Raw genomic sequence first — 57,671 nt, forward strand, 5'->3', positions numbered from 1 at the left:
TGATGATACCTGCCAGCACGCCCATATTGATGGCCGGGTTGATGGTAACCATTGCTTTGGTCAATATGAAATAACCGACCGCACCTGCCAACGCTGCAGCACCTGCGCTGTCTTTTGACCAGCTGGATGCCACACCGATGGCAAATATTAACGCGAGGTTATCAAAGATGGCCCCACCCGCTTGCGCGATGAAGGGTACGTTAAGCAAATCTGGTTGGCCAAATCGCAGCAACAGTGCCGCGACAGGCAGCACAGCGATGGGGAGCTGTAACGCCCTACCCAACCGCTGGAAAAAACCTAAAATATTCATTTTATTCCCCCTACGAGACCCCGATTCAGGCTCCTTTGAAGCCATATTTTTATTGTGCGACCAATTCAGACAGCAAGATATTCTGGAACAACGATATTAACCATTCATCTACATTCAGAGTGTGTGGAAAATTAATTCGTATCGCAAATTAAAAGCGTGTTTTTTGTGATTAAAGTCACCAAATATCGTTATCAACCCTCCCTTCTACTGGCTAACTACGAAAACTTATTTTATCATTCAAAAAATCGAAACGGATTGATCCTTACCGATGCAAAACCAGGTTACGCTTAATGCAGCACAGCGACTCAATCCGCCAATTGCTTACATTTACTACTGAGGTGAAGAATGAGACTGATCCCCCTGAATACCGCTGAACAAGTCGGCAAATGGGCTGCTCGCCATATCGTTAACCGTATCAATGCGTTCAAACCAACGGCAGATCGTCCGTTCGTTCTGGGCCTGCCTACTGGCGGAACCCCACTGACAGCCTATAAAGCATTAGTCGAAATGCACAAAGCGGGCCAGGTTAGCTTCAAACATGTTGTCACGTTTAATATGGACGAGTATGTTGGCCTGCCGAAGGAACATCCGGAAAGCTACCACAGCTTCATGCATCGCAATTTCTTTGATCATGTTGATATTCCAGCAAAAAACATCAACCTTCTCAATGGTAACGCGCCAGATATCGATGCAGAATGCCGTCAGTATGAAGAAAAAATCCGTTCTTACGGTAAAATCCACCTGTTTATGGGTGGCGTCGGTAACGACGGGCACATCGCATTTAATGAACCGGCATCTTCTTTAGCCTCTCGTACGCGTATCAAAACGCTGACTCACGACACTCGCGTTGCGAACTCTCGCTTCTTTGACGGTGACGTAAGCCAGGTGCCGAAATATGCGCTGACCGTTGGCGTGGGCACACTGCTGGATGCCGAAGAAGTAATGATTCTGGTGCTGGGCCACCAGAAAGCGCAGGCCCTGCAGGCTGCCGTTGAAGGTAACGTCAACCATATGTGGACCATCAGCTGCCTGCAACTGCATCCAAAAGCCGTTGTGGTTTGCGATGAACCTTCCACGATGGAACTGAAAGTGAAGACGCTGAAATACTTTAACGAGTTAGAAGCAGAAAATATTAAAGGTCTGTAATGATGTTTCCGCCCTGCCAAAAACGTTGCAGGGCGGCATTTTTTTGAAATCGGGGGGTCGGAATGTATGCTTTAACCCAGGGCCGGATCTTTACCGGTCACGAAATTCTTGATGACCATGCGATTGTTGTCGCTGATGGCCTGATAGCCAGCGTTTGCCCACTGGCTGAATTACCGCCGGAGATTGAACAACGCTCACTGAATGGGGCTATTCTTTCCCCCGGTTTTATTGATGTGCAGCTAAACGGCTGCGGCGGCGTACAGTTCAACGATACAGCAGAAGCTGTGAGCGTTGAAACGCTGGAAATCATGCAGAAAGCCAATGAGAAATCGGGCTGCACTAACTACCTGCCAACGCTTATCACCACCAGCGATGACCTGATGAAACAAGGCGTTCGCGTCATGCGCGAATACCTGGCGAAACACCCGAACCAAGCATTAGGGCTTCATCTTGAAGGCCCGTGGCTAAATCTGGTGAAAAAAGGTACGCATAATCCTGGATTTGTCCGTCAGCCTGACGCTGCGCTGGTCGATTTCCTGTGCGATAATGCTGATGTGATCACCAAAGTCACGCTGGCACCGGAAATGGTCCCTGTCGACGTGATCACCCGACTGGTCAATGCTGGTATTGTGGTTTCTGCTGGTCACTCTAACGCGACGGTAAAAGAAGCCAAAATTGGCTTCCGCGCGGGCATTACCTTTGCAACCCATCTGTTCAACGCCATGCCTTACATTACTGGCCGCGAACCGGGTCTGGCTGGCGCCATCCTTGATGAAGCCGATATTTATTGCGGTATCATCGCCGATGGTTTGCATGTCGACTACGTTAACATCCGTAACGCCAAACGCCTGAAAGGTGACAAGCTGTGCCTGGTGACCGATGCAACTGCGCCGGCAGGTGCAAATATTGAACAGTTCATTTTCGCTGGTAAAACAATATACTACCGCAATGGACTGTGTGTGGATGAGAACGGTACCCTGAGCGGCTCGTCATTAACCATGATTGAAGGCGTGCGTAATCTGGTTGAGCATTGCGGTATTGCACTGGACGAAGTGCTGCGCATGGCAACGCTCTACCCTGCTCGCGCAATCGGCGTCGAAAAGCAACTCGGCAGCATCGCCCCTGGCAAAATCGCTAACCTGACCGCGTTCACACACGACTTTAAAATTATCAAGACCATCGTTAATGGCAACGAGGTCGTTACAGAGTAAGAGAAAGTATGACACCAGGCGGACAAGCTCAAATAGGTAATGTTGATCTCGTAAAACAGCTTAACAGCGCGGCAGTTTATCGCCTGATTGACCAGCATGGTCCAATATCGCGAATTCAGATTGCCGAGCAGAGCCAGCTTGCTCCCGCTAGCGTAACGAAAATTACGCGCCAGCTTATTGAACGCGGGCTGATCAAAGAAGTGGATCAGCAGGCCTCCACCGGGGGCCGCCGCGCTATCTCTATCGTTACCGAAACCCGCAATTTTCACGCTATTGGCGTGCGTCTGGGCCGTCACGACACCACGTTAACACTCTACGATATGAGCAGCAGAGCCGTCGCTGAAGAGCACTACCCTCTGCCTGAGCGCACCCAAGAAACACTGGAGCATGCGCTGCTCAATACCATTGCCACCTTTATTGACAGCTGTCAGCGGAAAATCCGAGAGCTGATTGCCATATCCGTCATTCTACCAGGACTGGTTGACCCTGAAAGCGGCGTCATTCGCTATATGCCGCATATCCAGGTTGAAAACTGGGGTCTGGTCGACGCATTGGAAAAACGATTTCAGGTGACCTGCTTTGTCGGTCACGATATCCGTAGCCTGGCCCTCGCTGAGCACTATTTCGGGGCAAGTCAGGACTGCGAAGACTCCATTCTGGTGCGGGTGCACCGCGGGACCGGTGCCGGGATAATCTCCAATGGTCGCATTTTTATTGGCCGTAACGGCAACGTCGGTGAAATTGGTCACATTCAGGTAGAACCGCTGGGCGAACGCTGCCACTGCGGTAATTTTGGTTGTCTGGAAACCATAGCAGCCAACGCGTCCATCGAACATCGCGTCCAGAATTTACTCAAGCAGGGCTATCCGAGCCGACTCACGCTGGATGATTGCAATATCAAAACCATCTGTAAGGCCGCCAACAAAGGCGATAACCTGGCGTCAGAAGTCATTGAGCACGTAGGTCGCCATCTGGGTAAAACTATCGCTATTGCCATCAACCTGTTTAACCCGCAAAAAATCGTTATTGCCGGTGAGATTACTGAGGCAGATAAGGTCCTGCTTCCGGCAATAGAAAGCTGCATTAATGCCCAGGCATTGAAGGCGTTTCGCCACAATTTGCCCGTGGTTCGCTCCACGTTGGACCACCGTTCAGCCATTGGCGCATTTGCGCTGGTAAAACGCGCCATGCTCAACGGGACGTTATTGCAACATTTGCTGGAAAGCTAATACACGTCATCCTTCAAGCTGCCTCTGCTCACCCCAGTCACTTACTTCAGTAAGTTCCAGGGGATTCTCAGATTTGCCGCCTTGATGCAACTCGAATGATTTAGTGTATTTTGTGTATAGTAATGCCTTCTTTTTTTGATGTCGGATTGTCCATGGCCATTAAGAATGTAATTTGTGATATCGACGGCGTGCTAATGCACGACAATGTTGCCGTACCGGGTGCGGCAGAATTTTTGACCGGCGTGCTGGAAAAAGGATTGCCGTTAGTCCTGCTGACTAACTACCCTTCGCAAACCGGTCAAGATCTGGCGAACCGCTTTGCCACTGCTGGTGTGAATGTTCCCGACAGCGTTTTTTATACCTCCGCCATGGCTACCGCCGATTTCCTGCGTCGCCAGGAAGGGAAAAAAGCCTACGTCGTCGGTGAAGGCGCACTGATACACGAACTGTACAAAGCGGGATTTACCATTACCGACGTTAACCCCGATTTTGTGATTGTTGGTGAGACGCGATCCTACAACTGGGACATGATGCATAAAGCGGCGTACTTTGTTGCCAATGGCGCACGTTTCATCGCCACCAACCCGGATACGCACGGTCGCGGCTTTTATCCTGCCTGCGGTGCGCTTTGCGCCGGTATTGAGAAAATCTCGGGCCGTAAGCCCTTTTACGTTGGTAAACCCAGCCCGTGGATTATTCGTGCGGCGCTCAACAAAATGCAGGCGCACTCAGAAGAGACCGTTATTGTTGGCGATAACCTGCGTACCGATATACTGGCAGGCTTCCAGGCCGGCCTTGAAACCATTCTGGTATTGTCTGGCGTCTCAACGCTTGACGACATCGACAGCATGCCGTTCAGACCAAGCTGGATTTACCCGTCCGTTGCTGAGATAGATGTTATTTAAGCAACGCTGTGCCGGATAACCATAAGAACGCGTTAGCCGGCACGCAAAATTACCTTATCTAATAAAATCGCCATTTCACTGACAATTCATCAATAAATACGTTCATTACGTAATCTTTTTTCATCATTCAATAATCATCATTGAGTTTTTTCTTTTTCGCCCACCAAACACCTTGCGCCTCCTGCGGCTTTGCGGCATTTTCTTTATTAAGCAAATATAAAAAGCATCACGCAACAGGTTAACGGAGAAGGTTATGTGTTCTATTTTTGGCGTATTCGATATTAAAACAGACGCAGTTGAGCTGCGTAAAAAAGCCCTGGAACTGTCTCGTCTGATGCGCCATCGCGGTCCGGACTGGTCGGGTATTTACGCCAGTGATAACGCGATTCTGGCACATGAACGTCTGTCCATTGTCGACGTCAACGCCGGAGCTCAACCGCTGTACAACGTGAAAAAGACACATATTCTGGCGGTCAACGGCGAGATTTATAACCATCAGGCATTGCGCGCTGAATACGGCGATCGCTATCAGTTCCAGACCGGTTCCGACTGCGAAGTTATCCTCGCGCTGTACCAGGAAAAAGGTCCAGAATTCCTCGACTCCCTGCAAGGGATGTTTGCCTTCGCACTGTACGACAGCGAACAGGATGCGTATTTGATCGGCCGCGATCATATCGGGATCATCCCGCTGTACATGGGACATGACGAACACGGCAACTTGTACGTGGCATCTGAAATGAAAGCGCTGGTTCCGGTTTGCCGCACGATTAAAGAATTCCCGGCCGGTAGCTATCTGTGGAGCAAAGACGGGGAAATCCGACAGTACTATCAGCGCGACTGGTTCGAATACGATGCCGTAAAAGACAACGTGACGGATAAAAACGAACTGCGTCAGGCACTGGAAGACGCGGTTAAAAGTCACCTGATGTCAGACGTTCCTTACGGTGTACTGCTGTCTGGTGGCCTGGACTCCTCGGTGATTTCCGCCATCACAAAAAAATACGCGGCGCGCCGTGTTGAAGATCAAGAGCGCAGTGAAGCCTGGTGGCCGCAACTGCACTCCTTCGCTGTAGGCCTGAAAGGCGCACCAGATCTAAAAGCCGCTCAGGAAGTCGCTAACCACCTTGGCACCGTACACCATGAGATCCATTTCACTGTACAGGAAGGCCTGGATGCGATCCGCGATGTGATTTATCACATTGAAACCTATGATGTAACTACCATTCGCGCCTCAACACCGATGTACTTAATGTCACGTAAAATTAAAGCGATGGGCATTAAAATGGTGCTATCAGGCGAAGGTTCCGACGAAGTGTTTGGCGGCTACCTTTATTTCCACAAAGCACCTGATGCAAAAGAACTACACGAAGAAACGGTACGTAAACTGCAGGCGCTGCATATGTTCGACTGCGCCCGCGCTAACAAGGCCATGTCAGCCTGGGGTGTTGAAGCCCGCGTTCCTTTCCTTGATAAGAAATTCCTTGATGTGGCGATGCGCATCAACCCGCAGGATAAAATGTGCGGTAACGGGAAAATGGAAAAACACGTGCTGCGCGAATGTTTTGAATCCTACTTGCCGGCCAGCATTGCGTGGCGTCAGAAAGAACAGTTCTCTGATGGTGTCGGTTATAGCTGGATTGACACATTAAAAGAAGTAGCGGCAGAGCACGTTTCCGACCAACAACTGGAAACCGCCAGCTTCCGCTTCCCGTACAACACGCCGTCATCTAAAGAGGCGTATTTGTACCGTGAGATTTTCGAAGAACTGTTCCCGGTTGCCAGCGCCGCCGAATGTGTTCCGGGCGGCCCGTCCGTCGCCTGTTCTTCTGCCAAAGCCATTGAATGGGATGAAGCGTTCAAAACCATGAACGATCCCTCAGGCCGTGCGGTTGGGGTGCACCAATCGGCTTATAAGTAAGCCAATCATCCGCAAAGAGCCCTACGGGGCTCTTTTTTTATATCGATTTAACGCGCGGAAAAACAATTAATAACTAATAATTGCCGAATATTGCGCCATGCTGTTCGCAACCTAACCAAACAATCACATTCCAGCTATTTTCAATGAAAAAGGGGTTGACGCTTCAAGGCTCAATACGCATAATGCGCCCCGCAACGCCGATAAGGTAACGCGAAAAAAAGATGGCTACGTAGCTCAGTTGGTTAGAGCACATCACTCATAATGATGGGGTCACAGGTTCGAATCCCGTCGTAGCCACCATCTTTTTTGCGGGAGTGGCGAAATTGGTAGACGCACCAGATTTAGGTTCTGGCGCCGCAAGGTGTGCGAGTTCAAGTCTCGCCTCCCGCACCATTCACCCGTAAGCGTTGCACGGATGGGGTATCGCCAAGCGGTAAGGCACCGGTTTTTGATACCGGCATTCCCTGGTTCGAATCCAGGTACCCCAGCCATATTTCTTCGATATAGCGGTTCACCGCAACGGTCATTGGGGTATCGCCAAGCGGTAAGGCACCGGTTTTTGATACCGGCATTCCCTGGTTCGAATCCAGGTACCCCAGCCATCGAAGAATATGATAGTATTTGGCTACGTAGCTCAGTTGGTTAGAGCACATCACTCATAATGATGGGGTCACAGGTTCGAATCCCGTCGTAGCCACCATATTAAGGACGTATCGACTCGTTCGGTAAATCCAAAAAATTGTTGGGGTATCGCCAAGCGGTAAGGCTCTGGTTTCTGATACCAGCATTCCGAGGTTCGAATCCTCGTACCCCAGCCAATTTCAAAAAGTCATTCACTCTGTGGGTGCACCCGTTGGGGTATCGCCAAGCGGTAAGGCTCTGGTTTCTGATACCAGCATTCCGAGGTTCGAATCCTCGTACCCCAGCCATTTTAGAAAAGCTCGCTTCGGCGAGCTTTTTACTTTTCTGAATTTATTGCCTGATGGCGCCACACTTATCAGGCCTACGAAGCTCTCTGTAGGCCTGTCTGAATTACAACCCTAGCGCATACTTGAGCGCCTGACGTTTCAGCACGCCAGCACGCTCGGCCGCCATCAACCCAATATTACGCATAATACGCAGCGGCTGCAGGTTGTTGCTGAATCCGGCGTAGAACAAATCCATCCCACTTTGCATGATGAAGTTATCGGTCATACGACGCGTTTGATAGCGCTTCAGTACCCGTTGGCTGGCCCACGCCTCACCATAGCTGCGGGCGCTCACCAGAACATCAATCAGCGCATCAACATCACGGTATCCCAGATTCACCCCCTGCCCGGCCAGCGGATGAATAGTGTGCGCGGCGTCGCCCACCAGCGCCAACCCTGGCTGCACGTACTGCAACGCGTGGCGGCGAGTAAGAGGGAAAGCGCCAGCAGCAACAGGCGTGACGTGACCCAGGCGTGAAGGGAAATATTTTGCGATCTCCGCCTGGAGTTGAGCCATATCGAGACTTTGCAACTGGCGGATACGAGCCGGAGAGTCATACCACACCAGCGAAGCCCAGTTATCGAACAGTGGTAAAAACGCACGCGGCCCGTCAGGGGTAAACTGCTGCCAAGTGCTGTCCCCCGGCGAATTCTCGCATTGTACGGTAATCAGCATACAGGATTGCGCGTACTGCCAGGCATGGATGCCAATGCCGGCCATTTGACGAACCTGAGAATTCGCGCCATCGGCACCAATCACCAATTTTGCGGTTATCTTCTCACCACCCGCTAATTCGAGTTCGTGCCGGTCATTATGTTGATGCAGGGAAATCAGTGATGCCGGCACGCGCAGGGCCACTTTAGGATGAGCTTCCAGCGCCTGCCACAACGCCTGCTGCAGGACGTTGTTTTCTACCATATAGCCCAGCAATGGCAGCTTTAGCTCAGCGGCATCAAACACCACGTGGGCATTTTCCCACTCCCAGGTCTCCAGACGACGATACGGATGAGTGCGCATGCCCTGCACCGCATCCCAGACGCCCAGCCCTTTCAGCAACGATGCAGAGGCAGAGCTAATGGCCGAAATACGGATATCAGGCTGGCTGTCAGCCACAAACGGCGCAGGTGCGGCATGCTCAATCACCGTCACCGCAAATCCATGTTGCGCCAGCCCAAGCGCCAGCGCGCCGCCGACCATCCCCCCGCCGACAATGGCAACTTCCGTTGGTTGATTTGTCATGGTCAATCATCCTGTTACATGTATTGTGTAAGTTTACAGGATTTTTACCCCTTGAGGCTGACATCCGTCATACTGGTCACAACCGCGCCAACGCAGTACACTATGCGCCCTGCATTTCAGCCACAATTTCGCAAGAGCAAGTCGATGACAAAAAAACTCCATATTAAAACCTGGGGCTGTCAGATGAACGAATACGATTCATCGAAGATGGCCGATCTGCTGGATGCCACTCACGGGTATCAACTGACCGACGTGGCGGAAGAAGCGGATGTGCTGCTGCTGAATACCTGCTCAATCCGCGAGAAGGCTCAGGAAAAAGTTTTCCATCAGTTAGGTCGCTGGAAACTCTTAAAAGAGAAAAACCCGGATCTGATTATCGGCGTTGGTGGCTGTGTCGCCTCTCAGGAAGGCGATCACATTCGTCAACGCGCGCACTACGTCGATATTATTTTTGGGCCACAAACCCTGCACCGTCTGCCAGAGATGATCAACAAGGTTCGCGGAAGCGTTAAACGTAGCCCGGTGGTTGATATCAGTTTTCCGGAAATCGAAAAATTCGACCGTCTGCCGGAGCCGCGTGCTGAAGGTCCAAGCGCGTTTGTATCCATCATGGAAGGCTGTAACAAATACTGCACTTACTGCGTAGTGCCCTACACCCGTGGTGAAGAAGTCAGCCGTCCGGCTGATGACATCCTGTTTGAAATCGCCCAACTTGCGGCGCAGGGTGTACGTGAAGTCAACCTGTTGGGACAAAACGTTAACGCCTGGCGCGGTGAAAACTACGACGGTACAACCGGCTCATTCGCGGATTTACTGCGTCTGGTGGCGGCGATCGACGGCATCGACCGTATCCGCTTCACCACCAGTCATCCGATTGAGTTCACCGATGATATCGTTGAAGTTTACCGCGATACGCCGGAGCTGGTGAGCTTCCTGCACCTGCCGGTACAGAGTGGCTCAGACCGTGTACTGAACCTGATGGGGCGTACCCATACCGCACTGGAATACAAAGCGATCATCCGTAAACTGTGCGCCGCGCGCCCGGATATTCAGATTAGCTCCGACTTTATTGTGGGGTTCCCTGGCGAAACCACGCAAGATTTCGAACAGACCATGAAGCTGATTGCTGACGTCAACTTCGACATGAGCTACAGCTTTATCTTCTCAGCACGTCCTGGTACGCCTGCTGCCGATATGGTTGACGACGTCCCGGAAGAAGAGAAGAAACAACGTCTGTATATCCTGCAGGATCGCATCAACCAGCAGGCGATGGCCTGGAGCCGTCGTATGCTCGGTACCACCCAACGCATTCTGGTCGAAGGTACGTCACGTAAAAGCGTGATGGAACTGTCTGGTCGTACCGAAAATAACCGCGTGGTTAACTTTGAAGGCACCCCGGATATGGTCGGTAAGTTTGTGGATGTTGAAATTACTGACGTCTGGACCAACTCCCTGCGCGGCAAAGTGGTGCGTACCGAAGACGAAATGGGCCTGCGCATCGCAGAATCCCCGGAGTCGGTCATTGCGCGTACTCGCAAAGAAAACGATCTCGGCGTCGGTATTTATCAGCCGTAATCACTAGCGCCCCTCCTCTAGCACCTAAATAATTCGAGTTGCAGGAAGGCGACAAACGAGCAAATCCCCAGGAGCATAGATAACTATGTGACTGGGGTGCGCGAGTGCAGGCAACGCCTCTGCGGCTTGAAGTATGACGGGGCGGGCCTTGTATTATCTTCCACCGTCCCCATCTTCATAGCAATGCTTGCGCCTTTCCCCTGTGGCGTGAATAATTTCCTTAGATGCCGGTAAATGTTCAACGTCCGGCGATATTCAGCATAAGAGGAACAGTTTGAACATAGACACTCGCGAAATTACCCTTGAACCCGCAGATAATGCCCGCCTGTTGAGCCTTTGCGGTCCTTTTGATGACAACATCAAACAGCTGGAGCGTCGTCTCGGCATCGAAATTAACCGCCGTGATAATCACTTTAAGCTAACTGGTCGCCCAATTTGCGTTACCGCTGCGGCAGATATTTTACGCAGCCTGTACGTCGATACCGCACCGATGCGCGGTCAGACCCAGGACATTGAGCCCGAACAAATTCACCTGGCGATTAAAGAAGCCCGCGTTCTTGAGCAGAGCGCTGACAGCGTGCCTGAATTTGGCAAAGCGGTGAACATCAAAACCAAACGCGGCGTGATTAAACCGCGTACGCCGAATCAGGCGCAGTACATCGCCAATATTCTCGATCATGACATCACCTTCGGCGTGGGTCCTGCAGGTACAGGTAAAACGTACCTGGCGGTAGCCGCCGCAGTCGATGCGCTTGAGCGACAGGAAATTCGCCGTATTCTGCTGACGCGTCCAGCGGTTGAAGCCGGTGAAAAACTGGGTTTCCTACCAGGCGATCTCAGCCAAAAAGTCGATCCCTATTTGCGCCCGCTGTATGACGCGCTGTTCGAAATGCTCGGCTTTGAGAAGGTCGAGAAGCTGATTGAGCGTAACGTCATTGAAGTCGCCCCGCTGGCTTATATGCGCGGTCGTACGCTGAACGATGCTTTCATCATCCTCGATGAAAGCCAGAACACCACCATCGAACAGATGAAAATGTTCCTGACACGTATCGGCTTCAATTCCAAAGCGGTTATCACCGGTGACATTACCCAGATTGACCTGCCGCGCAGCACCAAATCAGGTCTGCGTCATGCCATCGAAGTGTTGGCTGAAGTCGATGAGATTAGCTTTAATTTCTTCCATAGCGAAGACGTGGTGCGCCATCCGGTGGTTGCCCGTATCGTGACGGCGTATGAAGCCTGGGAAGAAGCAGAACAAAAACGTAAAGCCGAACAGGCAGCGGAACGCAAGCGTGAAGCTCAGGAGCAGGAACAAAAATGAGTCAGGTTATTCTCGATTTACAACTGGCATGTGAAGATAACGCCGGTTTACCGGATGAGAGCCAGTTTCAGGCATGGCTGGATGCGGTAATCCCGCAGTTTCAGGAAGAGTCAGAAGTGACCATTCGTCTGGTCGATGACGCTGAAAGCCACGAACTGAACCTGACGTATCGCGGGAAAGACAAATCAACCAACGTACTGTCCTTCCCGTTTGAGGCCCCTCCGGGCATCGAACTGCCGCTACTGGGCGACCTTATCATCTGTCGTCAGGTCGTTGAAAAGGAAGCCCAGGAACAAGGAAAACCACTTGAGGCCCACTGGGCGCACATGGTGGTACACGGTAGCCTGCATCTATTAGGCTACGACCATATCGAAGACGACGAAGCGGAAGAAATGGAATCCCTTGAAACAGAGATTATGCTTGCTCTGGGCTATGAGGATCCGTACATTGCCGAGAAGGAATAACCTGCTGCCGGTAAAGCCGGTAACAGGTCACGACGCCAGGCACTGAGTTTACGTGCCTTGAGCCACCTATTAACTAACATGAGAACCCATACGACGCCATGAGCGACGACAATTCACACAGTAGTGACACCTTACACAGCAAAAAGGGATTCTTTTCCCTGTTACTGAGCCAACTTTTCCACGGTGAACCGAAAAACCGCGACGAACTGTTGGAGCTGATCCGTGATTCCGGACAAAACGACCTTATCGATGAAGATACGCGCGATATGCTCGAAGGGGTGATGGACATTGCGGACCAGCGCGTTCGTGACATCATGATCCCCCGTTCCCAGATGATCACTTTGAAACGCAACCAGACCCTGGATGAATGTCTTGATGTCATCATCGAGTCTGCCCACTCGCGTTTCCCGGTGATCAGCGAAGACAAAGATCACATAGAAGGGATTCTGATGGCCAAAGATCTGCTGCCGTTTATGCGCAGCGATGCCGAAGCCTTCAGCATGGAGAAAGTGTTACGCCAGGCGGTTGTCGTACCTGAGAGCAAGCGTGTTGACCGCATGCTGAAAGAGTTCCGCTCTCAGCGGTACCATATGGCTATCGTCATTGACGAGTTCGGCGGCGTCTCGGGTCTGGTGACCATTGAAGACATTCTCGAACTGATCGTCGGTGAAATCGAAGATGAATACGACGAAGAAGACGATATCGATTTCCGTCAACTCAGTCGCCACACCTGGACCATTCGTGCGCTGGCGCCGATTGAAGACTTCAACGAAGCCTTCGGCACCCACTTTAGCGACGAAGAAGTTGATACTATTGGCGGTCTGGTGATGCAGGCCTTTGGTCATCTGCCCGCGCGTGGGGAGAGCATCGACATTGATGGTTACCAGTTCAAAGTGGCAATGGCCGACAGCCGTCGTATTATTCAGGTTCATGTCAGAATTCCGGACGACTCACCCCAGCCAAAACTGGACGAATAAACCCGAAACTGGATCAAAGACTACATGGCATTTGCCCCATTGATTGAACGCCAGCGCATTCGCCTGCTGCTGGCGTTATTATTCGGTGCCTGCGGGACGCTGGCTTTTTCTCCGTATGACATCTGGCCTGCGGCGATTATTTCGCTGATGGGCCTGCAGGCCCTCACCTTCAACCGCCGCCCGCTCCAGTCTGCCGCTATCGGCTACGCCTGGGGACTGGGGCTTTTTGGCTCTGGTATCAACTGGGTCTATGTCAGCATTGCACAGTTTGGCGGTATGCCTGGCCCGGTTAACGTGTTCCTTGTGGTACTGCTTGCCGCATACCTCTCGCTCTACACGGGTCTGTTTGCCGGCATTCTGTCACGCCTGTGGCCCAAAACAACCTGGCTACGCGTCGCCATTGCTGCACCCGTTGTCTGGCAGATAACCGAATTCCTGCGCGGCTGGGTGCTGACCGGTTTCCCGTGGTTACAGTTTGGTTACAGCCAAATTGACGGACCACTAAAAGGCCTGGCGCCAGTCATGGGCGTTGAGGCGATTAACTTCCTGCTGATGATGGTCAGCGGACTACTGGCGTTAGCGTTAGTCACACGCAACTGGCGTCCCTTGGTCGCTGCCGTAGTGCTTTTCGCACTGCCCTTCCCGCTGCGCTATATCCAGTGGTATACGCTTGAACCAGAAAAAACTATCCAGGTTTCTATGGTGCAAGGTGACATCCCGCAGTCGCTGAAGTGGGATGAAAATCAGCTCATCAACACACTGAAGATTTACCTTGGTGCCACGCAACCCGAGATGGGGAAATCACAGTTGATCATCTGGCCGGAATCCGCAATTCCGGATCTGGAGATCAATCAACAGCGTTTCCTCGGCATGATGGATGACCTGCTAAAATCCAAAAATAGCACGTTGATCACCGGTATTGTTGACGCACGCCTTAACAAGCAAAACCGCTACGATACCTACAACACTATCATCACATTGGGTAAAGACAGTCCGTACAGCTACGATTCCACGAATCGCTACAACAAAAATCACCTTGTCCCATTTGGTGAGTTTGTACCGCTGGAATCGATTCTACGCCCGCTGGCGCCGTTCTTTGACCTGCCAATGTCTTCCTTCAGCCGTGGGCCGTATGTGCAGCCACAGTTGCAGGCGCACGGCTTCAAGCTGACGGCGGCAATCTGCTACGAAATTATTCTTGGCGAACAGGTTCGGGATAACTTCCGCCCGGATACGGACTATTTGTTGACCATCTCCAACGATGCCTGGTTTGGCAAATCCATTGGTCCGTGGCAGCACTTCCAGATGGCGCGCATGCGGTCGCTGGAGCTGGCGCGTCCGCTGCTGCGTAGCACGAACAATGGCATCACGGCGGTGATTGGCCCACAGGGTGACGTTCAGGACATGATCCCACAGTTTACCCGTCAGGTACTGACCACCAGCGTCACCCCGACAACGGGTCTCACGCCGTATGCGCGTACCGGGAACTGGCCGCTCTGGCTGCTTAGCGCACTCTTTGGCTTTGGCGCGATCGTAATGAGCCTGCGTCAGCGCCGTAAATAACCTTCCTTCCCAGGCCGGATAACGATTCGCTTATCCGGCCAACATAACACATCCCGCTTTCCATTCTGGCATGCCTATTGCTTTGTTATACAAGGCAAACGCTGTTTTGGTTGAATGTGCAACCTGGTCGCACCAAAGTTGAGCACAGGTAGCACCTGACAAGTGCAACAAGATATTTTTGCCCCCAAATGGTGCGGCGCACTTCGCAAAAATAAACAATAACACAGCAAATTCTTTACATTCATCCAAACTAAATGTTAACAAACATATACAAGACTGCACTTTTAAGTAGCAAACAATAACAACATCACAATGGGTATCAATGCGTCCCTGGCGCAGACGATAAAGGAGTTGGATATGCAATTACGTAAGCTCGCCACAGCCATGCTGGTTATGGGAATGTCTGCCGGTCTGGCGCACGCGGAAGATGCCGCCCCTGCGGCAGGCAGTACGCTGGATAAGATCGCTAAAAATGGCGTGATCGTCGTCGGACACCGTGAATCCTCGGTCCCGTTCTCCTATTACGATAATCAGCAAAAAGTGGTCGGTTATTCACAGGATTACTCCAACGCAATTGTTGAGGCCGTGAAGAAAAAGCTGAACAAGCCTGACCTGCAGGTGAAGCTGATTCCGATTACCTCCCAGAACCGTATCCCGCTGCTGCAAAACGGCACCTTTGACTTTGAGTGTGGCTCCACCACCAACAACGTTGAGCGCCAGAAGCAAGCGGCGTTTTCTGACACCATATTCGTTGTCGGCACCCGTCTGCTGGCGAAAAAAGGCGGCGACATCAAAGATTTCGCCGACCTGAAAGGCAAAGCGGTGGTCGTGACTTCCGGTACCACCTCGGAAGTGCTGCTGCATAAGCTAAATGAAGAGCAAAAAATGGATATGCGCATCATCAGCGCCAAAGACCACGGTGACTCTTTCCGCACCCTGGAAAGTGGTCGCGCCGTTGCCTTTATGATGGATGATGCCCTGCTGGCAGGCGAACGCGCGAAGGCGAAGAAGCCGGACAACTGGGAGATCGTCGGCAAGCCGCAATCTCAGGAAGCCTACGGCTGTATGCTGCGTAAAGACGACGCGGCATTCAAAAAACTGATGGATGACACCATTGCGCAGGCACAAACCTCAGGCGAAGCGGAGAAATGGTTTGATAAGTGGTTTAAAAACCCAATTCCACCGAAGAACCTGAACATGAATTTCGAACTGTCGAGTGAGATGAAAGCCCTGTTCAAAGAACCGAATGATAAAGCACTTAACTAACTAAAACGAAATGGGGCGAGTTCACCTTGCCCTCACGATTGTCGGGAAGCATGGACAGACTATACGTTGAGTGGTCGTTCCCCACTCAGCGCGAAAAATGAGCTTCTCAACAATCTTCGAGGGTAGCACTGCTACCCTTTTTTTTCTGGAGTAGATTTATGTCTATAGACTGGAACTGGGGTATTTTTTTACAAGAAGCCCCGTTCGGCAACACCACCTATCTCGGCTGGCTCTGGAGCGGCTTCCAGGTCACCGTCGCGTTATCTATCACCGCCTGGATTATCGCTTTTCTGATCGGTTCCTTATTCGGCATCTTACGCACCGTTCCCAATCGTTTTCTTTCCGGGATTGGCACGTTGTACGTTGAACTGTTTCGTAACGTTCCTTTAATCGTACAGTTTTTTACCTGGTATCTGGTGATCCCCGAACTGCTGCCGGAAAATATAGGCATGTGGTTCAAGGCTGAGTTGGATCCCAACATTCAGTTCTTCCTCTCATCAATGCTCTGCCTGGGGCTGTTTACTGCCGCCCGCGTTTGTGAACAGGTACGCGCTGCAATTCAGTCACTCCCTCGTGGGCAAAAAAACGCTGCGCTGGCGATGGGGCTGACGCTACCGCAGGCCTATCGCTATGTTCTGCTGCCTAACGCCTACCGCGTGATTGTGCCGCCGATGACGTCAGAGATGATGAACCTGGTGAAAAACTCCGCCATCGCCTCGACCATTGGTCTGGTGGATATGGCGGCGCAGGCAGGCAAACTGCTGGATTATTCTGCCCACGCCTGGGAGTCGTTTACGGCGATCACCCTTGCCTACGTATTGATTAACGCCTTTATTATGCTGGTGATGAATCTGGTTGAACGTAAAACTCGCCTGCCGGGCAATTTGGGAGGCAAATAATGTACGAATTTGACTGGAGTTCAATTGTCCCCTCCCTGCCGTATCTGCTGGATGGGCTGCTTATCACGCTAAAAATTACCGTCACGGCGGTTATTATCGGCATCGTCTGGGGAACCATCCTTGCGGTAATGCGTCTGTCCAGCTTCGCACCCATTGCCTGGTTTGCGAAGATCTACGTTAACGTCTTCCGCTCCATTCCACTGGTGATGGTGCTGCTGTGGTTTTACCTGATTGTTCCAGGTTTTTTACAGAACGTATTAGGCCTGTCACCGAAAACCGATATTCGCCTGATCTCAGCAATGGTGGCGTTTTCAATGTTTGAAGCGGCGTACTACTCAGAGATTATCCGTGCCGGTATCCAGAGTATCTCTCGTGGACAGTCCAGCGCCGCGCTGGCGTTAGGGATGACCCACTGGCAGTCGATGAAGCTCATCATATTGCCGCAGGCATTTCGCGCGATGGTGCCGTTGCTGCTCACTCAGGGCATCGTCCTGTTTCAGGATACCTCGCTGGTCTATGTATTGAGTCTGGCAGATTTCTTCCGCACCGCCTCCACCATTGGCGAGCGTGACGGCACACAGGTCGAGATGATCCTGTTCGCTGGCGCCGTATATTTTGTATTCAGTCTGAGCGCATCGTTGTTGGTCAGCTATTTGAAGAAAAGGACAGTTTAATGATTACCCTGAACAATGTTTCTAAATGGTATGGTCACTTTCAGGTGCTGACCGACTGCTCCACGGAAGTCAAAAAAGGTGAAGTGGTCGTGGTCTGCGGTCCGTCGGGTTCAGGTAAGTCAACGCTTATCAAAACGGTAAACGGTCTGGAACCTGTACAGAAGGGTGTGATCACCGTTGATGGTACCGTCGTGAATGACAAAAAAACCGATCTGGCCAAACTGCGTTCCCGCGTAGGTATGGTCTTCCAGCACTTTGAACTGTTCCCACATTTGTCGATCATCGAAAACCTGACGCTGGCCCAGGTGAAAGTGCTCAAGCGCGATAAAACACCAGCACGCGAAAAAGCGCAAAAGCTGCTTGAACGTGTGGGGTTATCTGCACATGCTGAAAAGTTTCCGGCTCAGCTTTCCGGCGGGCAGCAGCAGCGCGTAGCCATTGCCCGGGCGCTGTGTATGGATCCCATTGCCATGCTGTTTGATGAACCAACGTCGGCGCTCGATCCAGAAATGATCAACGAGGTGCTGGACGTCATGGTTGAACTGGCCCATGAAGGTATGACCATGATGGTGGTCACCCATGAAATGGGCTTTGCGCGTAAAGTGGCGAACCGGGTGATCTTCATGGATGAAGGGAAGATTGTTGAAGACTCTCCGAAAGAAGAGTTCTTCGCCAATCCGAAATCGGACCGAGCCAAAGACTTCCTCGCGAAAATCCTGCACTAATCTTGCTGGCGCGCGCGTCTATGTGCGCGCCACCTCACGCTTTATCTCTTCGCTTCTCGAAACACGTTCAGCCCAGCGTTAACCTTGTCACAAAGTCCCACTTACAAGGAGCAACAATGGCACTTCCGATCCTGTTTGATTGCGATCCAGGTCATGACGACGCTATCGCAATTGTTCTCGCCCTCGCCTCACCTGAACTGGATGTGAAAGCGATAACCTCATCTGCCGGTAACCAGACACCCGACAAAACGCTGCGTAACGTATTGCGCATGCTAACGCTGCTCAACCGTACGGATATTCCCGTCGCCGGTGGCGCGGTGAAGCCACTGATGCGTGAACTGATTATTGCCGATAACGTTCACGGTGAGAGCGGTCTGGACGGCCCAGCGCTCCCGGAACCCGCCTTCGCACCACAGCGCTGTACCGCCGTTGAACTGATGGCGAAAACCCTGCGTGAAAGCCCTGAACCGGTCACTATTGTGTCAACCGGCCCGCAAACTAACGTGGCATTGCTACTGAACAGCCATCCTGAACTGCACAATAAAATCGCTCGCATCGTGATTATGGGTGGTGCGATGAGTCTGGGAAACTGGACACCCGCCGCCGAGTTCAATATTTACGTTGATCCCGAAGCGGCAGAGATTGTGTTTCAGTCAGGTATTCCGGTGGTGATGGCCGGACTTGATGTCACGCATAAAGCGCAAATTCATCGTGAAGATACCGAGCGACTCCGCGCTATTGGCAATCCCATTTCGACGATTGTTGCTGAATTACTGGATTTCTTTCTCGAGTATCACAAAGACGAGAAGTGGGGGTTCGTCGGTGCACCACTGCACGACCCGTGCACCATCGCCTGGCTGCTGAAACCGGAACTATTCACTACCGTTGAACGCTGGGTCGGCGTAGAGACGCAGGGAAAATACACGCAAGGCATGACCGTGGTGGATTACTTTTTCCTCAGTGGAAATAAACCCAACGCCACGGTGATGGTGGATGTGGATCGCGAAGGATTTGTGGATCTGCTGGCCGAACGTCTGAAGTTTTACGCCTGATGAATTGCCGGATGGCGATGCCATCCGGTACAAAATCACGGTTCAAACGGTCGACGCTGGAACTGATCGTGACCGCATTTCGGGCACAGCGGCAGCACATCCGGTGTGTAAACGGCTAAGTGGAAATGGCACTTCTCGCAAACCAGATTACCCAGCCCAACCACTTCACCGCTGTGATAAACACCGTGATGGCTGAGATCCTGGAACACTTCGCGCCATTCGAGCTGCGTTTTATCGGTAATATCTGCCAGTTCCTGCCAGATACTCTCCTTGATGACCCGCATAAAGACGCTGTCAGTCTCCTCATCAAGGCTCTCTTCATAACTGAGCGCAAACTCTTCGAGGTCGCGTCTGACGGCCCTTGTGAGTTCTTCCACCTCGGTTCGCGTTAACTCCCCGGTCTGCATAACTCGCTGACGCGCCTGCTCCACCAGCGCATCGATATCGCGTTCACCATTGCGCAGACGTTCACTAAGTGAAGTCACCAGTTCACGGTAATATTGAGCAACCTTGTTCATCGCTTCGCCTCCTGGGTCGTTAACTGTCTATAATAATAGACGTTATTTACGCTACGCTTTGCAAGACTGTCCACAGAGTATGTAAATTCGTGCAATATTTATCCTTGCGGGAATTCAATGCTGAATGCGCGAAAGGCTGTTTTGACGCGGACGTTTGGGCTATGCTATGCGGATCTTAAACACCACATCTAAAGCTACGTTTGTAGCTGTATCGAAAACAGGACCACTGGCTGCCATGCAAGAGCAATACCGCCCGGAAGAGATAGAATCCAAAGTACAGCTTCACTGGGATGAGAAGCGCACATTTGAAGTTACCGAAGACGAGAGCAAAGAGAAGTATTACTGCCTGTCTATGCTTCCCTATCCTTCTGGTCGACTACACATGGGCCACGTACGTAACTACACCATCGGTGACGTAATCGCCCGCTACCAACGTATGCTGGGTAAAAACGTCCTGCAGCCTATTGGCTGGGATGCGTTCGGTCTGCCTGCGGAAGGCGCTGCGGTAAAAAACAACACCGCACCCGCACCGTGGACGTACGACAACATCGCTTACATGAAAAACCAGCTCAAAATGCTGGGCTTCGGCTATGACTGGAGCCGTGAGCTGGCGACCTGCACCCCGGAATATTACCGTTGGGAGCAAAAGTTCTTCACCGAGCTGTACAAAAAAGGTCTGGTGTACAAGAAAACGTCTGCGGTCAACTGGTGCCCTAACGACCAGACCGTACTGGCAAACGAACAAGTTATCGACGGTTGTTGCTGGCGCTGCGACACCAAGGTTGAGCGTAAAGAGATCCCACAGTGGTTCATCAAAATTACCGCTTACGCTGACGAACTGCTGCGTGATCTGGATAACCTGGATCACTGGCCAGACACCGTTAAAACCATGCAGCGCAACTGGATTGGCCGTTCTGAAGGCGTGGAAATCACCTTCGACGTTAACGGTTACGACAACACGCTGACCGTTTACACCACCCGCCCGGACACCTTTATGGGTGCGACCTATCTGGCCGTAGCCGCAGGTCACCCGCTGGCGCAGAAAGCCGCCGCGAACAACCCAGAACTGGCTGCCTTCATTGACGAATGCCGAAACACCAAGGTTGCTGAAGCTGAAATGGCGACCATGGAGAAGAAAGGCGTCGACACCGGCTTCAAAGCGATTCACCCACTGACCGGCGAAGAGATCCCGGTTTGGGCGGCAAACTTCGTACTGATGGAATATGGCACAGGTGCGGTAATGGCCGTTCCGGGCCACGATCAACGCGACTACGAGTTTGCAACTAAATATGGTCTGAGCATTAAGCCAGTTATTCTGGCAGCAGACGGCTCAGAGCCGGACCTGTCTGAGCAGGCACTGACTGAGAAAGGCGTGCTGTTTAACTCTGGTGAGTTTGACGGTCTGGCCTTCGAAGCCGCCTTTAACGCCATTGCCGACAAGTTGGTCGAAAAAGGTGTAGGTGAGCGTAAAGTAAACTACCGTCTGCGCGATTGGGGCGTTTCCCGCCAGCGTTACTGGGGTGCGCCAATCCCGATGGTCACGCTGGAAGATGGCACCGTGCTGCCAACGCCAGAAGATCAGTTGCCGGTCATTCTGCCGGAAGATGTCGTCATGGACGGTATCACCAGCCCGATCAAAGCCGATCCAGAGTGGGCAAAAACCACCGTTAACGGCATGCCTGCGCTGCGTGAAACCGACACGTTTGATACCTTCATGGAATCTTCATGGTACTACGCTCGCTACACTTGCCCGCAGTATCAGGAAGGCATGCTGGACTCTAAGGCCGCTAACTACTGGCTGCCGGTTGACATCTACATCGGTGGGATTGAACACGCCATCATGCACCTGCTCTACTTCCGCTTCTTCCACAAGCTGATGCGCGACGCGGGTATGGTGGACTCTGACGAACCGGCTAAACAGCTGCTGTGTCAGGGTATGGTACTGGCTGATGCCTTCTACTACGTCGGCGCCAATGGCGAACGTAACTGGGTTTCTCCGGTTGATGCGATCGTTGAACGTGACGAGAAAGGTCGTATCGTGAAGGCGCAGGACGCCGAAGGTCATGAACTGGTGTATACCGGCATGAGCAAGATGTCCAAGTCGAAAAACAACGGTATCGACCCGCAAGTAATGGTTGAGCGCTACGGCGCGGACACCGTGCGTCTATTCATGATGTTCGCCTCTCCGGCTGACATGACTCTGGAATGGCAAGAATCCGGCGTTGAAGGGGCAAACCGCTTCCTGAAACGTGTCTGGAAACTGGTTTACGAACACACCAGCAAAGGTGATGTTGCCGCCCTGAACGTTGACGTATTGAGCGAAGATCAGAAAGCACTGCGTCGCGATGTTCACAAAACCATCGCCAAAGTAACCGATGATATCGGTCGTCGTCAGACCTTTAACACCGCTATTGCGGCAATTATGGAACTGATGAACAAGCTGGCGAAAGCACCGCAAGAAGACGAGCAGGACAGAGCTCTGATGCAGGAAGCGTTGCTGGCCGTTGTGCGCATGCTTAACCCGTTCACCCCACATGTTTGCTTCACCTTGTGGCAAGCGCTGAAAGGCGAAGGCGATATCGACAACGCACCGTGGCCGGTTGCTGACGAAAGCGCAATGGTCGAAGACTCAACGCTGGTTGTGGTTCAGGTAAACGGTAAAGTCCGTGGTAAAATTACCGTCCCGGTAAACGCCACCGAAGAGCAGGTTCGTGAGCGTGCTGGCCAGGAACACCTGGTGGCAAAATATCTTGATGGCGTTACCGTGCGTAAAGTGATTTATGTACCGGGTAAACTCCTCAATCTGGTCGTTGGCTAAGCGCGGGAGGAAGCGTGCGACATCTGACAACATTGTTGTTATCCCTGGTGGTGCTGGTCACCGCCGGGTGTGGCTGGCATCTGCGTAGTACTACACAGGTGCCAGCTACGATGAAAACTATGATTCTGAACTCTGGCGATCCGAACGGCCCATTAAGTCGTGCAGTTCGTAACCAGTTGCGTCTGAACGGTGTAACATTGCTTGAAGACGGTTCAATGCGTAAAGACGTTCCGTCCCTGCGCCTTGGTGCAGTCAGCATTTCGCAGGATACGGCGTCTGTATTCCAGAACGGTCAAACGGCTGAATACCAGATGGTGATGTCGGTCAGTGCCTCAGTGCTGATTCCGGGTCATGACATTTACCCGATCAACGCCACCGTCTTCCGCTCGTTCTTTGACAACCCACAGGCGGCACTGGCGAAGGATAATGAGCAGGAGATGATCGTTAAAGAGATGTATGACAAAGCGGCCGAACAGTTGATTCGTAAACTGCCAAGCGTACATGTTGCTGACGTTCAGTCATCCAGTGATGACGTAAAACCTGCTGAGAACAACATAGCAGCGCCAACGTCTTCTCCGGCGCGTGTTTCCACCACGCTGGGTAACTGATGCTCAAGTTGTACCCTGAACAACTCCGCGCACAGCTCAAAGAAGGGCTGCGCGCGGCGTATTTATTATTGGGCAACGATCCCCTATTGTTGCAGGAAAGCCAGGATGCTGTCCGTCTGGCCGCTGCCACACAAGGGTTCGAAGAACACCACACCTTCACTCTCGATACCAGCACTGACTGGGGGGCTATTTTTTCCCTCTGCCAGGCCATGAGCCTGTTTGCCAGCCGTCAGACATTACTTCTGCAACTGCCTGAAAATGGCCCAAATGCTGCCATTAGCGAACAGCTCACCACGCTGACCAGCCTGCTGCATGACGATCTGCTGCTGATTATTCGCGGCAACAAGCTGACCAAAGCGCAGGAAAACGCCACGTGGTATACCGGACTGGCAAATAATACGGTTCAGGTTAGCTGCCAGACGCCAGAGCAGGCACAGCTTCCACGCTGGGTTGCCGCCAGAGCGAAACAAAGCAACCTGCAGTTAGATGACGCAGCCAATCAGCTATTATGCTATTGCTATGAAGGTAATCTGTTAGCCTTGGCGCAGGCGCTGGAGCGCTTATCGTTGCTGTGGCCTGATGGCAAACTCACGCTACCTCGCGTGGAGCAAGCGGTTAACGATGCGGCACACTTTACCCCTTTTCATTGGGTGGATGCGCTACTGATGGGCAAAAGTAAGCGCGCGTTGCACATTTTGCAGCAACTACGCCTTGAAGGCAGCGAACCCGTTATTCTGCTGCGTACCCTACAGCGTGAATTATTGCTGCTGGTAAACCTGAAACGGCAATCAGCCCATACGCCATTACGCGCATTGTTTGATAAGCACCGGGTATGGCAAAACCGCCGTGGCATGATGGGCGATGCGCTAAACAGGTTGTCGCCTGAGCAATTACGTCAAGCTGTACAGTTGTTAACGCGCACGGAAATTACGCTTAAACAAGACTATGGTCAGTCAGTGTGGGCGGAGCTTGAGGGACTTTCCCTGTTACTCTGCCATAAATCGCTGGCAGATGTTTTTATTGATGGTTGATATGAAATCATTACAGGCGTTGTTCGGCGGCACCTTTGATCCGGTGCATTATGGTCATTTAAAACCCGTGGAAATTCTGGCTAATCTGATTGGCCTGTCACGGGTGATTATCATGCCCAATAATGTGCCTCCGCATCGTGCGCAGCCAGAAGCCACCAGCGCACAGCGTAAACAGATGCTTGAGCTGGCAATCGCTGATAAACCTTTGTTTATTCTGGATGAACGTGAGCTAAAACGTGATACCGCTTCTTACACCGCGCAGACGTTAAAAGAGTGGCGCGAGGAACAAGGACCACAAGCGCCGCTGGCGTTTATTATCGGTCAGGACTCACTGCTCACTTTCCCCTCCTGGCACGACTCCGACACCATTCTGGACAATACCCACCTCATCGTATGTCGACGTCCGGGGTATCCGCTGGAAATGGTTCAGGAGCGGCATCAGCAATGGCTGGAACGTCATCTGACCCACTCGCCAGATGACCTACACAACCTTCCCTCAGGAAAAATTTATCTGGCCGAAACGCCGTGGTTCAATATTTCCGCCACGCTTATTCGCGAGCGTATCGAAAAAGGCGAGCCATGCGACGACCTATTGCCCGGTTCCGTTCTGGACTATATCAATCAGCAAGGGCTGTACCGCTAAGCGCATGGCGTAATGCCGCCAGCAAACGGTTATTCTCTTCAAGGCCACGGACCGCCACCCGGTAGTAGCGCGCATCCAACCCCGGATAATTGGCGCAACTGCGGATCAATACATGCTGTTCCAGTAATGATTTCTGCAAATCTAAACCCGGTCTATCGCAGCGTAGCAGGCGATAATTTGCCTGTCCGGGATACACAGTCAGGCCAGGCAGCTTTTGCAGCTGTTGATCGAAACGATTTCCCTCATGCTCCAGCCACTCCCATGTCGCCTGCTGATAGGCGCTATCGTAGAGAATCATTTCGCCCGCCAGTGCGGCAAAAGCATTGATTGACCAGGGCATCTGCCGACTGCGCAGGTGTGCTACGGCCTGCTCGTTGCTGTTAACCAGATACCCCAGCCGCAGCCCGGGTATTGCATAAAATTTGGTTAACGAACGCAATACCCAGATGTGTGGATTATCTTGCAACAGCGGGATGAATCCCTGTTCCCCGGCGATAAAATCGATAAACGCTTCATCAAGGATCAGCGCGATGCCGAGTAGTTCACAGCGCTGTGCTATCTCCAACAGCAGGCGGTTATCGGGCAACAACCCGGTTGGATTGTTAGGTGTACACAGGAACAGGCAATCCAACTCCGGGGTGAGCGCGTCGAGAATCGCCCCGGACAGCTGCCAGCCATCCTCTTCGCGCAGTGCAAACTCGTGTATTGCACATTCACCCCATTGCAATGCCCGGCGGTATTCAGCAAATCCAGGGGTAACGATCATCGCATGACGCGGCTTAAGGCCATTAACCAACGTAAAGATCGACTCCGTTTCCCCGTTACCGGCAAGGATCCACGAAGCAGGAATGTGATGATGCTCCGCCAGCGCGGCATGCAGATGAGCGTAGTCTACGTCCGGATAGTGCTCAGCACGGTCCAAATTGTCGATCAGCGCGCGTTTTAAGCTTGCTGGCATACCCAGCGGGTTAATATTCGCGCTAAAATCCAGCAATTGCTCAGGCAGGATGCCCAATAATGCGGCGGCTTCCCGGGTATTACCACCATGCGCGCTCTTCAATAAAGACATCGTGCCACTCCAGTTAAAAAAGGGTATTTTATTGAAAAATCTCTGCGCAATCAGGGCCAACATCATGTTTTGTGCGAATAGCCTCACGAGGAAAAAATGAGACTTTGGTTAGTACGACACGGAGAAACGGAAGCCAATGTTGCCGGGTTATACAGCGGGCATGCTCCCACGTCGCTTACCGCGCGGGGAATCACTCAAGCTGAAACGCTGGCAGCACTGTTACGTAACGTTCCTTTCGAACACGTCCTCTGCAGCGAGCTTGAGCGCGCTCGCCATACCACTCAGTTAGTCTTGGCGGGGCGCGCCGTTCCGCACCGCATCATGCCCGAACTCAATGAGATGTTCTTTGGTGACTGGGAAATGCGCCATCATCGCGATCTGGCGCGTGAAGACGCAGAAAACTACGCCTTGTGGTGTAACGACTGGCAGAATGCGACCCCCACTAACGGCGAAGGTTTTCAGGCGTTTTCACAACGTGTTGAACGTTTCATTGCTCAACTTGCTGATTATAAAGATGCACAGAACCTACTGGTGGTTAGCCATCAGGGCGTACTCAGCGTGCTGATCGCCCGACTCCTGTCAATGCCAGCGGCATCAATGTGGCATTTTCGCGTTGAGCAGGGTTGCTGGAGCGCGATTGATTTCTGTGACGATTTTGCGGTACTGAAAGTGTTAAACAGCCGGGCCGTATGGCATGAGGGGGAGTGAATACGCTGTTTTTTCTGCCGAAGGGCCTCGCGCCCATTGACACCCCATGACAGGCTGCTATTCTCCGCAGCCTGACTTTTCCCGCCCTTCAGAGCTTTGCAGAAATTGTTTTACAAAAATGGCGATGCATTCTGTTGCGTGGGGTGGGATGATAGCCCACTTCAAAAACGCTTTCGGAGACATTTGTCCCGATATCGCCTCTGGTTCAGGTATACTAACAGGCGTTTTTAACTCTTTTCACCCAGGGGGAACACTTGCAGGGTAAAGCACTTCAGGATTTTGTAATCGACAAAATTGATGACCTGAAAGGTCAAGACATCATCGCCTTAGACGTTCAGGGCAAATCCAGCATCACTGACTGCATGATTATCTGTACCGGCACGTCCAGCCGTCATGTTATGTCTATCGCTGACCATGTTGTTCAGGAATCTCGCGCTGCCGGCCTGCTGCCGCTTGGCGTTGAAGGTGAGAACGTGGCGGACTGGATCGTCGTTGATCTCGGCGAAGTGATTGTCCACGTTTTACAGGAAGAAAGCCGTCGCCTGTATGAACTGGAAAAACTCTGGAGTTAATGAGTGAAGCTGCAACTTGTCGCTGTGGGTACGAAAATGCCTGACTGGGTGCAAACCGGTTTTACAGAGTATCTCCGCCGGTTTCCAAAAGACATGCCTTTTGAGCTAATCGAGATCCCGGCAGGAAAACGCGGCAAGAACGCGGACATTAAACGCATACTCGATAAAGAGGGTGAACAGATGCTGGCTGCCGCGGGCAAAAATCGCATCGTCACCCTTGATATCCCTGGGAAACCCTGGGACACGCCACAGTTGGCGGTCGAGCTGGAACGCTGGAAACTGGATGGCCGTGACGTAAGTCTGCTGATTGGCGGACCGGAAGGTTTATCCCCTGCCTGTAAAGCTGCCGCGGAGCAAAGCTGGTCACTCTCTGCATTAACCCTTCCCCATCCTCTTGTTCGGGTTTTGGTGGCAGAGAGTCTGTACAGGGCGTGGAGCATTACCACCAACCACCCTTATCACCGTGAGTGATCATTGAGTCTTGAGTAGATTAAGCAGCGGATGAAACTACAGAATTCTTTTCGCGACTATACGGCTGAGTCCGCGCTGTTTGTGCGTCGGGCGCTGGTTGCTTTTTTGGGGATTTTGCTGCTCACTGGCGTGCTGATCGCCAACCTTTATAATCTTCAAATCGTTCGTTTCACCGATTATCAGACCCGTTCAAACGAAAACCGCATCAAACTGGTGCCCATTGCGCCCAGTCGCGGCATTATTTATGACCGCAACGGCATCCCTTTGGCCCTCAACCGCACCATTTACCAAATAGAAATGATGCCTGAGAAGGTCGATAACGTTCAGCAAACGCTGGATGCGCTGCGGGAAGTGGTTGATCTGAATGACGACGATATTGCCACCTTTAAGAAAGAGCGCGCACGTTCCCATCGTTTCACCTCCATTCCGGTGAAAACCAACCTGACTGAAGTTCAGGTGGCGCGCTTCGCCGTCAATCAATATCGTTTTCCCGGTGTGGAAGTCAAAGGCTACAAGCGTCGTTACTATCCCTACGGCTCTGCGCTGACCCACGTCATTGGCTATGTCTCGAAAATTAACGATAAAGACGTTGAACGCCTGGACAAAGATGGCAAGCTCGCCAACTACGCCGCCACCCACGATATCGGCAAACTGGGTATTGAACGTTATTACGAAGATGTTCTTCATGGTCAGACCGGTTACGAAGAAGTTGAAGTAAATAACCGTGGTCGCGTGATTCGCCAGCTGAAAGAAGTCGCACCACAGGCCGGGCACGATATCTATCTGACGCTTGATCTGAAACTCCAGCAGTATATTGAAACGTTGCTGGCAGGCAGTCGCGCCGCCGTGGTGGTCACAGACCCGCGTACCGGCGGCGTTCTGGCTCTGGTTTCGATGCCCAGCTACGATCCCAACCTGTTTGTGGATGGTATCTCCAGTAAAGATTATTCAGGGTTACTCAATGACCCCAATACCCCGCTGGTTAACCGCGCGACGCAAGGTGTTTACCCCCCTGCATCAACTGTTAAACCTTACGTGGCGGTATCCGCATTAAGTGCAGGCGTAATTACCCGCAATACCGGACTGTTCGACCCCGGCTGGTGGCAATTGCCCGGTTCTGAAAAACGTTACCGCGACTGGAAAAAGTGGGGGCATGGCCATCTGAACATCACCCGCTCTCTCGAGGAGTCTGCGGATACGTTTTTCTACCAAATCGCCTATGATATGGGGATAGACCGTCTTTCAGAGTGGATGAGTAAGTTCGGCTACGGCCATTATACGGGCATCGATCTTGCCGAAGAACGTGCCGGTAACATGCCGACGCGTGAATGGAAGCAAAAACGGTTCAAAAAACCGTGGTACCAGGGTGATACAATTCCGGTGGGCATCGGCCAGGGTTACTGGACAGCGACGCCTATCCAGATGAGCAAAGCGCTGATGATTCTTATCAACGACGGCATGGTAAAAGTCCCGCACCTGCTGATGAGCACTACGGAGAACGGTAAAAAAGTTCCGTGGGTTCAGCCACATGAACCGCCTGTTGGTGACATTCATTCTGGTTATTGGGAAATAGCTAAAGACGGTATGTACGGCGTGGCAAACCGTCCAAACGGTACCGCGCATAAGTATTTTGCCGGTGCGCCGTATAAAATTGCCGCGAAATCCGGTACCGCTCAGGTCTTCGGCCTGAAGGCTAATGAAACCTATAATGCCCATAAAATTGCCGAGCGTTTACGCGACCATAAGCTGATGACGGCATTCGCGCCCTACGATAAACCTGAGGTCGCTGTCGCGATAATCCTCGAAAACGGCGGCGCCGGTCCGGCTGTAGGTACCATTATGCGCCAGATCCTTGACCATATTATGTTGGGCGACAACAACACCAATCTGCCTGCGGAAAACCCGGTGGCTGCCGCAGCTGAGGACCAATAATCGTGACGGATAATCCGAACAAAAAAACGTTCTGGGATAAAATACACATCGATCCCACGATGTTGCTTATTTTGCTGGCGCTGCTGGTTTACAGCTCACTGGTTATCTGGAGCGCCAGTGGCCAGGATATTGGCATGATGGAGCGTAAGGTCGGTCAAATCGCCATGGGCCTGGTCATCATGGTGGTAATGGCGCAGATACCTCCCAGAGTCTATGAAGGCTGGGCCCCTTATCTTTATATTATCTGTATTATCCTGCTGGTGGCGGTAGATGCTTTCGGTGCCATTTCCAAAGGTGCACAGCGCTGGCTGGATTTGGGCATTGTGCGTTTTCAGCCCTCTGAAATTGCCAAAATTGCCGTCCCGCTAATGGTGGCGCGCTTTATCAACCGTGACGTCTGCCCACCATCGCTGAAGAATACCGCCATCGCGCTGGTATTGATTTTCATGCCGACACTGCTGGTTGCCGCGCAGCCCGATCTGGGGACCTCTATCCTGGTTGCCCTTTCCGGTCTGTTCGTACTGTTCCTGTCAGGCTTAAGCTGGCGCTTAATCGGCGTTGCCGTGGTTCTGGTCGCCGCGTTTATCCCGATACTGTGGTTCTTCCTGATGCATGATTACCAGCGTCAGCGCGTGATGATGCTTCTCGACCCAGAAACCGATCCGCTGGGCGCGGGTTATCACATAATCCAGTCTAAAATTGCTATTGGCTCCGGCGGTCTGCGTGGCAAAGGTTGGCTGCACGGTACGCAGTCGCAGCTTGAATTTTTACCCGAACGCCACACCGACTTTATCTTTGCGGTGTTAGCCGAAGAGCTTGGGCTGGTAGGGATCTTAATTCTGCTGGCGCTGTATATTTTGCTGATTATGCGTGGGCTATGGATTGCCGCCAGAGCGCAAACCACCTTTGGCCGCGTCATGGCTGGCGGTTTAATGTTGATATTATTCGTTTATGTCTTCGTAAATATTGGTATGGTGAGCGGTATTCTGCCTGTAGTAGGGGTTCCACTCCCGCTGGTCAGTTACGGAGGCTCTGCACTGATCGTGCTGATGGCCGGGTTCGGGATTGTGATGTCGATCCACACCCATAGAAAAATGTTGTCGAAAAGCGTGTAAGGGGTACGCAATGCGTAAGCAGTGGCTTGGAATCTGCATCGCAGCAGGAATGCTCGCGGCGTGTTCAAATGATGATGGTCAGCAACAGGTTGCTGTCGCGCCGCAGCCGGCGGTGTGTAATGGTCCGATTGTTGAAATCAGCGGGGCCGATCCGCGCTTTGAACCTCTGAACCCGACGGCTAATCAGGATTACCAGCGTGATGGTAAGAGCTATAAAATCGTTCAGGATCCTTCTCGCTTTAGCCAGGCCGGACTGGCTGCTATCTATGATGCGGAACCCGGCAGCAATTTAACCGCATCAGGTGAAGCGTTCGACCCGATGCAACTCACTGCTGCGCATCCAACATTACCGGTCCCCAGCTATGCCCGAATCACCAACCTGGCAAACGGCAGAATGATCGTCGTGCGGATTAACGATCGCGGTCCTTACGGTAACGATCGCGTAATCTCGCTTTCACGTGCAGCAGCCGATCGTCTGAATACCTCGAACAACACGAAAGTGCGCATTGATCCGATCATCGTTGCACAGGATGGTTCGTTGTCAGGTCCCGGAATGGCGTGTACAACAGTCGCAAAACAGACTTACGCCCTGCCCTCACGTCCTGATTTAAGCGGGGGTGGCTCCATGCCTTCCGCACCGGACGCAGGCCAGCCGCAAAGCGATATCCGTCCTATCAGCAATTCAACGCTGAAAAGCGATGATGCTACAGGCGCACCGGTTAACAGCAGTGGTTTCCTCGGTGCGCCAACCACGCTCGCCGCTGGCGTGCTCGAAGGCAGCGAACCGACACTGGCTCCGCAGCCTGTAACAACGGCCCCTGTAACAACCTCAGCACCGGTTTCTGTTCCGGTTGCCGCTACGCCAGTCGCCGCGACCAATGGACGTTATGTCGTGCAGGTAGGCGCCGTCAGCGAACAATCTCGTGCGCAGCAGTATCAAAAACGGCTAAGCCAGCAGTTTGGTGTGCCGGGCCGCGTGGTACAAAACGGTGCCGTGTGGCGTATCCAGATGGGGCCATTCGCCAGCAAAGCGGAAGCCAGTACTTTGCAGCAGCGCCTGCAATCCGAAGCGCAATTACAGTCCTTCATCACCGGCGTGTAGTAACGTAAATCAGGCACCCGATCTGTCAATTTCTGTCAATGGCGTTAACAAAGTCATGCGGAAAGTCGGATGCCTGTAAGTTACGCATTTGCTATAGTAGGGCACTTTTTTTACTTTCATCACGGACGTCGTAGTTCAGACCATGAAGACCACTTTTTCCGCTCGTTTCGTGCAGCGCATGGCGCTCACCGCGGCTCTCTGCGCAGCCTCTGTCTCTGCAGCTCATGCCGATGACCTGAATATTAAAACCATGATCCCGGGCGTTCCGCAGATCGACGCGGAGTCTTATATCCTGATTGATTACAATTCAGGTAAAGTTCTGGCCGAACAGAATGCGGACACCCGCCGCGACCCCGCCAGCCTGACCAAAATGATGACCAGCTACGTCATCGGCCAGGCAATGAAAGCCGGGAAATTCAAAGAATCCGATCTGGTCACCGTCGGCAATGACGCGTGGGCTACCGGCAACCCGGTATTTAAAGGCTCATCACTGATGTTCCTGAAACCAGGAATGCAGGTTCCCGTGTCACAATTGATCCGTGGTATTAACCTGCAATCCGGGAACGACGCTTGTGTGGCTATGGCTGACTTTGCTGCCGGTAGCCAGGATGCTTTCGTCGGTCTGATGAACAGCTATGTGAATGCGCTGGGTCTGAAAAACACCCACTTCCAGACCGTTCATGGCCTGGATGCTGAAGGCCAGTACAGCTCTGCACGTGATATGGCGCTGATTGGTCAGGCGCTGATTCGCGACGTGCCTAACGAATACTCTATCTACCGAGAAAAAGAGTTCACCTTCAACGGCATCCGTCAGTTAAACCGTAACGGTCTGCTGTGGGATAACAGCCTGAATGTTGACGGGATTAAAACCGGTCACACCGATAAAGCAGGCTATAACCTGGTAGCATCCGCAACCGAAGGTCAGATGCGCCTAATCTCTGCCGTTATGGGGGGCCGCACCTATAAAGGCCGCGAAACCGAAAGCAAAAAGCTGCTGACCTGGGGCTTCCGTTTCTTCGAAACCGTGAACCCGCTGAAAGTCGGCAAAGAGTTTGCCTCTGAACCGGCCTGGTTTGGTGATACCGATCGTGCATCGTTGGGTGTTGATAAAGATGTCTACCTGACCATTCCGCGCGGTCGTATGAAAGACCTGAAAGCGAGCTATGTGCTGAACACGACTGAACTACACGCACCACTGCAGAAAAATCAGGTCGTCGGCACCATCAACTTCCAGTTGGATGGCAAAACCATTGAACAGCGCCCGCTGGTGGTTCTGCAGGAAATCCCTGAGGGTAACTTCTTTGGTAAAATCATTGATTACATTAAATTAATGTTCCATCACTGGTTTGGCTAAAAATTGAACACTTGAAAGTGTGATTTACGTCCCCATATACTAGGTATCCAGATAACTCCCACTCCGCGTGGGAGTTATTATTTTTTGATGTAACGCCGGAGCTGACATGAAAACCAAACTTAACGAACTGCTTGAATTCCCTACTCCATTTACTTACAAAGTAATGGGGCAGGCGTTGCCTGAGCTGGTTGATCAGGTGGTTGAAGTGGTACAGCGCCATGCGCCAGGTGATTACTCTCCAACGGTAAAACCGAGCAGCAAAGGCAACTACCACTCGGTCTCGATCACCATCACTGCTACGCACATTGAGCAGGTTGAAACACTGTACGAAGAATTAGGCAACATCGACATCGTACGTATGGTGCTGTAACAGCCTGTCGGTTACCCGCTGCATTCTGCTCGGGTAACCTCTCTCCCCCTCCCCTGTGATATACTTTTTCCCTCTTTTATATTCTCTACTCTATGGATTTCGAGTAGCAGGAAGGCGTTAAGACAGCTAATCCACTGGAGCTTACTCAAGTAAGTGACTGGGGTGAGTTGGCGCAAACAACGCATCTGCGGCTTGAAAGACGACGAGTATCTACGGAGATGCCGTTTTGTATCAGGATAAAATTCTTGTCCGCCAGCTCGGTCTTCAGCCTTACGAGCCCGTCTCTCAGGCCATGCACGAATTCACCGATACCCGCGACGAAAATAGTCATGATGAGATCTGGCTGGTAGAGCATTATCCGGTCTTTACCCAAGGGCAGGCAGGCAAAGCAGAACACATACTGGTGCCGGGTGAAATTCCTGTTATTCAGAGCGATCGTGGCGGCCAGGTGACGTACCACGGCCCAGGCCAGCAGGTGATGTATGTGCTGTTGAATCTCAAGCGCCGCAAACTGGGCGTTCGCGAATTGGTTACGCTGCTGGAGCAAACCGTCGTGAATACCCTTGCGGAAATCGGTATTGACGCCCACCCGAGAGCCGATGCGCCAGGCGTTTACGTTGGCGAAAAGAAAATTTGCTCGTTAGGTTTGCGTATCCGTAGAGGCTGCTCATTTCACGGCTTAGCGCTCAACGTGGATATGGACTTGTCACCTTTCCTGCGAATCAATCCTTGTGGTTATGCCGGAATGGAGATGGCGAAAGTGTCGCAGTGGGAGAGTAATGCAACGACCGAGAGCGTTCGCCCCAGACTACTGGCCAATATCTTAGCGCTGTTAGGTAACCCACCGCACGAGTACATTGCAGACTGAAAATACGGTGATACTTTGCCACGGCAAATGTTGTGGCAAATGGCACAAAACAACAACTATTTTACATTTTGCCAGCCTGTCAGGCTGCTTTCTGGCCCGTTTCAATGATATACTGCGTATCACTAATTCAAAAATAGTTGATAAATACAACATTCCCTTGAATTGAAACGCTTTCCTTCGTTATTCGCAACTGGAACACGCAAGCTATGAGTAAACCCATTGTGATGGAACGCGGTGTTAAATACCGCGATGCCGATAAGATGGCTCTTATCCCGGTAAAAAATGTGGCAACAGAGCGCGAAGCCCTGCTGCGTAAACCGGAATGGATGAAAATAAAACTGCCAGCGGACTCCACTCGCATCCAGGGCATCAAAGCAGCAATGCGCAAAAATGGCCTGCACTCTGTCTGCGAAGAAGCTTCCTGCCCTAACCTGGCTGAATGTTTCAATCACGGAACCGCAACGTTTATGATCCTCGGCGCTATTTGTACCCGCCGCTGCCCATTCTGCGACGTTGCGCATGGTCGTCCGGTTGCCCCGGATGTCAATGAACCGTTAAAACTGGCTCAGACCATTGCGGACATGGCGCTGCGCTATGTTGTCATCACCTCCGTCGATCGCGACGATCTGCGCGATGGTGGTGCTCAGCACTTTGCGGACTGCATCACGGCTATCCGTGAAAAAAGCCCGTCAATTAAAATCGAAACGCTGGTGCCTGACTTCCGTGGCCGTATGGATCGCGCGCTGGATATTCTCACCGCAACACCGCCAGACGTATTCAACCATAATCTCGAAAACGTACCGCGTATTTACCGTAATGTACGCCCAGGCGCTGATTACAACTGGTCGCTGAAGCTTCTGGAACGTTTCAAAGAAGCCCATCCAGAGATCCCAACCAAATCAGGTCTGATGGTGGGGCTGGGCGAAACCAATGCTGAAATCATCGAGGTTATGCGCGACCTGCGTCGCCATGGCGTAACCATGCTGACGCTGGGGCAATATTTGCAGCCTAGCCGTCACCATCTGCCGGTTCAGCGCTATGTTAGCCCGGATGAGTTCGATGAGATGAAAGCGGAAGCTATGGCCATGGGCTTTACTCATGCAGCTTGCGGTCCGTTTGTTCGTTCTTCATACCATGCAGACATGCAAGCAAAAGGGCTGGAAGTGAAGTGATTGCGTAATACTCACTTACATTTCAGCAATAAAAAAACCGGCAAATTGCCGGTTTTTTTCATGCAAAGTATGCAGTATGAGCATCATGCTCCTGACATTACTCTTTATGAGAAAGCTTCTCAGCCTGAACACTACCATCAGCATCTTTCTTCGCTTCGGCATTTTCATCGTTCATCGCTTTCTTGAAGCCTTTAATTGCCGTTCCCAGGTCTCCACCCAGTGTACGTAACTTCTTGGTACCAAACAGCAGAACGACCAGTGCGGCAACCACCAGCAGTTTGGTAATACTAATCTCACCCATAGATACCTTCTTCACTTAAACCAGGCTGCATAAAGCGCCATATTAACCTGAGAATATTAACGGCCTTTCGACGCGGGCACACAATAGCAATCTGTAACAAGGTGAATCAAGCCTTGTTTAAAAAAACGTCATAATAATTGCGGTGGCGCAAAGCGCCGGTTGCGTAACACCGGAAGTTGCGCCCTGACTTGCCTTACCCGCTCAGCAGAAACCTCGGTGACTATCAGCGCGGGCGTTTCAGCGGCGGCGGCAATCGTCACACCGAACGGATCGATAACCCGGCTTTGACCGATATTCTTATTACCGCACTCCCCTGCTGCAATCAGATAGCAGGTTGCATCCAGCGCTCTTGCAGCCAATAGCGTAGCCCAGTGATGTTCTTTCAGCGCGCCCCGAACCCACGCCGCCGGGAGTACCAGGATTTCCGCCCCCTGCAAAGCATGCGCTAGAGCCAGCTCAGGGAAGCGTAAATCGTAGCAGGTCATCAGCCCTACCTTGAGACCTTCAACGTCCAACAGCGGCGCCACGGCATCCCCTGCATCAACATTACGCGACTCCTGAATTGAAAAGGCATCATAGAGATGTAATTTGGCGTAATGAGCAACAACCCGCCCTCTCCGCAGCGCCACCAGCATGTTAAACGCCCGTCCCGGCAAAGAGGGAACATGAATCGTCAGAATCGTTGTCATATCATTACGCATGCTCTCTCGTAATAGCCGCGTCAGAAATCCCCCTTCCAACAGTTGAGCAGACTTCACTGACAGATCGGGGTCAAGATCGTCACGGGCCAGCAACGCTTCTGGCAAGACCAGCAATGAGACGCCCTCGCTTGCTGCCTGGGACATCAATGATGCGCACGTTTCGGCGTTTTTCTCCCATGAGGGACCCACGGCAAATTGCCCTGCAGCAACGAACATATTCCCTCCTGAAAAAACGGTTAGGCTCGCCAATGATGATTATTCAGCGTTACACTCACAATATATACAATCAAATAGCAGGATTATGCAGTGTTACAACTCCTTTTAGCGGTTTTTATTGGTGGTGGTACAGGTAGCGTAGCCAGATGGCTGTTGAGCATGAGATTTAACCCACTTCATCAGGCTATTCCTTTCGGCACTCTGGCCGCAAACTTGATTGGCGCATTTATTATTGGCATGGGGCTGGCATGGTTTAATCGCATGACCAACATTGATCCCATGTGGAAAGTATTGATTACGACGGGTTTTTGCGGCGGATTGACCACGTTCTCTACTTTCTCAGCAGAAGTTGTGTTTTTGCTGCAGGATGGACGCTTTGGCTGGGCAATGGTGAACGTACTGATTAATCTGTTGGGGTCTTTTGCTATGACTGCCCTGGCGTTCTGGCTGGTTTCCGCTTCTCCGGCACACTGAAGACAAAAAAAACCCGCAATTAAGCGGGTTTTGAATTCTTGCTGTCGTATGCTTACAGAGCGGTTACGTTTGCAGCAGAAGGGCCTTTGGCACCGTTAGTGATTTCGAACTCTACACGCTGACCTTCAGCCAGAGTTTTAAAACCATTGGTCTGGATTGCAGAGAAGTGTACGAACACATCTTTGCTGCCATCTTCCGGAGTAATGAAACCGAATCCTTTGGACTCATTAAACCACTTAACGTTACCTTTAATCTTAGACATCAAAATTACCTTTACATGAAAAATAGACACAAATGCTGTGTCGGGTATCAGTACAACAATTGTGGTGGACTTTGTCCAGTCGAACTTTGCCAAAAAGTGATAAATGTCGCGTTATTTTTACAGCAAATATCATATCACATTGTTTTTATTTGTTTTTTCTTGCTCATTTAACAATGCGCGCCGTTCATCAGAACTGGAAACGCATCCAGGCAAAATAGACATTTCCGTTGTTATACGTACCGGGTATGTAGGTCATCTGAAACGTTGCCGGACCATAGCCTATTGATACCAGTGGTAGTATCACCGGCACGGGAATGTAGTTCCAGTTATCGCGCGCAGTGAAACCGGCGGTAAAACCCAGGCCGGCATGAAAGTTCTCATCGACCAGCGGTCGCCAGGTTTTTTCCCAACCATAGCCGCCGATCGGCTCCCATTTATTGTAGGAGTCTTTAAAGGCCATAATATAAATCCCGTGCCAGTTGCCTTTATCATCCCAACGGGACTGGCCAAATCCTGCCCCCCAGGGGCGTTCGTTGTAACGATCCGTTTTATCTTTATCGTAGGCAAAACGCGCATGCCAGGTAATGGCTGGCACATACAGATCATAATGTTCCGGCTGTTGCCAGGTTTCGCTGACATTATCTTTAAAGGTATCAAACCAGCCTTTATCTTCCGCAAGGACATGAGGAATTAAGGCTAACTGAATAAAAAGAAATGAAAAAATGAGACTATATCGTTTAGCAACAATCACAACTTAATTACCATCCTGGGATTTAATATTAATTGTAGCAAACACAACCTTAATAATAGCTTAACAAAAATGTACTGATAAAGAATCAGAATATTCCCTGTATATAATTCTTAGATTATTCCCCTGTATTTCATGAGGATTATCAATAATGGATGTTGTTTTCTTAATACCAATAAATTGCTCTTTTTGCATGCAAAGGTTAAATAAATACACAATTAATTAACAATAAAAGATCAATGTGGTATCAAACAGCATACAACCACAGAATGCTTCACATTTTTTGATTGCAGCATTCCCTATTCATCCTCTATGTTGAGAAAACATCTCAGCCATTGGTTTAATCCGTATTTTTATTGATTTCAATCAGCAAGGGTTATCCGTTTATTAGGCACATTCTCTCACCGTTTTATGCTTTTTTTAGTTTTTTTACTTTCTGGGCGTCAATGTGACAGGGGAAACAATGTTGACATTTATAGAACTCCTTATCGGAGTTATGGTTATTGTGGGTGTAGCACGCTACATCATTAAAGGTTATTCCGCGACCGGCGTGTTGTTTGTCGGTGGCCTGGTTTTACTGATTATCAGCGCCCTTATGGGACATAAAGTTCTGCCTGGCAGTGCCGAAAGCACAGGCTACACGGCAACAGACATCGTTGAATACATTAAAATTTTGCTGATGAGCCGCGGTGGCGATCTCGGCATGATGATCATGATGCTGTGTGGTTTTGCTGCCTACATGACGCATATTGGCGCAAACGATATGGTCGTCAAGCTGGCCTCTAAGCCTTTGCAATATATCAACTCACCTTATGTGTTAATGATTGCCGCCTACTTTGTCGCCTGCCTGATGTCACTGGCTGTTTCTTCGGCGACGGGGCTTGGCGTACTGCTGATGGCCACCCTCTTTCCGGTCATGGTTAACGTAGGTATCAGCCGCGGTGCTGCGGCGGCCATTTGCGCCTCCCCTGCCGCCATTATTCTTTCCCCCACTTCTGGTGACGTAGTTCTCGCCGCAAAAGCCGCAGAAATGCCGCTGATCGACTTCGCGTTTAAAACTACACTGCCGATTTCCATTGCCGCTATTATCGGCATGGCGATTGCCCACTTTTTCTGGCAGCGCTATCTGGATAAAAAAGAGAACGTTTCTCACGAAATGTTAGACGTGGCCGAAATCACCACCACCGCACCATCGTTTTACGCCATCCTGCCGTTTACTCCGATTGTGGGTGTTCTCATTTTTGATGGTAAATGGGGTCCGCAACTGCACATCATTACCATTCTGGTGCTGTGTATGCTTATTGCAGCGGTGCTGGAGTTTGTCCGTGGATTCAATACCCAGAAGGTTTTCTCGGGTCTGGAAGTGGCCTACCGCGGCATGGCAGATGCCTTTGCTAACGTGGTGATGCTGTTAGTTGCCGCCGGGGTGTTCGCTCAGGGTCTGAGCACAATCGGCTTTATCCAGAGCCTGATTTCGATCGCCACTTCGTTTGGCTCTGCCAGCATTATTCTGATGCTGGTACTGGTTATTCTAACGATGCTGGCAGCGATGACCACCGGTTCCGGGAATGCGCCGTTCTATGCCTTCGTTGAGATGATCCCTAAACTGGCACACTCTTCCGGAATTAACCCGGCTTACCTCTCCATCCCGATGCTGCAGGCATCAAACCTGGGGCGCACGATCTCCCCGGTCTCCGGCGTGGTTGTAGCTGTCGCAGGTATGGCGAAGATTTCACCGTTTGAAGTGGTGAAACGTACTTCGGTTCCAGTCATGGTTGGACTGCTGGTTGTGATTATCGCAACGGAAGTGATGGTACCAGCAACCTCAGCACTGACTGGCGGTTAATACCTGTCCATATGACCTTGATACACAAAATCATTTAAGCCGCATCAAGGCGGCAAGTGGTGAAATCCCCAGGAGCATAGATAACTATGTGACTGGGGTTTCTTCGCGCAACCAACAAAGAGGCAGCTTAAAGGATGATGTGTATTAGCCGCCGTGATAAATACGCTGCGGCCTACCCACCTTCCCGTGAATAATCTCCGCAATAATCAAATGCCGGCTGGCACAGTATTCCAGGTAACGCCTGGAGGTTGTGCGGCTGATAGTCAGCGCCTGTGCAATGGTTTCTGCAGTATGATGCACAGTAGGATCGGCGAATAATTTCAGCACCGCATTCAGCGTTAGCGCATCAATCCCTGTTGGCAAATCCCCTTTCGGTTCCCCGCGCGCATAAGCGTTAAACATTTCATCAATCTGCTTTTGACTGGCGCTGTCATTACCCGCCAACATGCGCCTGCGCTGCTGATAGCGAGTCAGCGTCTGCCCCAACCGTTCGTAGGCAATCGGTTTGACCAGATAGTCAAACGCCCCGCAGCGCACGGCCTCTGACACTGTATCCATATCGCTGGCTGCGGTAGTAAACACCACGCCGCCAGGGTAGCGTGCCTGGGTCAGTTCATGTAACAGGGAAATGCCCTTACCGTCCGGCAAATAGTTATCCAGAAGAATCAGTCCGGGCTTAAAACGCGCAATCATCATCCGCGCCTGCTCAAGGTTACCCGCCAGCCATATCTGGCTGAAGCCGGGTATATGGCGGATATACTCAGCATGCATTTCCGCCAGCAGCGTTTCATCCTCAACGATCAATAGCGTTAATGGTTCCGTCATCGTTTTTTTTCACTTTCGGAAGAAATAGAGAAAATAAAGTGCCGCAGGGATCGTTATCTTCGAGCGTAATAACCCCATCACAGCGCCTCACATAACTTGCAATCAGATACAAACCGATGCCATGTTCGCCTGGTTCATCGGTACGGGTACTTACACCCTGTTCAAATATTTTTTCACGCAACGCTTCCGGCACACCGCACCCTTGATCGGCGACTTCAATAATCACCTCATCCCCTTCATCGCTCAAAAAGAGCTCAATGACCTTATTCCCTTGCTGGGTACGTAAACTGGCCTCAAATGCATTATCAAGCAGATTGCCAACAATTGCTGCAAACTCTGTGCTATCCAGCCCATCGGGCAGTTGATGAAGTTGGCTACCGGGGACAATCAACATTTGAAGCCCTAACTCCCGCGCACGCTGGACTTTACCAAACAGCAAGCCGGCAACCTGACGATCGGCAAACGCACCGCGCAGACTATCAATCAGCTGCTGCTGAGCCAGGGATTCACCCTGGACCATCTCAAGAACCCGATCGTACTCTTTCATTTGCAGCAGGCCATTAATGGTCGACATCCAGTTCAAATGTTCGTGACGTAGCGTTCGCAGGCTCTCAACATATTGCTTGATTTGCGTAAGCTGGGCATTGAGGGTAGCGATCTCATCTTTGCTGCGAAAACTGATAATCGCTCCCAGCAATTCGTCGCCGGAACGGATAGCCTCACGATTGGCGATAACGCTCAGCCCGTTAAAATTCACCATCGCATCCTGACGTTGTTCCGCAATCTGCTGCGTGAAAAAATCTGACGGGTTAACGACCTCATCAATCGGTTTCCCCAGCCACTGCCGCCCTGGCGACGGTAGCCCCAGCATTTTTCGCGCACTGCGATTGATGGCCGTAATACACCCATCCAGATCAACGGCAATCAAACCTTCGTATACTGAGCTAAACAGCGCGTCCTGCTGACGCACGACGCGGGCAATTTGTTTCGGCTCCATTCCCAACATCTGGCGGCGAATATGCGCGGCAAAAAACCAGGAAAGCAACATCAGTAACAACAACAGCAGAAGAAACACCCCGGCCATCGGCAGTAAGAAATCCGATCGCCAGCTGTCGATTTTACTGATCAGATAACCGATCGAGACAACGCCAATAATTTTGCCATCATCATCAAAAATGGGCGTTTTCGCGCGCATCGCCAACCCGATAGACCCTTTACCGGTAATAAAGTAGCTTTCCCCGTTTGCCAACGCGCCGGGCTTGGTAAACTGCATTGGGTAGCCAATTTTTTGCGGATTCGGATGGTAGAGGCGAATAGAGTTTTCATCACCGATCACCACATAATCGAAATCAGTCCCGCTCTGAAGCTTGTCGGCAATGGTCGCCAGGCGCGTGTAATCGCGATGTTTCACGGCAGTGATGATACTGTCGTTGGAGGCAATGATTTTCGCCTGGTTCATCGCCATATCACGAACATGTGTTGTCAGATAGTCTTCAAAACTGGCGGTAAAATATTTCGCCAGCGCTGCAATGATAAAAACTGAAACCACCAGGATCAGCAGGAAAATACGCAATGGAAACGCCAGTTTACGAAAAAAAGAAAACCGTGTTTTATTTTTATGTTGTGACATAACTTTTCCTCACCGACGTTAACCGAAACTTATTTTTCTTTGTATTTGTAATAAAAATGTTTTATTTACAAGCCACGGTATAAAATAGGATCGTTACAGATTCCCCACCTTAAATCAATTAAACAAATTAAAACCACGCGCCATTTCGAGGTTAAGTTAATTAAAAAACTTAAAACCATAAAACACATTAAAACCTTCTAACTTATTGTGAAATAAATCAAAATTTACCGCCAAAATACCCCTTACGATGTATGTAGCAGGGAAAAAAAGAAATACACCGTAATAAAAAAGCTTTCCCTTCAATTGCAAACAAAACGTTATCAGGTTGCTAAGCCTGGCAACAAACCCAAAAAACAAGTAACAAATATACCATCAGGACACTTTTTACTATGTTCGGTAATAATATATTCTCGCACGTTAAACGCTCAGAAAATAAAAAAATGGCGGCTATCGCTCAATTTCTGAAAGAGAATGATTTGAGCGTTGATACGACCGTTGAAGTATTTATCACCGTTACTCGTGATGACCGCCTGATTGCCTGCGGCGGCATTGCCGGAAATATCATTAAATGTGTGGCAATCAGCGAAACCGTGCGCGGCGAAGGTTTGGCGCTGACGCTGGCCACTGAGCTCATCAATCTCGCTTATGAGCGGCACTGCACACATCTTTTCATTTATACCAAAACCGAATACGAAACGCTGTTTAAGCAGTGTGGTTTCTCTACGCTGACCAGTGTACCGGGCATTATGGTGCTGATGGAAAACAGCACTACACGTCTGAAACGTTACGCCGAATCACTGACAAAACAACGTCGTGAAGGGAAGAAAATTGGTTGTATCGTCATGAACGCCAATCCTTTTACTAACGGTCATCGTTTTCTGATCCAACAGGCGGCAGCGCAGTGCGACTGGCTGCATCTGTTCCTGGTGAAAGAAGATACCTCACGCTTCCCGTATGAAGACCGACTGGATCTGGTGCTAAAGGGGACAAAAGACATTCCGCATTTAACCGTGCATCGCGGATCGGAATACATCATTTCTCGCGCCACGTTCCCGTGCTACTTCATTAAAGAACAAAGCGTCATTAACCACTGCTACACCGAAATTGACCTGAAAATCTTCCGCCAATATCTGGCTCCGGCACTCGGCGTGACGCACCGCTTCGTCGGAACCGAACCGTATTGCACCGTCACCTCCCAGTACAACAACGACATGCGCTACTGGCTGGAGACCCCAATGCTCCCCGCCCCACCGATTGAACTGGTGGAAATTGAGCGGCTGTGCTTCCAGGAGATGCCGATTTCCGCCTCCTGGGTGCGCAAGCTGCTGGTTAAAAAAGATCTCACGGCTATCGCCCCTCTGGTTCCTGAAGCCACGCTGCACTACCTGCAAAACATGCTTGAGAGAACCTCGCCGGGTGCGGTAGTCCGCCAGAATACCCCCGCATTAGCAACAGGTGAAAAATGAAAATAAAGCAGGCAGCCGTCGCAGGCACTCTCGAGTCCGGTGATGTGATGATTCGCATCGCCCCACTCGATACGCAGGATATCGACCTGCAGGTTAACAGTAGCGTTGAAAAACAGTTTGGTGATGCTATTCGCACCACCATCCTGGACGTACTGTCCCGCTACAACGTACGCGGCGTGCAATTAAATGTTGATGATAAAGGCGCACTGGACTGCATTTTACGTGCGCGACTGGAAGCACTACTGGCCCGCGCCAGCGGCATTCCGGCACTGCCATGGGAGGATTGCCAGTGATTTCCGACTCTTTGCAACAACGTAAATCCCGTACGCGCCGCAGCATGCTGTTCGTGCCGGGTGCCAATGCTGCGATGATCAGTAACTCGTTTATCTACCCAGCAGATGCGCTGATGTTCGACTTAGAAGACTCCGTCGCATTGCGTGAGAAAGACACCGCACGTCGTCTGGTCTACCACGCGCTGCAGCATCCGCTTTACCACGATGTTGAAACCATTGTCCGCGTGAACGCCCTCGACTCAGAATGGGGTATCAACGACCTCGAAGCAGTCGTTCGCGGTGGCGCTGACATCGTGCGATTACCCAAAACCGATACCGCACAGGATGTCACCGACATCGAAAGCGAAATCCTGCGAATCGAAAAAGCCTGCGGTCGCGAACCCGGCAGCACCGGTCTGCTTGCCGCTATCGAATCGCCGCTGGGTATCACCCGCGCCGTTGAAATCGCCCATGCTTCTGAGCGCCTGATCGGCATTGCGCTGGGTGCAGAAGATTACGTGCGCAACCTGCGCACCGAACGTTCACCGGAAGGTACCGAACTGCTGTTCGCCCGCTGCTCTATTTTGCAGGCAGCACGCTCTGCAGGTATTCAGGCGTTCGATACCGTCTATTCCGACGCCAACAACGAAGCCGGTTTCCTGCACGAAGCCGCACACATCAAGCAACTGGGTTTTGACGGTAAATCGCTCATCAACCCGCGCCAGATAGAACTCCTGCACAACCTGTACGCGCCGACGCGCAAAGAGCTGGCGCACGCCCGCCTGGTTGTAGAAGCCGCTGAAGCCGCCGCTCGCGAAGGCCGTGGCGTTGTCTCCCTGAACGGCAAGATGGTCGACAGCCCGGTTATCGAGCGCGCCCTTCTGGTTATCTCCCGTGCAGAACTTTCCGGCATTCGCGAAGAATAAGGCAAAAAAATGACGCAGAAAATCGAACAGTCTCAACGCCAGGATCGCGTGGCGACCTGGAGTCGTCATGCAGAAAGCGACCTTTCCGCTTTCCACAGCAGCGCAAAAGTGGATTTGCAGGCGCAAAAACCACGCGACCAAAAGCTGTGCGCTAACCTGGAAGACGCGATACGCCGTTCAGGTCTACAGGATGGGATGACTATCTCTTTCCACCACGCTTTTCGCGGCGGCGATCTGACCATTAACCTGGTGATGGACGCCATCGCCAAAATGGGTTTCAAAAATCTGACACTGGCCTCCAGCTCCCTGAGCGACTGCCATGCTCCGCTGGTTGAGCACATTCGTCAGGGCGTGGTCAGCCGTATTTATACTTCTGGTCTGCGTGGCCCGCTGGCAGAAGAAATCTCTCGTGGTCTGTTGGCTGAACCTGTACAGGTCCACTCTCACGGCGGTCGCGTACACCTGGTACAAAGCGGCGAGTTAAACATTGACGTGGCCTTCCTCGGCGTGCCGTCCTGCGATCAGTTTGGTAACGCTAATGGCTATACCGGTAAAGCCTGCTGCGGTTCGCTGGGTTACGCCCGTGTCGATGCTGAAAACGCGAAACAGGTCGTCCTGCTGACCGAACAACTGCTGACCTACCCGCATAATCCGGCCAGCATCACCCAGGATCAGGTGGATCTGATCGTGCAGATCGAGCAAGTCGGCGATGCCGATAAAATCGGCGCAGATGCGACCCGTATGACCACCAACCCGCGAGAACTGCTGATCGCCCGCAGTGCTGCAGATGTGATCGCGAACTCCGGCTACTTCAATGAAGGCTTCTCATTGCAAACCGGTACGGGGGGGGCTTCGCTGGCCGTGACTCGCTTCCTGGAAGACAAAATGCGCAGCCGCGATATCCGTGCTGACTTCGCACTGGGCGGCATCACTGCCACCATCGTTGACCTGCATGAAAAAGGCTTAATCCGCAAACTGCTGGACGTACAAAGCTTCGATCGTTGTGCCGCTGAGTCCCTGGCCCGCAACCCAGACCACATTGAGATCAGCGCTAACCAGTACGCTAACTGGGGTTCAAAAGGTGCATCCGTTGACCGTCTGGACGTCGTGGTGCTGAGCGCGCTGGAAGTGGATACGAACTTCAACGTCAACGTGCTGACCGGCTCTGACGGCGTGTTGCGCGGCGCATCCGGTGGCCACTGCGATACTGCCGTCGGCGCTGCGCTGTCGATCATCGTCGCTCCATTGGTACGTGGTCGCATCCCGACACTGGTTGATAACGTGCTGACCTGCGTAACCCCAGGCTCCAGCGTTGATATCCTGGTCACTGACCACGGTATCGCCGTCAACCCTGCACGCCCTGAACTGGCCGAACGTCTGCAGGAAGCAGGTATGAAAGTGGTATCCATCGAATGGCTGCGCGAGCGAGCACAACAGCTCACCGGCCAGCCACGCGCCATTGAATTTACCGACCGCGTGATTGCCGTTGTGCGTTATCGCGACGGTTCGGTGATTGATGTTGTGCATCAGGTGAAGGAATAAGCCATGCACCTGCTCCCTGAACATGCCACCTGCCACGCGGTTTCTATTGCCGAACTGCTCGCCAGCCGGGATGAGAGACAAGCGCGGCAGCATGCCTGGCTCACACGCCACCACGCACCACTGGTCTCTTTTACCGTGGTGGCACCAGGCCCGATTAAAGACAGCGAATTAACACGTCGCATTTTTAATCACGGCATGACCGCCCTGCTTATGCAGGCGGAAAAATCTGGCTGGATTGTCAGGGAGCAAACTGCGCGGGTTTCTGCCAGCGGGCCGGAAGGTCTTTTGTCTGTTGAAGCTCCGGCGCACGACCTCAAACTCGCCACCATCGGGCTTGAGCATTCACATCCGTTGGGACGGTTATGGGATCTCGATGTTCTGACCCCTGAAGGGGAGATCCTGTCCCGCCGTCATTTCGCGCTCCCAGCCCGCCGCTGCCTACTGTGCGGGCAAAGCGCTGCCGACTGCGCGCGGGGTAAAACCCACGCGCTTTCCGACCTACTTATTCGTATGGAGGAACTGCTGCATGATGCCGATTCCCGCAACATCGACTGATTCCGCAGCCCTTCCGCTGGATCTGCCCGACGCCTACGCGCGGCTCGCGTGGCGCGCCATGCTGACTGAAGTCAACTTATCGCCTAAACCGGGTCTGGTGGATCGTATTAATAACGGCGCACATAAAGATATGGCGCTGGAAGATTTTCATCGCAGCGCAGAGGCTATTCACGCCTGGCTGCCACGTTTCGTCGAATACGGTGCCTTCAGCGCACAACTCGCGCCTGAAGATGTGCTCAAAGGACTGCGTCCGGTGGGTATGGCCTGCGAGGCCGAGATGTTTCGCGCCACCGCCGGGGTGAACACCCATAAAGGCAGTATTTTTTCGCTGGGACTGCTGTGTGCCGCCATTGGCCGCCTGCACCAACTGCGCCAAACCGTTACACCTGAAACCATTTGCTCTACGGCGGCAACCTTTTGCCGTGGCCTGACCGGGCGCGAACTGCGCCAGAACAATCAACAACTCACGGCTGGCCAGCGTTTGTATCAACAACAGGGATTAACCGGTGCTCGCGGTGAAGCAGAAGCAGGCTATCCGTTAGTGATCCACCACGCTTTACCGCACTACCGCGCGTTGCTGGCTCAGGGTCGCGATCCTGAACTGGCATTGCTCGACACCTTACTGCTGCTTATGGCAATCAACGGCGATACCAACGTGGCTTCCCGCGGTGGCGCTGAGGGCTTGCGCTGGTTACAGCAGCAATCCGTCACATTATTGCAGCAAGGGGGAATTCGTACCCCCGCCGATCTCGATTACCTGCACCAGTTCGACCAACAGTGTATTGAACGCAACCTCAGCCCCGGAGGCAGCGCCGATCTGCTGATTGTCACCTGGTTCTTAGCTCAGATTTCACAAGTTCATCATTATCACAATTAAAGATCCTTTCCGGAGAATCATTCATGTCTTTATCAAAAGATAGTATATGGAAGTTACTGGCCCCGCTGGTCGTAATGGGCGTCATGTTTCTTATCCCCGTCCCTGATGGAATGCCCCCGCAGGCCTGGCACTACTTTGCCGTGTTTGTGGCCATGATTGTCGGTATGATCCTCGAGCCAATCCCGGCAACAGCGATCAGCTTTATCGCCGTGACAATTTGCGTTATCGGCAGCAACTACCTGCTGTTTGATGCAAAAGAACTGGCTGATCCAACCTTTCACGCCGGCAAACAGGCGCTGAAATGGGGTCTGGCGGGCTTCTCCAGCACCACCGTGTGGCTGGTGTTCGGCGCGTTTATTTTTGCACTGGGTTATGAAGTCACCGGTCTGGGTCGTCGTATCGCGCTGTTCCTGGTGAAGTTCATGGGGAAACGTACCCTGACGCTGGGCTATGCGATTGTGATCATCGACATCCTGTTAGCACCGTTTACACCGTCTAACACCGCGCGTACTGGTGGTACCGTATTCCCGGTTATCAAGAACCTGCCACCGCTATTTAAATCATTCCCGAACGATCCTTCAGCACGTCGTATCGGTGGTTATCTGATGTGGATGATGGTGATCAGTACCAGCCTGAGCTCCTCAATGTTCGTCACTGGCGCGGCGCCAAACGTGCTGGGTCTGGAATTCGTCAACAAAATTGCCGGTATTCAAATCAGCTGGCTGCAGTGGTTCCTCAGCTTCCTGCCGGTCGGTATTATTTTACTGATCGTTGCGCCGTGGCTGTCTTACGTTCTGTACAAACCAGAAGTCACTCACAGTGCAGAAGTTGCCGCATGGGCCGGTGATGAACTGAAAACCATGGGTAAACTGACACGTAAAGAGTTAACCCTTATTGGTCTGGTGTTACTGAGCCTGGGTCTGTGGGTATTCGGCGGCAAGGTGATTGATGCCACCGCAGTGGGTCTGCTGGCGGTTTCTCTGATGCTGGCGCTGCACGTAGTACCGTGGAAAGACATCACCCGCTATAACAGCGCATGGAACACGCTGGTCAACCTCGCTACCCTGGTGGTGATGGCCAACGGCTTAACCCGTTCTGGTTTTATCGACTGGTTCGCCAACGCCATGAGCTCGCATCTGGAAGGTTTCTCGCCTAACGCTACCGTAATCGTGCTGGTACTGGTGTTCTATTTTGCTCACTACCTGTTTGCCAGCCTGTCTGCGCATACTGCGACCATGCTGCCGGTGATTCTGGCGGTTGGTAAAGGTATTCCCGGCGTACCAATGGAGCATCTGTGTATTCTGCTGGTACTGTCCATCGGTATCATGGGCTGTCTGACGCCGTATGCCACCGGTCCTGGTGTTATCATCTACGGCTGTGGTTATGTGAAGTCCAAAGACTACTGGCGTCTGGGTGCGATCTTCGGCGTTATCTACATCTCCATGCTTCTGCTGGTCGGCTGGCCGATTCTGGCGATGTGGAGCTAATCGTTCTCCCTAACGCGTAACGAAAATGATGCCAGTCGGCTAAACCTGACTGGCATTTTTTATGATTTAATAGATGACATTCAGAATTTATATAAGTATCCGAATTCATCATGACATCGACATGGCGTTATTGCTCTTTGCTGGCGGCACTTCTGCTGCCGGTCTCTGCGGCCCAGGCCGAACAACTTCAGGCAAAACAGTACGGTGATTTTGACCGTTATGTGCTGGCACTCTCCTGGCAAACCGGTTTTTGTCAGAGCCAACACGAACGTAATCGCCAGGAACCCGACGAATGCCGCCTGCAAAAAGAAGCCGAAAATAAAGCGGATTTCCTGACCGTCCACGGTCTGTGGCCGGGTCTGCCAAAATCAATCGCCGCCCGCGGTGTGGATAATCGTCGGTGGATGCGATTTGGCTGCGCAACACGCCCAATCCCAAACCTGCCGGAAGCCCGCGCCAGCCGTAAATGTGCAGCACCAGAAACGGGTCTGTCGCTGGAGAGTGCGGCAAAACTGAACGCCGTGATGCCCGGTGCTGGCGGAACATCCTGCCTCGAACGTTACGAATATGCCAAACACGGGGCCTGTTTTGGTTTCGACCCTGATGCGTACTTTGGCACCATGGTGCGAATGAATAGCGAGATAAAAAACACCGAATTAGGCAAATTTATTGCCGACAATTACGGAAAAGCCGTCAGCCGCAACGAATTTGACGCCGCTGTCGCGAAAACCTGGGGTAAAGAGAGCGTGAAGGCAGTGAAACTAAGCTGCCATGGTAACCCGGCTTACCTGACGGAAATTCAGTTTACCCTGAAAGCGGAGACCATTAATTCCCCGCTTTCAGCCACGTCATTCCTGTCACAGGCGCATCCCGGCAACTGCAGTAAGCAGTTTATCCTCGATAAAGTCGGGTATTGATCGCCTGAATGTGAACTAAATCACTTCAAACCTGGGGTAAGTCTCAGTATCATCGTAAAAGCTAAACCCTTGCCGCCAGACGGTGAGGGTTTTCTTTTGGGATTATTTACCTGCGCACCCGCAGTATCGACGACATGGAGTAATAAATGTCCAGACCAACTATCATCATTAACGACCTCGATGCTGAGCGCATTGACCGCCTGTTGGAGCAACCTGCGTTTGCTGGTTTACCGATTGCTGACGCCTTAAACGCCGAACTGGATCGCGCTCAAATGTGTTCTCCGGAAACCATGCCGCACGATGTCGTCACCATGAACAGCCGCGTGAAATTCCGCAATCTGAGCGATGGTGAAGTCCGTGTGCGTACCCTGGTGTATCCGGCCAATATGACCGACAGCAGTACTCAACTTTCAGTGATGGCTCCGGTTGGTGCTGCCCTGCTGGGTCTGCGCGTTGGCGACACGATCCACTGGGAGCTGCCAGGCGGTATGTCAACGCATCTCGAAGTCATTGCACTTGAATACCAGCCTGAAGCTGCGGGCGACTACCTGCGCTAACTCTGTCATATCAAAGCCACTCGCTTTATCTTACAGGGGATGCTTACGCATCCTCTTTCCGGTGAAATCCCGTCTCTCATTTACCTTGTCGCCGCTTTCCCTCTCCTGTTCGCAAAACATAAATCTGTGTCGTGACTGACAGAATCATTTTTAATACTATGCTGTTATGTGTTCATGTAATGACAAGGAGAATGTTTATGTACAACACAATCATAATGCCTGTTGATGTATTCGAAATGGAACTGAGCGATAAGGCTGTTCGCCATGCGGAATTTCTGGCACAGGAAAACGGGATTATCCATCTCCTGCATGTGCTTCCTGGCTCCGCCAGTTTAAGCCTGCATCGTTTTGCCGCTGACGTTCGTCGTTTTGAGGAACATCTGCAGCACGAAGCGGAAACTCGCCTGCAAACGATGGTCGGTCACTTCAGTATTGACCCTTCGCGCATTAAACAGCACGTTCGCTTTGGTAGCGTGCGTGATGTGGTCAACGAGTTGGGCGAAGAGCTCAATGCGGATGTGGTGGTCATTGGGTCACGTAACCCGTCAATCAGCACTCATCTGCTCGGTTCTAACGCCTCCAGCGTTGTCCGCCACGCTACCCTGCCGGTGCTGGTTGTACGTTAACAGCAACTGATTTGCTATAGAAAACCCCTGCCAGGTGAAGTCCTGACAGGGGTTTTTATTACCTCACGATCAATACAAGTGACCGATATTTACGATGGTGCTGACTGTATCGCCAAAGAACGTCAGACGACTCAGAAAGATGCCAACAAACAGCAGGATAAAGAGCACCTTAGCTCTACGCTCACCGTGACGGCTCAGCACGAATGCCAGCGCCAGACACACCAGGCTCGCCAGATAAAGCGGTGACGAAAGCCAGGCATGTGCCGTCATCTGCATAATAGTGCCACCGCTTAACCAGATAATCGGCGCGGCGATCAACACAGCCAGGCAAACCACAATCCCCTGACGTAGTGCAGTGATTGCAGGCGTGAGGTTAAGCAACGGCATCGCCGCACAGCCCATGACCCATACCGTAACAAAGAACAGCAGCATCGTCAGACCGTTGGCGATAGCGATCATTGCCGGTGCAGCATAGGTCATGCCTTGTACCGCCACCAGCGCGATCCCGAGAAGAGATGCCAGAATAGCCGGAACTTTGTGCCCTTTCGCCAGGAACGCCACACCAACTGCCGCTCCGTACAAGGTTGCGCCAAGAATTTCGCGGCTCAACCACGCATGCTGCAGGTTAATCAGGGCATTGTAGGCGCGATCCGGGTGTGCGAGGTGTAACACCGCCGCCACGGACGCCGCCGCCAGGACCAGTCCGCTAACCAGCCAGTAAAGACGTTTACTTTCCAGTTGCCCGCGCAACGTACGCAGCGTCAGAATTAACGTCATCCCTACCGACATCTGGCTTAAAACCGTAAAAATCACCAGAGGAAGTTCATACTTTTCCATTACTTGTCCTCCGGCTGCTTCGGTTGGCGTGCCAGGATAAAACGTGTCCCAGGATTAAGCTGCGGCATGTGCGGGAATCCCGGCGGATACTGCACGGCATTGTTCGGGATGGGGTCAGCATCCAAATCAATGAGTGTAAGTGCCCCGACCGGACAGGCGTTCACACACGCCGGGCTCATACCGACATCAAGACGTTCATAACACATGCTGCACTTTTCCGCTTTTTTTGTCTCTTCATTGAAGCGCGGGGCACCGTAAGGGCAGTTGCGGATACAGTTTTTACATCCGATGCAGCGCTCCGGGTTATGCACCACCACACCATCCTCGCGTTTGGTGTAGGCCTCTACCGGACAAGCCGCCAGGCAAGCCGGATTTTCGCAGTGGTTACAGGCCAGCGAGTAGAACGCCCGCTCCTCATGTGGATAAATTTCTTTATCCAGCGGGTAGACATAGCGCCAGTAACGTTCAGGCTCCAGTTGGTTAAAACTCTTACACGCCATCGCGCAGCCACGGCAGCCGATGCACTTATCGCTATTGACTAAAAACGCGCGTCTCATGCCGCAGCTCCTTCACTTCCTAACAGGGTAATATCAACAAATTGACTATGAATGGCCGCGCCGGGTGCGCCGGTCGCCATTTTGCCCATATCGGCTGGCGTATCCTTAACTACGTTCTGTACGTTGTAACTAAGTTTATTGAACCAAGACTCATACATCACAAGGAAATCTTCCGGCACGTTGGTGGTGATTTTGGCGCGCAATTCAACATGACCCGCTTCGTTGAAGACTTTGACGCGATCCCCCTCAGCAATCCCCTTTTTCTGCGCGGCAAACGGATGGATATAAACAAACGGTTCTGGCCAGAAAACCTGCATCCAGTCCAGATTCACAAACTGTGAGTGCAATCCGTACTGGAGATGAGGCGTAAACAAATGGAACGGTAGCGCGCCTTTGGCACCGGCCTTATATTCCGGCAATGCAGTGTGACCATTTTCCGCACAGCGTTCTGATTTGAATTCGTACTTGCCCGATGGTGTTTTAAATTTGCGATCGTACCAGGCCGCTGTGCTGACCATTTTCGCTTTGCGCGGTCCTTCAAGCAGATCGTCCCAGCCCGCAATGCCAAACTGTTTACCCATCGCCTCGTTGAATTCCTGATCCAACCAGCGTTTGGCATCAAACTCCTGTGGAAAGGTACACGAACCCGGTTCCATTTTATTGATGGTTTTTGACAGCAACGCCGCTATTTCCGGATCGCTCTTACACTCATACAGCGGTTTAATGGCTGGTTCATTAACAGACAACCAATAATGCCAATAAGATGAAGAAACATCCCATTGCTCAAAGGTGGTGGTGACAGGTAGCACGATATCCGCATGCTGGACGGTTTCGTTGAAGAACTGGTCGACACAAACCACCATCTCCAGTTTTTCGAACGCCTTCACCATTTTGTTGCGGTCGAAATCCTGAGCAAACGGGTTTTTAGACGCGACCCACAACATACGGATTGGCGGCTCGCTGGCATCGAGGATCCCTTGCGCCGTCTGGTTAATGTTCAGCGCACGGTCGGAGTATTCGCTCTTTTCACTGCTATCGCTGACAAACTCACCTACCGGGCCACCAGCCCCCTTCATTCCGACAGAGCCCACTGGCGGTTTCTGCATCATGCCATGGTAGTTGTAGCCCCAAGTCTGCAGATGGCCATAGCGAGCGCCACCACCTTCAATGCCGATATTGCCGGTCATCGCGACAAATGCGTCGATCGCTCGGACGTTAGCCCCGCCGTTGACATGGCGCTGCATCCCGTAGCCAATCCACACCGTGGCTGGATTTACCGCGGTGAACTCTTCTGCCAACTCACGGATCACATTGGCCGGCAGGCCACAAATTTCAGACGCCCACTCGACGGTAACGTGATTGCGCAGGTAGTCTTCAAATTCGTCATAGCCGTGGGAAAAGTTGTTGACGAAGTCCTGATCAACCAGGCCTTTGTCTACCAGGTGACGCGCCATACCGAGCGCCAGCGCACCATCAGAACCTGGACGAACGCGTAGGTACAGATCGGCTTTGGCTGCGGTTTGCGTCAGCAGTGGGTCAATCACCACGACCTTCGCTCCTTTCTCGCGAGCCTGATAGATGTACTTCATGGTGTGCATCGAGCACCATGCCGGGTTTGCCCCCCAAATAATAATGTATTTGGCTTTAACAAAATCCTCCGGGTCGTTACACCACATATCACCCATGTCATAATTCTGAGCGTCAATACCCGCAGGCCAACATGGCGTACCGGCAAAACGGGTGGTGTAGCCGAGAGAAGACATCATCCCTTCAACGGCATACCCCATCACCCCAAGATTGCCGGAGTATTTTGACAGCGCCAGCCCCAACATTGAGCCGTCTTTCTTTTTGATTTCCAGCATTTTGCTGGCAATGCGCTGCATCGCCTCATCCCAGGAAACCCGACGCCATTTACCGCTGCCACGGCCATCCTGAACCATCGGATACTTAATGCGATCGGGGCTGTATACCCGACGTGGATACGTCAACCCTTTAACACAAGGCGTTCCGTGCGTGAAGGTAGACTCCGGTGCACCTTCTACAAAGGTGATAACATCATCCTTCACCCAAGTTTTCAGGCTACAGGTGTCGTAGCAGTTACGCGGACAGGCATTGCGGGAAATTTTATACGTCTTGGGGTTAAACGGAACCGGCGGCTGTGCATACGCACAGCGGGATGACAACAACCCGCCAGGTAAAGTCGCTACCGTGCCCAGTACAACCAATCCCTTTAAAAAAGAACGCCTGTTCAGAAGTCCCGGATCATTGCTCATAGTGATACTCTCGTGTTTAATTCATCAAGCCAAAAAGACAATTTTTCCGCTACGGTTTTCAACGCGACGGTTTGTGCATTTATATTTATTTTTTCGATATACCCAGGAACCCAATTCGCAACATACTCCATTGCATAACGATTAAGTGCGACCTGATATTCAGAAGACGCCCTGGCGTTAGCCGATAATAAAACCGTCAATTCCAATACATAAGAGATATGATCATCAGGAATATTATTCGCGTTATTTATAGATAAGCCTATATTTGCCATAAACTCCCGAATGCTCAGGGTGGATTTACCCATCACAAGGGCATCTTCTTCGAGATAAACCGACGCGAACGGCGCGGCCTTTAGCGTCTGCGGCCCGACAAATAGCGCATTGAAGTCGTACTCCGCTTCCAGCCACTCGCGCTCTGTTAGCGTTGAGGCATTTTTATCCAGGGCTGAATAAGCCTCTTTCAACGTGGTGCCATCATAAGAGATAAAAAAGTCACGCAACAATAACCCTGTCGATTCAAAGCTCGTCAGGGTTTCATATATTTCACCCATGAATTAACCAACCATTTATTCATACAACAAATGAAAACGTAATACAGGTTAATATCATAGGGAAAACGCCAAATCTTTCTTTGATAAAACTAATGATCAGGCTAATTAAAGTAATATTTTATGCGGTATATTGTTTCAAGAATTGACAATCTGAGAGCGCGGAAATAAAAAACCGCCAGTGAGTAACTGGCGGTTTGAGTATTGCAGGTGAGTCTTACTTCTTTTTATGCTGTAGTCGTGCGAATCAAATAATCAAAGGAACTCAGCGACGCTTTTGCACCTTCGCCGGTGGCAATGATAATCTGCTTGTACGGTACGGTGGTGCAATCGCCCGCCGCAAATACGCCCTTCACGCTGGTTTCGCATCTGGCATCGATGATGATTTCACCCATGCGGTTACGCTCAACGGCGCCTTCCAGCCAGTTCGTGTTCGGTAGCAGGCCTATCTGCACAAAAATACCTGCCAGCTCCACATTATGGACGTCGCCACTGACGCGGTCACGGTATTCCAGACCGGTGACTTTGCTGCCGTCGCCTTTCACTTCGGTGGTCTGCGCATTCAGAATGATATCGACGTTTTTCAGGCTGCGCAGTTTATTTTGCAGAACCTGATCCGCCTTCATTTCTGGAGCAAACTCCAGCAGCGTCACGTGTTCAACAATACCAGCTAGATCGATAGCCGCTTCAACGCCCGAGTTACCGCCACCAATCACCGCAACGCGCTTGCCTTTGAACAGCGGACCGTCACAATGCGGACAATAGGTTACACCTTTGGTCCGATACTGATCTTCACCCGGAACGTTCATGTTGCGCCATTTTGCACCGGTAGCAATGATAATGCTGCGTGCTTTCAGCACCGCGCCGGAAGCCGTTTCAATCTGATGTAAGCCGCCTTCCTGCGCTGCCGGAATCAGTTTGCTGGCGCTCTGGCTATCAATCACATCAACATCATAATCATCAACGTGTGCTTTCAGCGCACCAGCCAGTTTCTGACCTTCGGTTTTCGGCACAGAAATGTAGTTTTCGATATCAACGGTATCCAGTACCTGACCGCCAAAGCGTTCGCCCATCAGGCCGGTGCGAATACCTTTACGTGCAGAGTACACCGCTGCTGCCGCCCCCGCAGGGCCGGAGCCGACGATCAATACATCATAGGCATCGCGCTTATTCAGTTCTTCCGCCGCACGTTTTTCTGCGCCAGTATCCACTTTCGCCACGATCTCAGTCAGCGTCATACGCCCCTGACCAAACTCTTTGCCGTTCATAAAGACGGCCGGAACGCCCATCACGTTGCGATCGGTAATCTCATTCTGGAAGGTGCCGCCGTCGATCGCCGTGTGCTTGATACGCGGATTCAGTACGGACATCAAGTTCAGCGCCTGAACAACATCCGGACAATTGTGGCAGGACAACGAATAATAGGTTTCAAAC

At 51.8% G+C, this 57,671-nt stretch carries 56 protein-coding genes and 7 tRNA genes (2 of these 63 only partly in view); 48 read left to right on the plus strand and 15 right to left on the minus strand.

The window, feature by feature from the left end:
* Window positions 1-310, minus strand: the 5' portion of a protein-coding gene (nagE, locus tag E4Z61_RS10235; protein WP_135322671.1) for a PTS N-acetyl glucosamine transporter subunit IIABC. It extends 1,637 nt beyond the left edge of the window; only the first 310 of its 1,947 coding nucleotides appear in the window; the start codon lies at window positions 308-310; its stop codon lies beyond the left edge, outside the window.
* A gap of 345 nt (window positions 311-655) precedes the next feature.
* Here nagE and nagB point away from each other — a divergent pair, with 345 nt between their 5' ends.
* From nagB to E4Z61_RS10295, 12 genes are all read left to right on the plus strand, one after another.
* The gene (gene nagB / locus E4Z61_RS10240) at window positions 656-1,456 is read left to right on the plus strand and encodes a glucosamine-6-phosphate deaminase (protein ID WP_135322672.1); all 801 of its coding nucleotides are present in this window, start codon (window positions 656-658) and stop codon (window positions 1,454-1,456) included.
* 62 nt (window positions 1,457-1,518) lie between these two features.
* Complete coding sequence (nagA, locus tag E4Z61_RS10245; RefSeq protein WP_135322673.1) at window positions 1,519-2,667, plus strand: N-acetylglucosamine-6-phosphate deacetylase; 1,149 nt, start codon at window positions 1,519-1,521, stop codon at window positions 2,665-2,667.
* A gap of 8 nt (window positions 2,668-2,675) precedes the next feature.
* Window positions 2,676-3,896 (plus strand): DNA-binding transcriptional regulator NagC, encoded by a 1,221-nt coding sequence (gene nagC / locus E4Z61_RS10250; protein ID WP_135322674.1) that lies wholly within the window; start codon window positions 2,676-2,678, stop codon window positions 3,894-3,896.
* A gap of 152 nt (window positions 3,897-4,048) precedes the next feature.
* The gene (gene nagD, locus E4Z61_RS10255; protein WP_135322675.1) at window positions 4,049-4,801 is read left to right on the plus strand and encodes a ribonucleotide monophosphatase NagD; all 753 of its coding nucleotides are present in this window, start codon (window positions 4,049-4,051) and stop codon (window positions 4,799-4,801) included.
* 253 nt (window positions 4,802-5,054) lie between these two features.
* Complete coding sequence (gene asnB, locus E4Z61_RS10260; RefSeq protein WP_135322676.1) at window positions 5,055-6,719, plus strand: asparagine synthase B; 1,665 nt, start codon at window positions 5,055-5,057, stop codon at window positions 6,717-6,719.
* A 223-nt stretch (window positions 6,720-6,942) separates the two neighbouring features.
* Window positions 6,943-7,019 (plus strand) — tRNA-Met (locus E4Z61_RS10265).
* 8 nt (window positions 7,020-7,027) lie between these two features.
* Window positions 7,028-7,112, plus strand: a tRNA-Leu gene (locus E4Z61_RS10270).
* A 23-nt stretch (window positions 7,113-7,135) separates the two neighbouring features.
* A tRNA-Gln gene (locus tag E4Z61_RS10275) sits at window positions 7,136-7,210 on the plus strand.
* A 36-nt stretch (window positions 7,211-7,246) separates the two neighbouring features.
* Window positions 7,247-7,321 (plus strand) — tRNA-Gln (locus tag E4Z61_RS10280).
* 21 nt (window positions 7,322-7,342) lie between these two features.
* Window positions 7,343-7,419 (plus strand) — tRNA-Met (locus E4Z61_RS10285).
* Window positions 7,420-7,462: 43 nt separating this feature from the next.
* Window positions 7,463-7,537 (plus strand) — tRNA-Gln (locus E4Z61_RS10290).
* Between the two features lie 36 nt (window positions 7,538-7,573).
* Window positions 7,574-7,648 (plus strand) — tRNA-Gln (locus E4Z61_RS10295).
* A 103-nt stretch (window positions 7,649-7,751) separates the two neighbouring features.
* Here the strand turns inward: E4Z61_RS10295 and ubiF are convergent.
* Window positions 7,752-8,927, minus strand: a complete 1,176-nt coding sequence (gene ubiF / locus E4Z61_RS10300; protein WP_135322677.1) for a 3-demethoxyubiquinol 3-hydroxylase — start codon at window positions 8,925-8,927, stop codon at window positions 7,752-7,754.
* A 144-nt stretch (window positions 8,928-9,071) separates the two neighbouring features.
* Between ubiF and miaB the strand changes: the two genes are divergently transcribed.
* From miaB to rihA, 10 genes are all read left to right on the plus strand, one after another.
* Complete coding sequence (gene miaB / locus E4Z61_RS10305) at window positions 9,072-10,502, plus strand: tRNA (N6-isopentenyl adenosine(37)-C2)-methylthiotransferase MiaB (protein WP_135322678.1); 1,431 nt, start codon at window positions 9,072-9,074, stop codon at window positions 10,500-10,502.
* Window positions 10,503-10,776: 274 nt separating this feature from the next.
* Complete coding sequence (locus E4Z61_RS10310; protein ID WP_003022776.1) at window positions 10,777-11,823, plus strand: PhoH family protein; 1,047 nt, start codon at window positions 10,777-10,779, stop codon at window positions 11,821-11,823.
* Window positions 11,820-12,287, plus strand: a complete 468-nt coding sequence (ybeY, locus tag E4Z61_RS10315) for an rRNA maturation RNase YbeY (RefSeq protein ID WP_135322680.1) — start codon at window positions 11,820-11,822, stop codon at window positions 12,285-12,287. The genes E4Z61_RS10310 and ybeY overlap by 4 nt, the downstream gene beginning before the upstream one ends.
* A 98-nt stretch (window positions 12,288-12,385) precedes the next feature.
* The gene (gene corC, locus E4Z61_RS10320; protein WP_135322681.1) at window positions 12,386-13,264 is read left to right on the plus strand and encodes a CNNM family magnesium/cobalt transport protein CorC; all 879 of its coding nucleotides are present in this window, start codon (window positions 12,386-12,388) and stop codon (window positions 13,262-13,264) included.
* 24 nt (window positions 13,265-13,288) lie between these two features.
* A complete protein-coding gene (lnt, locus tag E4Z61_RS10325) occupies window positions 13,289-14,827 on the plus strand; it encodes an apolipoprotein N-acyltransferase (protein ID WP_135322682.1) in 1,539 nt (512 codons plus the stop codon).
* Window positions 14,828-15,184: 357 nt separating this feature from the next.
* The gene (gene gltI / locus E4Z61_RS10330) at window positions 15,185-16,093 is read left to right on the plus strand and encodes a glutamate/aspartate ABC transporter substrate-binding protein GltI (protein WP_135322683.1); all 909 of its coding nucleotides are present in this window, start codon (window positions 15,185-15,187) and stop codon (window positions 16,091-16,093) included.
* A gap of 158 nt (window positions 16,094-16,251) precedes the next feature.
* The gene (gene gltJ / locus E4Z61_RS10335) at window positions 16,252-16,992 is read left to right on the plus strand and encodes a glutamate/aspartate ABC transporter permease GltJ (RefSeq protein ID WP_096757888.1); all 741 of its coding nucleotides are present in this window, start codon (window positions 16,252-16,254) and stop codon (window positions 16,990-16,992) included.
* Window positions 16,992-17,666, plus strand: a complete 675-nt coding sequence (gene gltK / locus E4Z61_RS10340) for a glutamate/aspartate ABC transporter permease GltK (RefSeq protein ID WP_135322684.1) — start codon at window positions 16,992-16,994, stop codon at window positions 17,664-17,666. The genes gltJ and gltK overlap by 1 nt, the downstream gene beginning before the upstream one ends.
* Window positions 17,666-18,391 carry a glutamate/aspartate ABC transporter ATP-binding protein GltL gene (gene gltL / locus E4Z61_RS10345; RefSeq protein ID WP_135322685.1) on the plus strand — a complete coding sequence of 242 codons (726 nt, stop codon included), beginning with the start codon at window positions 17,666-17,668 and terminating at the stop codon, window positions 18,389-18,391. The genes gltK and gltL overlap by 1 nt, the downstream gene beginning before the upstream one ends.
* A 116-nt stretch (window positions 18,392-18,507) precedes the next feature.
* A complete protein-coding gene (gene rihA / locus E4Z61_RS10350) occupies window positions 18,508-19,443 on the plus strand; it encodes a pyrimidine-specific ribonucleoside hydrolase RihA (RefSeq protein WP_135322686.1) in 936 nt (311 codons plus the stop codon).
* 35 nt (window positions 19,444-19,478) lie between these two features.
* Here the strand turns inward: rihA and E4Z61_RS10355 are convergent, their stop codons facing one another.
* On the minus strand, window positions 19,479-19,961 hold the full coding sequence (locus tag E4Z61_RS10355) for a zinc ribbon-containing protein (RefSeq protein WP_005121423.1): 483 nt from the start codon (window positions 19,959-19,961) through the stop codon (window positions 19,479-19,481).
* Between the two features lie 235 nt (window positions 19,962-20,196).
* Between E4Z61_RS10355 and leuS the strand changes: the two genes are divergently transcribed.
* From leuS to nadD, 4 genes are read left to right on the plus strand one after another with little or no spacing between them, the layout of a single operon-like run.
* Entirely contained in the window at window positions 20,197-22,779 is a 2,583-nt protein-coding gene (gene leuS, locus E4Z61_RS10360; protein WP_135322687.1) for a leucine--tRNA ligase, read from the plus strand.
* Window positions 22,780-22,793: 14 nt separating this feature from the next.
* A complete protein-coding gene (lptE, locus tag E4Z61_RS10365; RefSeq protein WP_135322688.1) occupies window positions 22,794-23,387 on the plus strand; it encodes an LPS assembly lipoprotein LptE in 594 nt (197 codons plus the stop codon).
* Window positions 23,387-24,418 carry a DNA polymerase III subunit delta gene (gene holA, locus E4Z61_RS10370; protein ID WP_135322689.1) on the plus strand — a complete coding sequence of 344 codons (1,032 nt, stop codon included), beginning with the start codon at window positions 23,387-23,389 and terminating at the stop codon, window positions 24,416-24,418. The genes lptE and holA overlap by 1 nt, the downstream gene beginning before the upstream one ends.
* A 1-nt stretch (window position 24,419) precedes the next feature.
* On the plus strand, window positions 24,420-25,061 hold the full coding sequence (gene nadD / locus E4Z61_RS10375) for a nicotinate-nucleotide adenylyltransferase (RefSeq protein WP_135322690.1): 642 nt from the start codon (window positions 24,420-24,422) through the stop codon (window positions 25,059-25,061).
* Here nadD and cobD read toward each other — a convergent pair.
* Entirely contained in the window at window positions 25,036-26,130 is a 1,095-nt protein-coding gene (gene cobD / locus E4Z61_RS10380; RefSeq protein ID WP_135322691.1) for a threonine-phosphate decarboxylase CobD, read from the minus strand. The two genes, nadD and cobD, sit on opposite strands and share 26 nt — an antisense overlap.
* A gap of 96 nt (window positions 26,131-26,226) precedes the next feature.
* On the opposite strand from cobD, the gene E4Z61_RS10385 reads away from it, so the two are divergent.
* The 10 genes from E4Z61_RS10385 to lipA all read left to right on the plus strand — a co-directional run bounded on the left by E4Z61_RS10385 (window position 26,227) and on the right by lipA (window position 35,794).
* The gene (locus tag E4Z61_RS10385; RefSeq protein ID WP_135322692.1) at window positions 26,227-26,838 is read left to right on the plus strand and encodes an adenosylcobalamin/alpha-ribazole phosphatase; all 612 of its coding nucleotides are present in this window, start codon (window positions 26,227-26,229) and stop codon (window positions 26,836-26,838) included.
* Between the two features lie 254 nt (window positions 26,839-27,092).
* Complete coding sequence (gene rsfS, locus E4Z61_RS10390; RefSeq protein ID WP_096757898.1) at window positions 27,093-27,410, plus strand: ribosome silencing factor; 318 nt, start codon at window positions 27,093-27,095, stop codon at window positions 27,408-27,410.
* Window positions 27,411-27,413: 3 nt separating this feature from the next.
* Complete coding sequence (gene rlmH, locus E4Z61_RS10395) at window positions 27,414-27,881, plus strand: 23S rRNA (pseudouridine(1915)-N(3))-methyltransferase RlmH (RefSeq protein WP_119181418.1); 468 nt, start codon at window positions 27,414-27,416, stop codon at window positions 27,879-27,881.
* A 30-nt stretch (window positions 27,882-27,911) separates the two neighbouring features.
* Window positions 27,912-29,813, plus strand: coding sequence for a peptidoglycan DD-transpeptidase MrdA (gene mrdA, locus E4Z61_RS10400; RefSeq protein WP_135322693.1), 1,902 nt, complete (start codon window positions 27,912-27,914; stop codon window positions 29,811-29,813).
* 2 nt (window positions 29,814-29,815) lie between these two features.
* Window positions 29,816-30,928: a peptidoglycan glycosyltransferase MrdB gene (mrdB, locus tag E4Z61_RS10405; protein WP_135322694.1), complete on the plus strand. Its 1,113-nt coding sequence runs from the start codon at window positions 29,816-29,818 to the stop codon at window positions 30,926-30,928.
* 10 nt (window positions 30,929-30,938) lie between these two features.
* Window positions 30,939-32,030, plus strand: coding sequence for an endolytic peptidoglycan transglycosylase RlpA (gene rlpA / locus E4Z61_RS10410; protein ID WP_135322695.1), 1,092 nt, complete (start codon window positions 30,939-30,941; stop codon window positions 32,028-32,030).
* A 142-nt stretch (window positions 32,031-32,172) separates the two neighbouring features.
* A complete protein-coding gene (gene dacA / locus E4Z61_RS10415) occupies window positions 32,173-33,384 on the plus strand; it encodes a D-alanyl-D-alanine carboxypeptidase DacA (protein WP_135322696.1) in 1,212 nt (403 codons plus the stop codon).
* A gap of 106 nt (window positions 33,385-33,490) precedes the next feature.
* On the plus strand, window positions 33,491-33,754 hold the full coding sequence (ybeD, locus tag E4Z61_RS10420; protein WP_003022706.1) for a DUF493 family protein YbeD: 264 nt from the start codon (window positions 33,491-33,493) through the stop codon (window positions 33,752-33,754).
* A 226-nt stretch (window positions 33,755-33,980) separates the two neighbouring features.
* The gene (gene lipB / locus E4Z61_RS10425) at window positions 33,981-34,622 is read left to right on the plus strand and encodes a lipoyl(octanoyl) transferase LipB (RefSeq protein ID WP_135322697.1); all 642 of its coding nucleotides are present in this window, start codon (window positions 33,981-33,983) and stop codon (window positions 34,620-34,622) included.
* A 206-nt stretch (window positions 34,623-34,828) separates the two neighbouring features.
* Window positions 34,829-35,794 (plus strand): lipoyl synthase, encoded by a 966-nt coding sequence (lipA, locus tag E4Z61_RS10430; protein WP_117342218.1) that lies wholly within the window; start codon window positions 34,829-34,831, stop codon window positions 35,792-35,794.
* A 97-nt stretch (window positions 35,795-35,891) separates the two neighbouring features.
* Here lipA and tatE read toward each other — a convergent pair whose 3' ends face one another.
* A complete protein-coding gene (gene tatE, locus E4Z61_RS10435) occupies window positions 35,892-36,095 on the minus strand; it encodes a twin-arginine translocase subunit TatE (protein ID WP_135322698.1) in 204 nt (67 codons plus the stop codon).
* 128 nt (window positions 36,096-36,223) lie between these two features.
* Window positions 36,224-37,012 carry a deaminated glutathione amidase gene (locus tag E4Z61_RS10440; RefSeq protein ID WP_135322699.1) on the minus strand — a complete coding sequence of 263 codons (789 nt, stop codon included), beginning with the start codon at window positions 37,010-37,012 and terminating at the stop codon, window positions 36,224-36,226.
* 90 nt (window positions 37,013-37,102) lie between these two features.
* Between E4Z61_RS10440 and crcB the strand changes: the two genes are divergently transcribed.
* Window positions 37,103-37,486, plus strand: coding sequence for a fluoride efflux transporter CrcB (gene crcB, locus E4Z61_RS10445; protein ID WP_135322700.1), 384 nt, complete (start codon window positions 37,103-37,105; stop codon window positions 37,484-37,486).
* Between the two features lie 52 nt (window positions 37,487-37,538).
* Here crcB and cspE read toward each other — a convergent pair whose 3' ends face one another.
* Together cspE and pagP are read right to left on the minus strand one after the other, a co-directional pair.
* A complete protein-coding gene (gene cspE / locus E4Z61_RS10450; protein WP_000034826.1) occupies window positions 37,539-37,748 on the minus strand; it encodes a transcription antiterminator/RNA stability regulator CspE in 210 nt (69 codons plus the stop codon).
* Between the two features lie 187 nt (window positions 37,749-37,935).
* Entirely contained in the window at window positions 37,936-38,499 is a 564-nt protein-coding gene (gene pagP / locus E4Z61_RS10455; RefSeq protein ID WP_135322701.1) for a lipid IV(A) palmitoyltransferase PagP, read from the minus strand.
* 460 nt (window positions 38,500-38,959) lie between these two features.
* Here pagP and dcuC point away from each other — a divergent pair, with 460 nt between their 5' ends.
* Complete coding sequence (dcuC, locus tag E4Z61_RS10460) at window positions 38,960-40,342, plus strand: anaerobic C4-dicarboxylate transporter DcuC (protein WP_135322702.1); 1,383 nt, start codon at window positions 38,960-38,962, stop codon at window positions 40,340-40,342.
* Window positions 40,343-40,486: 144 nt separating this feature from the next.
* On the opposite strand, the gene dpiA is transcribed toward dcuC, so the two are convergent.
* Both dpiA and dpiB read right to left on the minus strand, forming a co-directional pair.
* Window positions 40,487-41,167 (minus strand): two-component response regulator DpiA, encoded by a 681-nt coding sequence (gene dpiA, locus E4Z61_RS10465; protein WP_135322703.1) that lies wholly within the window; start codon window positions 41,165-41,167, stop codon window positions 40,487-40,489.
* Complete coding sequence (gene dpiB / locus E4Z61_RS10470) at window positions 41,136-42,797, minus strand: sensor histidine kinase DpiB (RefSeq protein ID WP_135322704.1); 1,662 nt, start codon at window positions 42,795-42,797, stop codon at window positions 41,136-41,138. The genes dpiA and dpiB overlap by 32 nt, the downstream gene beginning before the upstream one ends.
* A 389-nt stretch (window positions 42,798-43,186) precedes the next feature.
* Here dpiB and citC point away from each other — a divergent pair, with 389 nt between their 5' ends.
* From citC to uspG, 10 genes are all read left to right on the plus strand, one after another.
* Entirely contained in the window at window positions 43,187-44,263 is a 1,077-nt protein-coding gene (citC, locus tag E4Z61_RS10480; protein WP_135322706.1) for a [citrate (pro-3S)-lyase] ligase, read from the plus strand.
* A complete protein-coding gene (gene citD, locus E4Z61_RS10485) occupies window positions 44,260-44,556 on the plus strand; it encodes a citrate lyase acyl carrier protein (protein ID WP_096757911.1) in 297 nt (98 codons plus the stop codon). Before citC ends, citD begins: the two co-directional genes overlap by 4 nt.
* Window positions 44,553-45,461, plus strand: a complete 909-nt coding sequence (locus E4Z61_RS10490; RefSeq protein ID WP_135324917.1) for an aldolase/citrate lyase family protein — start codon at window positions 44,553-44,555, stop codon at window positions 45,459-45,461. Before citD ends, E4Z61_RS10490 begins: the two co-directional genes overlap by 4 nt.
* A 9-nt stretch (window positions 45,462-45,470) precedes the next feature.
* Window positions 45,471-47,003, plus strand: a complete 1,533-nt coding sequence (gene citF / locus E4Z61_RS10495) for a citrate lyase subunit alpha (protein WP_135322707.1) — start codon at window positions 45,471-45,473, stop codon at window positions 47,001-47,003.
* Window positions 47,004-47,006: 3 nt separating this feature from the next.
* Window positions 47,007-47,558, plus strand: coding sequence for a citrate lyase holo-[acyl-carrier protein] synthase (gene citX, locus E4Z61_RS10500; protein WP_135322708.1), 552 nt, complete (start codon window positions 47,007-47,009; stop codon window positions 47,556-47,558).
* Window positions 47,530-48,435, plus strand: a complete 906-nt coding sequence (gene citG / locus E4Z61_RS10505; protein WP_135322709.1) for a triphosphoribosyl-dephospho-CoA synthase CitG — start codon at window positions 47,530-47,532, stop codon at window positions 48,433-48,435. The genes citX and citG overlap by 29 nt, the downstream gene beginning before the upstream one ends.
* Before the next feature lie 23 nt (window positions 48,436-48,458).
* Window positions 48,459-49,922 (plus strand): citrate/succinate antiporter CitT, encoded by a 1,464-nt coding sequence (citT, locus tag E4Z61_RS10510; RefSeq protein ID WP_135322710.1) that lies wholly within the window; start codon window positions 48,459-48,461, stop codon window positions 49,920-49,922.
* 110 nt (window positions 49,923-50,032) lie between these two features.
* A complete protein-coding gene (gene rna, locus E4Z61_RS10515) occupies window positions 50,033-50,839 on the plus strand; it encodes a ribonuclease I (RefSeq protein WP_135322711.1) in 807 nt (268 codons plus the stop codon).
* A 146-nt stretch (window positions 50,840-50,985) separates the two neighbouring features.
* A complete protein-coding gene (rnk, locus tag E4Z61_RS10520; protein ID WP_135322712.1) occupies window positions 50,986-51,396 on the plus strand; it encodes a nucleoside diphosphate kinase regulator in 411 nt (136 codons plus the stop codon).
* A gap of 197 nt (window positions 51,397-51,593) precedes the next feature.
* A complete protein-coding gene (gene uspG, locus E4Z61_RS10525) occupies window positions 51,594-52,022 on the plus strand; it encodes a universal stress protein UspG (RefSeq protein WP_096757918.1) in 429 nt (142 codons plus the stop codon).
* 69 nt (window positions 52,023-52,091) lie between these two features.
* Here the strand turns inward: uspG and E4Z61_RS10530 are convergent, their stop codons facing one another.
* The 5 genes from E4Z61_RS10530 to ahpF all read right to left on the minus strand — a co-directional run.
* Entirely contained in the window at window positions 52,092-52,859 is a 768-nt protein-coding gene (locus tag E4Z61_RS10530) for a dimethyl sulfoxide reductase anchor subunit family protein (RefSeq protein WP_135322713.1), read from the minus strand.
* A complete protein-coding gene (locus tag E4Z61_RS10535) occupies window positions 52,859-53,416 on the minus strand; it encodes a 4Fe-4S dicluster domain-containing protein (RefSeq protein ID WP_135322714.1) in 558 nt (185 codons plus the stop codon). Before E4Z61_RS10535 ends, E4Z61_RS10530 begins: the two co-directional genes overlap by 1 nt.
* Window positions 53,413-55,689 (minus strand): molybdopterin-dependent oxidoreductase, encoded by a 2,277-nt coding sequence (locus E4Z61_RS10540; RefSeq protein WP_135322715.1) that lies wholly within the window; start codon window positions 55,687-55,689, stop codon window positions 53,413-53,415. The genes E4Z61_RS10535 and E4Z61_RS10540 overlap by 4 nt, the downstream gene beginning before the upstream one ends.
* Complete coding sequence (locus tag E4Z61_RS10545; RefSeq protein WP_135322716.1) at window positions 55,686-56,240, minus strand: TorD/DmsD family molecular chaperone; 555 nt, start codon at window positions 56,238-56,240, stop codon at window positions 55,686-55,688. Before E4Z61_RS10545 ends, E4Z61_RS10540 begins: the two co-directional genes overlap by 4 nt.
* 224 nt (window positions 56,241-56,464) lie before the next feature.
* Window positions 56,465-57,671 carry the 3' portion of an alkyl hydroperoxide reductase subunit F gene (gene ahpF / locus E4Z61_RS10550; RefSeq protein WP_135322717.1) on the minus strand. It continues 359 nt past the right edge of the window, so the window shows 1,207 of its 1,566 coding nt (coding positions 360-1,566); its start codon lies beyond the right edge, outside the window; its stop codon occupies window positions 56,465-56,467.

The sequence above is a fragment of the Citrobacter tructae genome, assembly GCF_004684345.1.
Lineage (GTDB): Bacteria > Pseudomonadota > Gammaproteobacteria > Enterobacterales > Enterobacteriaceae > Citrobacter > Citrobacter tructae.

Coding starts and splice junctions, on each gene's coding strand:
- nagB (WP_135322672.1), top strand. CDS start 656: ATGAGACTGATCCCCCTGAATACCGCTGAACAAGTCGGCAAATGGGCT.
- nagA (WP_135322673.1), top strand. CDS start 1,519: ATGTATGCTTTAACCCAGGGCCGGATCTTTACCGGTCACGAAATTCTT.
- nagC (WP_135322674.1), top strand. CDS start 2,676: ATGACACCAGGCGGACAAGCTCAAATAGGTAATGTTGATCTCGTAAAA.
- nagD (WP_135322675.1), top strand. CDS start 4,049: ATGGCCATTAAGAATGTAATTTGTGATATCGACGGCGTGCTAATGCAC.
- asnB (WP_135322676.1), top strand. CDS start 5,055: ATGTGTTCTATTTTTGGCGTATTCGATATTAAAACAGACGCAGTTGAG.
- ubiF (WP_135322677.1), bottom strand. CDS start 8,927: ATGACAAATCAACCAACGGAAGTTGCCATTGTCGGCGGGGGGATGGTC.
- miaB (WP_135322678.1), top strand. CDS start 9,072: ATGACAAAAAAACTCCATATTAAAACCTGGGGCTGTCAGATGAACGAA.
- ybeY (WP_135322680.1), top strand. CDS start 11,820: ATGAGTCAGGTTATTCTCGATTTACAACTGGCATGTGAAGATAACGCC.
- corC (WP_135322681.1), top strand. CDS start 12,386: ATGAGCGACGACAATTCACACAGTAGTGACACCTTACACAGCAAAAAG.
- lnt (WP_135322682.1), top strand. CDS start 13,289: ATGGCATTTGCCCCATTGATTGAACGCCAGCGCATTCGCCTGCTGCTG.
- gltI (WP_135322683.1), top strand. CDS start 15,185: ATGCAATTACGTAAGCTCGCCACAGCCATGCTGGTTATGGGAATGTCT.
- gltJ (WP_096757888.1), top strand. CDS start 16,252: ATGTCTATAGACTGGAACTGGGGTATTTTTTTACAAGAAGCCCCGTTC.
- gltK (WP_135322684.1), top strand. CDS start 16,992: ATGTACGAATTTGACTGGAGTTCAATTGTCCCCTCCCTGCCGTATCTG.
- gltL (WP_135322685.1), top strand. CDS start 17,666: ATGATTACCCTGAACAATGTTTCTAAATGGTATGGTCACTTTCAGGTG.
- rihA (WP_135322686.1), top strand. CDS start 18,508: ATGGCACTTCCGATCCTGTTTGATTGCGATCCAGGTCATGACGACGCT.
- E4Z61_RS10355 (WP_005121423.1), bottom strand. CDS start 19,961: ATGAACAAGGTTGCTCAATATTACCGTGAACTGGTGACTTCACTTAGT.
- leuS (WP_135322687.1), top strand. CDS start 20,197: ATGCAAGAGCAATACCGCCCGGAAGAGATAGAATCCAAAGTACAGCTT.
- holA (WP_135322689.1), top strand. CDS start 23,387: ATGCTCAAGTTGTACCCTGAACAACTCCGCGCACAGCTCAAAGAAGGG.
- nadD (WP_135322690.1), top strand. CDS start 24,420: ATGAAATCATTACAGGCGTTGTTCGGCGGCACCTTTGATCCGGTGCAT.
- cobD (WP_135322691.1), bottom strand. CDS start 26,130: ATGTCTTTATTGAAGAGCGCGCATGGTGGTAATACCCGGGAAGCCGCC.
- E4Z61_RS10385 (WP_135322692.1), top strand. CDS start 26,227: ATGAGACTTTGGTTAGTACGACACGGAGAAACGGAAGCCAATGTTGCC.
- mrdA (WP_135322693.1), top strand. CDS start 27,912: ATGAAACTACAGAATTCTTTTCGCGACTATACGGCTGAGTCCGCGCTG.
- rlpA (WP_135322695.1), top strand. CDS start 30,939: ATGCGTAAGCAGTGGCTTGGAATCTGCATCGCAGCAGGAATGCTCGCG.
- dacA (WP_135322696.1), top strand. CDS start 32,173: ATGAAGACCACTTTTTCCGCTCGTTTCGTGCAGCGCATGGCGCTCACC.
- ybeD (WP_003022706.1), top strand. CDS start 33,491: ATGAAAACCAAACTTAACGAACTGCTTGAATTCCCTACTCCATTTACT.
- lipA (WP_117342218.1), top strand. CDS start 34,829: ATGAGTAAACCCATTGTGATGGAACGCGGTGTTAAATACCGCGATGCC.
- tatE (WP_135322698.1), bottom strand. CDS start 36,095: ATGGGTGAGATTAGTATTACCAAACTGCTGGTGGTTGCCGCACTGGTC.
- E4Z61_RS10440 (WP_135322699.1), bottom strand. CDS start 37,012: ATGTTCGTTGCTGCAGGGCAATTTGCCGTGGGTCCCTCATGGGAGAAA.
- cspE (WP_000034826.1), bottom strand. CDS start 37,748: ATGTCTAAGATTAAAGGTAACGTTAAGTGGTTTAATGAGTCCAAAGGA.
- dcuC (WP_135322702.1), top strand. CDS start 38,960: ATGTTGACATTTATAGAACTCCTTATCGGAGTTATGGTTATTGTGGGT.
- dpiA (WP_135322703.1), bottom strand. CDS start 41,167: ATGACGGAACCATTAACGCTATTGATCGTTGAGGATGAAACGCTGCTG.
- dpiB (WP_135322704.1), bottom strand. CDS start 42,797: ATGTCACAACATAAAAATAAAACACGGTTTTCTTTTTTTCGTAAACTG.
- citC (WP_135322706.1), top strand. CDS start 43,187: ATGTTCGGTAATAATATATTCTCGCACGTTAAACGCTCAGAAAATAAA.
- citD (WP_096757911.1), top strand. CDS start 44,260: ATGAAAATAAAGCAGGCAGCCGTCGCAGGCACTCTCGAGTCCGGTGAT.
- citF (WP_135322707.1), top strand. CDS start 45,471: ATGACGCAGAAAATCGAACAGTCTCAACGCCAGGATCGCGTGGCGACC.
- citX (WP_135322708.1), top strand. CDS start 47,007: ATGCACCTGCTCCCTGAACATGCCACCTGCCACGCGGTTTCTATTGCC.
- citG (WP_135322709.1), top strand. CDS start 47,530: ATGATGCCGATTCCCGCAACATCGACTGATTCCGCAGCCCTTCCGCTG.
- citT (WP_135322710.1), top strand. CDS start 48,459: ATGTCTTTATCAAAAGATAGTATATGGAAGTTACTGGCCCCGCTGGTC.
- rna (WP_135322711.1), top strand. CDS start 50,033: ATGACATCGACATGGCGTTATTGCTCTTTGCTGGCGGCACTTCTGCTG.
- rnk (WP_135322712.1), top strand. CDS start 50,986: ATGTCCAGACCAACTATCATCATTAACGACCTCGATGCTGAGCGCATT.
- uspG (WP_096757918.1), top strand. CDS start 51,594: ATGTACAACACAATCATAATGCCTGTTGATGTATTCGAAATGGAACTG.
- E4Z61_RS10530 (WP_135322713.1), bottom strand. CDS start 52,859: ATGGAAAAGTATGAACTTCCTCTGGTGATTTTTACGGTTTTAAGCCAG.
- E4Z61_RS10535 (WP_135322714.1), bottom strand. CDS start 53,416: ATGAGACGCGCGTTTTTAGTCAATAGCGATAAGTGCATCGGCTGCCGT.
- E4Z61_RS10540 (WP_135322715.1), bottom strand. CDS start 55,689: ATGAGCAATGATCCGGGACTTCTGAACAGGCGTTCTTTTTTAAAGGGA.
- E4Z61_RS10545 (WP_135322716.1), bottom strand. CDS start 56,240: ATGGGTGAAATATATGAAACCCTGACGAGCTTTGAATCGACAGGGTTA.